51 protein-coding genes, 21 tRNA genes, 1 rRNA gene, 1 riboswitch and 1 other annotated feature are annotated in these 56,701 nt (G+C 41.2%); of the genes, 60 read left to right on the forward strand and 13 right to left on the reverse strand.

What is annotated here, in order from left to right; genetic code table 11:
• The 12 genes from rrf to rocF all read left to right on the forward strand — a co-directional run.
• Nucleotides 1-85 (forward strand): 5S ribosomal RNA (gene rrf, locus PH210_RS27180); the annotation flags it as partial.
• A gap of 14 nt (nucleotides 86-99) precedes the next feature.
• Nucleotides 100-174, forward strand: a tRNA-Asn gene (locus tag PH210_RS27185).
• A 28-nt stretch (nucleotides 175-202) separates the two neighbouring features.
• Nucleotides 203-275, forward strand: a tRNA-Thr gene (locus PH210_RS27190).
• A gap of 20 nt (nucleotides 276-295) precedes the next feature.
• Nucleotides 296-370 (forward strand) — tRNA-Glu (locus tag PH210_RS27195).
• Nucleotides 371-409: 39 nt separating this feature from the next.
• Nucleotides 410-485, forward strand: a tRNA-Val gene (locus PH210_RS27200).
• A 22-nt stretch (nucleotides 486-507) separates the two neighbouring features.
• A tRNA-Thr gene (locus PH210_RS27205) sits at nucleotides 508-580 on the forward strand.
• Nucleotides 581-602: 22 nt separating this feature from the next.
• Nucleotides 603-687 (forward strand) — tRNA-Tyr (locus PH210_RS27210).
• A gap of 48 nt (nucleotides 688-735) precedes the next feature.
• A tRNA-Gln gene (locus PH210_RS27215) sits at nucleotides 736-810 on the forward strand.
• A gap of 2 nt (nucleotides 811-812) precedes the next feature.
• Nucleotides 813-885, forward strand: a tRNA-Lys gene (locus tag PH210_RS27220).
• Nucleotides 886-939: 54 nt separating this feature from the next.
• Nucleotides 940-1,014 (forward strand) — tRNA-Gly (locus PH210_RS27225).
• Nucleotides 1,015-1,022: 8 nt separating this feature from the next.
• Nucleotides 1,023-1,098, forward strand: a tRNA-Ala gene (locus PH210_RS27230).
• 405 nt (nucleotides 1,099-1,503) lie between these two features.
• On the forward strand, nucleotides 1,504-2,403 hold the full coding sequence (gene rocF / locus PH210_RS27235; protein ID WP_289989470.1) for an arginase: 900 nt from the start codon (nucleotides 1,504-1,506) through the stop codon (nucleotides 2,401-2,403).
• 38 nt (nucleotides 2,404-2,441) lie between these two features.
• Here the strand turns inward: rocF and PH210_RS27240 are convergent, their stop codons facing one another.
• The gene (locus PH210_RS27240) at nucleotides 2,442-2,603 is read right to left on the reverse strand and encodes an aspartyl-phosphate phosphatase Spo0E family protein (protein ID WP_289989471.1); all 162 of its coding nucleotides are present in this window, start codon (nucleotides 2,601-2,603) and stop codon (nucleotides 2,442-2,444) included.
• A 190-nt stretch (nucleotides 2,604-2,793) separates the two neighbouring features.
• Here PH210_RS27240 and sigW point away from each other — a divergent pair, with 190 nt between their 5' ends.
• From sigW to PH210_RS27280, 8 genes are all read left to right on the forward strand, one after another.
• Complete coding sequence (sigW, locus tag PH210_RS27245; RefSeq protein ID WP_289989472.1) at nucleotides 2,794-3,357, forward strand: RNA polymerase sigma factor SigW; 564 nt, start codon at nucleotides 2,794-2,796, stop codon at nucleotides 3,355-3,357.
• 19 nt (nucleotides 3,358-3,376) lie between these two features.
• Nucleotides 3,377-4,000, forward strand: coding sequence for an anti-sigma factor family protein (locus PH210_RS27250; protein WP_289989473.1), 624 nt, complete (start codon nucleotides 3,377-3,379; stop codon nucleotides 3,998-4,000).
• 136 nt (nucleotides 4,001-4,136) lie between these two features.
• Nucleotides 4,137-4,964, forward strand: coding sequence for a diadenylate cyclase CdaA (gene cdaA / locus PH210_RS27255; protein WP_289989474.1), 828 nt, complete (start codon nucleotides 4,137-4,139; stop codon nucleotides 4,962-4,964).
• Nucleotides 4,957-6,180 carry a CdaR family protein gene (locus PH210_RS27260; RefSeq protein ID WP_289989475.1) on the forward strand — a complete coding sequence of 408 codons (1,224 nt, stop codon included), beginning with the start codon at nucleotides 4,957-4,959 and terminating at the stop codon, nucleotides 6,178-6,180. Before cdaA ends, PH210_RS27260 begins: the two co-directional genes overlap by 8 nt.
• A 37-nt stretch (nucleotides 6,181-6,217) precedes the next feature.
• The gene (gene glmM, locus PH210_RS27265) at nucleotides 6,218-7,567 is read left to right on the forward strand and encodes a phosphoglucosamine mutase (RefSeq protein WP_289989476.1); all 1,350 of its coding nucleotides are present in this window, start codon (nucleotides 6,218-6,220) and stop codon (nucleotides 7,565-7,567) included.
• A gap of 481 nt (nucleotides 7,568-8,048) precedes the next feature.
• Nucleotides 8,049-9,851 (forward strand): glutamine--fructose-6-phosphate transaminase (isomerizing), encoded by a 1,803-nt coding sequence (gene glmS, locus PH210_RS27270; protein ID WP_289989477.1) that lies wholly within the window; start codon nucleotides 8,049-8,051, stop codon nucleotides 9,849-9,851.
• Between the two features lie 122 nt (nucleotides 9,852-9,973).
• Entirely contained in the window at nucleotides 9,974-10,705 is a 732-nt protein-coding gene (locus PH210_RS27275) for a hypothetical protein (RefSeq protein ID WP_289989478.1), read from the forward strand.
• A 2-nt stretch (nucleotides 10,706-10,707) separates the two neighbouring features.
• Nucleotides 10,708-11,472, forward strand: coding sequence for a hypothetical protein (locus tag PH210_RS27280; RefSeq protein ID WP_289989481.1), 765 nt, complete (start codon nucleotides 10,708-10,710; stop codon nucleotides 11,470-11,472).
• 65 nt (nucleotides 11,473-11,537) lie between these two features.
• Here PH210_RS27280 and PH210_RS27285 read toward each other — a convergent pair whose 3' ends face one another.
• Nucleotides 11,538-13,646, reverse strand: a complete 2,109-nt coding sequence (locus PH210_RS27285) for an MMPL family transporter (RefSeq protein WP_289989483.1) — start codon at nucleotides 13,644-13,646, stop codon at nucleotides 11,538-11,540.
• 121 nt (nucleotides 13,647-13,767) lie between these two features.
• Nucleotides 13,768-14,343, reverse strand: coding sequence for a TetR/AcrR family transcriptional regulator (locus PH210_RS27290; protein WP_289989487.1), 576 nt, complete (start codon nucleotides 14,341-14,343; stop codon nucleotides 13,768-13,770).
• A gap of 174 nt (nucleotides 14,344-14,517) precedes the next feature.
• On the opposite strand from PH210_RS27290, the gene PH210_RS27295 reads away from it, so the two are divergent.
• From PH210_RS27295 to PH210_RS27315, 5 genes are all read left to right on the forward strand, one after another.
• Nucleotides 14,518-16,173 (forward strand): FAD-binding dehydrogenase, encoded by a 1,656-nt coding sequence (locus PH210_RS27295; protein WP_289989489.1) that lies wholly within the window; start codon nucleotides 14,518-14,520, stop codon nucleotides 16,171-16,173.
• 134 nt (nucleotides 16,174-16,307) lie between these two features.
• The gene (locus tag PH210_RS27300; RefSeq protein ID WP_289989491.1) at nucleotides 16,308-17,006 is read left to right on the forward strand and encodes a response regulator transcription factor; all 699 of its coding nucleotides are present in this window, start codon (nucleotides 16,308-16,310) and stop codon (nucleotides 17,004-17,006) included.
• The gene (locus tag PH210_RS27305) at nucleotides 17,006-17,977 is read left to right on the forward strand and encodes a sensor histidine kinase (RefSeq protein ID WP_289989492.1); all 972 of its coding nucleotides are present in this window, start codon (nucleotides 17,006-17,008) and stop codon (nucleotides 17,975-17,977) included. The genes PH210_RS27300 and PH210_RS27305 overlap by 1 nt, the downstream gene beginning before the upstream one ends.
• Before the next feature lie 149 nt (nucleotides 17,978-18,126).
• Nucleotides 18,127-18,897 (forward strand): ABC transporter ATP-binding protein, encoded by a 771-nt coding sequence (locus PH210_RS27310; protein ID WP_223596282.1) that lies wholly within the window; start codon nucleotides 18,127-18,129, stop codon nucleotides 18,895-18,897.
• Entirely contained in the window at nucleotides 18,872-20,776 is a 1,905-nt protein-coding gene (locus tag PH210_RS27315; protein WP_289989496.1) for an FtsX-like permease family protein, read from the forward strand. Before PH210_RS27310 ends, PH210_RS27315 begins: the two co-directional genes overlap by 26 nt.
• Nucleotides 20,777-20,824: 48 nt before the next feature.
• Here PH210_RS27315 and PH210_RS27320 read toward each other — a convergent pair whose 3' ends face one another.
• Nucleotides 20,825-23,026, reverse strand: a complete 2,202-nt coding sequence (locus PH210_RS27320) for an MMPL family transporter (RefSeq protein WP_289989498.1) — start codon at nucleotides 23,024-23,026, stop codon at nucleotides 20,825-20,827.
• Nucleotides 23,027-23,312: 286 nt separating this feature from the next.
• On the reverse strand, nucleotides 23,313-24,218 hold the full coding sequence (locus PH210_RS27325; protein ID WP_289989500.1) for a nuclease-related domain-containing protein: 906 nt from the start codon (nucleotides 24,216-24,218) through the stop codon (nucleotides 23,313-23,315).
• 158 nt (nucleotides 24,219-24,376) lie between these two features.
• On the opposite strand from PH210_RS27325, the gene PH210_RS27330 reads away from it, so the two are divergent.
• Genes PH210_RS27330 through PH210_RS27340 form a run of 3 tightly spaced genes read left to right on the forward strand, consistent with a single transcriptional unit; the run spans nucleotide 24,377 to nucleotide 26,942 of the window.
• The gene (locus tag PH210_RS27330) at nucleotides 24,377-25,354 is read left to right on the forward strand and encodes an ABC transporter ATP-binding protein (protein ID WP_289989502.1); all 978 of its coding nucleotides are present in this window, start codon (nucleotides 24,377-24,379) and stop codon (nucleotides 25,352-25,354) included.
• Nucleotides 25,351-26,154: an ABC transporter permease gene (locus tag PH210_RS27335; protein ID WP_289989504.1), complete on the forward strand. Its 804-nt coding sequence runs from the start codon at nucleotides 25,351-25,353 to the stop codon at nucleotides 26,152-26,154. The genes PH210_RS27330 and PH210_RS27335 overlap by 4 nt, the downstream gene beginning before the upstream one ends.
• 5 nt (nucleotides 26,155-26,159) lie before the next feature.
• Nucleotides 26,160-26,942 carry an ABC transporter permease gene (locus tag PH210_RS27340; RefSeq protein WP_289989505.1) on the forward strand — a complete coding sequence of 261 codons (783 nt, stop codon included), beginning with the start codon at nucleotides 26,160-26,162 and terminating at the stop codon, nucleotides 26,940-26,942.
• Nucleotides 26,943-27,000: 58 nt separating this feature from the next.
• On the opposite strand, the gene PH210_RS27345 is transcribed toward PH210_RS27340, so the two are convergent.
• Nucleotides 27,001-27,600: an undecaprenyl-diphosphatase gene (locus PH210_RS27345; protein WP_289989507.1), complete on the reverse strand. Its 600-nt coding sequence runs from the start codon at nucleotides 27,598-27,600 to the stop codon at nucleotides 27,001-27,003.
• Nucleotides 27,601-27,819: 219 nt separating this feature from the next.
• Between PH210_RS27345 and PH210_RS27350 the strand changes: the two genes are divergently transcribed.
• Nucleotides 27,820-28,389, forward strand: coding sequence for a TetR/AcrR family transcriptional regulator (locus PH210_RS27350; protein WP_289989509.1), 570 nt, complete (start codon nucleotides 27,820-27,822; stop codon nucleotides 28,387-28,389).
• Between the two features lie 171 nt (nucleotides 28,390-28,560).
• Here the strand turns inward: PH210_RS27350 and PH210_RS27355 are convergent, their stop codons facing one another.
• Together PH210_RS27355 and PH210_RS27360 are read right to left on the reverse strand one after the other, a co-directional pair.
• A complete protein-coding gene (locus PH210_RS27355) occupies nucleotides 28,561-28,827 on the reverse strand; it encodes a hypothetical protein (protein WP_223596297.1) in 267 nt (88 codons plus the stop codon).
• A gap of 134 nt (nucleotides 28,828-28,961) precedes the next feature.
• A complete protein-coding gene (locus tag PH210_RS27360; RefSeq protein WP_289989515.1) occupies nucleotides 28,962-29,213 on the reverse strand; it encodes an alpha/beta-type small acid-soluble spore protein in 252 nt (83 codons plus the stop codon).
• Nucleotides 29,214-29,316: 103 nt separating this feature from the next.
• Nucleotides 29,317-29,533 (forward strand) — a binding site (T-box leader).
• Nucleotides 29,534-29,584: 51 nt separating this feature from the next.
• Here PH210_RS27360 and argS point away from each other — a divergent pair.
• The 6 genes from argS (at nucleotide 29,585) to PH210_RS27390 (ending at nucleotide 36,208) form a co-directional block, all read left to right on the forward strand.
• Entirely contained in the window at nucleotides 29,585-31,279 is a 1,695-nt protein-coding gene (gene argS, locus PH210_RS27365) for an arginine--tRNA ligase (RefSeq protein ID WP_289989517.1), read from the forward strand.
• Nucleotides 31,280-31,349: 70 nt separating this feature from the next.
• Nucleotides 31,350-31,817 (forward strand): DinB family protein, encoded by a 468-nt coding sequence (locus PH210_RS27370; protein ID WP_289989520.1) that lies wholly within the window; start codon nucleotides 31,350-31,352, stop codon nucleotides 31,815-31,817.
• A gap of 81 nt (nucleotides 31,818-31,898) precedes the next feature.
• Nucleotides 31,899-33,083: an MFS transporter gene (locus tag PH210_RS27375; protein WP_289989522.1), complete on the forward strand. Its 1,185-nt coding sequence runs from the start codon at nucleotides 31,899-31,901 to the stop codon at nucleotides 33,081-33,083.
• 27 nt (nucleotides 33,084-33,110) lie between these two features.
• Nucleotides 33,111-33,602 carry a methylated-DNA--[protein]-cysteine S-methyltransferase gene (locus PH210_RS27380; RefSeq protein ID WP_289989523.1) on the forward strand — a complete coding sequence of 164 codons (492 nt, stop codon included), beginning with the start codon at nucleotides 33,111-33,113 and terminating at the stop codon, nucleotides 33,600-33,602.
• 192 nt (nucleotides 33,603-33,794) lie between these two features.
• Nucleotides 33,795-35,618, forward strand: coding sequence for a potassium transporter KimA (gene kimA, locus PH210_RS27385; protein WP_289989525.1), 1,824 nt, complete (start codon nucleotides 33,795-33,797; stop codon nucleotides 35,616-35,618).
• A 57-nt stretch (nucleotides 35,619-35,675) separates the two neighbouring features.
• Nucleotides 35,676-35,821, forward strand: a riboswitch (guanidine-I (ykkC/yxkD leader).
• A gap of 51 nt (nucleotides 35,822-35,872) precedes the next feature.
• Nucleotides 35,873-36,208 (forward strand): hypothetical protein, encoded by a 336-nt coding sequence (locus PH210_RS27390; protein ID WP_289989528.1) that lies wholly within the window; start codon nucleotides 35,873-35,875, stop codon nucleotides 36,206-36,208.
• On the opposite strand, the gene uptA is transcribed toward PH210_RS27390, so the two are convergent.
• The 3 genes from uptA to mgtE all read right to left on the reverse strand — a co-directional run bounded on the left by uptA (nucleotide 36,205) and on the right by mgtE (nucleotide 39,559).
• Nucleotides 36,205-36,798, reverse strand: a complete 594-nt coding sequence (gene uptA, locus PH210_RS27395) for an undecaprenyl phosphate transporter UptA (RefSeq protein ID WP_289989530.1) — start codon at nucleotides 36,796-36,798, stop codon at nucleotides 36,205-36,207. The genes PH210_RS27390 and uptA overlap by 4 nt on opposite strands.
• Nucleotides 36,799-36,882: 84 nt before the next feature.
• Nucleotides 36,883-38,067 carry an FtsW/RodA/SpoVE family cell cycle protein gene (locus PH210_RS27400; protein ID WP_289989532.1) on the reverse strand — a complete coding sequence of 395 codons (1,185 nt, stop codon included), beginning with the start codon at nucleotides 38,065-38,067 and terminating at the stop codon, nucleotides 36,883-36,885.
• Between the two features lie 133 nt (nucleotides 38,068-38,200).
• On the reverse strand, nucleotides 38,201-39,559 hold the full coding sequence (gene mgtE, locus PH210_RS27405) for a magnesium transporter (protein WP_289989534.1): 1,359 nt from the start codon (nucleotides 39,557-39,559) through the stop codon (nucleotides 38,201-38,203).
• Between the two features lie 255 nt (nucleotides 39,560-39,814).
• On the opposite strand from mgtE, the gene PH210_RS27410 reads away from it, so the two are divergent.
• The 7 genes from PH210_RS27410 (at nucleotide 39,815) to PH210_RS27440 (ending at nucleotide 47,718) form a co-directional block, all read left to right on the forward strand.
• On the forward strand, nucleotides 39,815-40,591 hold the full coding sequence (locus tag PH210_RS27410) for a hypothetical protein (protein ID WP_289989535.1): 777 nt from the start codon (nucleotides 39,815-39,817) through the stop codon (nucleotides 40,589-40,591).
• Nucleotides 40,592-40,790: 199 nt separating this feature from the next.
• Nucleotides 40,791-41,870, forward strand: a complete 1,080-nt coding sequence (locus tag PH210_RS27415) for a D-alanine--D-alanine ligase (RefSeq protein ID WP_289989537.1) — start codon at nucleotides 40,791-40,793, stop codon at nucleotides 41,868-41,870.
• A gap of 70 nt (nucleotides 41,871-41,940) precedes the next feature.
• Nucleotides 41,941-43,320 carry a UDP-N-acetylmuramoyl-tripeptide--D-alanyl-D-alanine ligase gene (locus PH210_RS27420; protein WP_289989539.1) on the forward strand — a complete coding sequence of 460 codons (1,380 nt, stop codon included), beginning with the start codon at nucleotides 41,941-41,943 and terminating at the stop codon, nucleotides 43,318-43,320.
• 24 nt (nucleotides 43,321-43,344) lie between these two features.
• On the forward strand, nucleotides 43,345-44,034 hold the full coding sequence (locus PH210_RS27425; protein WP_289989542.1) for an alpha/beta hydrolase: 690 nt from the start codon (nucleotides 43,345-43,347) through the stop codon (nucleotides 44,032-44,034).
• A 205-nt stretch (nucleotides 44,035-44,239) separates the two neighbouring features.
• On the forward strand, nucleotides 44,240-45,724 hold the full coding sequence (gene cshA, locus PH210_RS27430) for a degradosome RNA helicase CshA (RefSeq protein WP_289989544.1): 1,485 nt from the start codon (nucleotides 44,240-44,242) through the stop codon (nucleotides 45,722-45,724).
• Nucleotides 45,725-45,794: 70 nt separating this feature from the next.
• Nucleotides 45,795-46,274: a PH domain-containing protein gene (locus tag PH210_RS27435; RefSeq protein ID WP_289989546.1), complete on the forward strand. Its 480-nt coding sequence runs from the start codon at nucleotides 45,795-45,797 to the stop codon at nucleotides 46,272-46,274.
• The gene (locus PH210_RS27440; protein WP_289989548.1) at nucleotides 46,267-47,718 is read left to right on the forward strand and encodes a PH domain-containing protein; all 1,452 of its coding nucleotides are present in this window, start codon (nucleotides 46,267-46,269) and stop codon (nucleotides 47,716-47,718) included. Before PH210_RS27435 ends, PH210_RS27440 begins: the two co-directional genes overlap by 8 nt.
• 18 nt (nucleotides 47,719-47,736) lie before the next feature.
• On the opposite strand, the gene PH210_RS27445 is transcribed toward PH210_RS27440, so the two are convergent.
• Entirely contained in the window at nucleotides 47,737-48,465 is a 729-nt protein-coding gene (locus PH210_RS27445; RefSeq protein ID WP_289989550.1) for a rhomboid family intramembrane serine protease, read from the reverse strand.
• A 90-nt stretch (nucleotides 48,466-48,555) separates the two neighbouring features.
• On the opposite strand from PH210_RS27445, the gene acpS reads away from it, so the two are divergent.
• From acpS to PH210_RS27475, 6 genes are all read left to right on the forward strand, one after another.
• Nucleotides 48,556-48,903, forward strand: a complete 348-nt coding sequence (gene acpS / locus PH210_RS27450) for a holo-ACP synthase (RefSeq protein ID WP_289989552.1) — start codon at nucleotides 48,556-48,558, stop codon at nucleotides 48,901-48,903.
• Between the two features lie 158 nt (nucleotides 48,904-49,061).
• The gene (locus PH210_RS27455; RefSeq protein ID WP_289989554.1) at nucleotides 49,062-50,072 is read left to right on the forward strand and encodes a LolA family protein; all 1,011 of its coding nucleotides are present in this window, start codon (nucleotides 49,062-49,064) and stop codon (nucleotides 50,070-50,072) included.
• A gap of 84 nt (nucleotides 50,073-50,156) precedes the next feature.
• Nucleotides 50,157-51,320, forward strand: coding sequence for an alanine racemase (gene alr / locus PH210_RS27460; RefSeq protein ID WP_289989556.1), 1,164 nt, complete (start codon nucleotides 50,157-50,159; stop codon nucleotides 51,318-51,320).
• Nucleotides 51,321-51,504: 184 nt separating this feature from the next.
• On the forward strand, nucleotides 51,505-51,786 hold the full coding sequence (locus PH210_RS27465) for a CopG family ribbon-helix-helix protein (RefSeq protein WP_223596333.1): 282 nt from the start codon (nucleotides 51,505-51,507) through the stop codon (nucleotides 51,784-51,786).
• Between the two features lie 4 nt (nucleotides 51,787-51,790).
• Nucleotides 51,791-52,141, forward strand: coding sequence for a type II toxin-antitoxin system endoribonuclease NdoA (gene ndoA / locus PH210_RS27470; RefSeq protein WP_007083556.1), 351 nt, complete (start codon nucleotides 51,791-51,793; stop codon nucleotides 52,139-52,141).
• Nucleotides 52,142-52,466: 325 nt separating this feature from the next.
• Nucleotides 52,467-54,626, forward strand: a complete 2,160-nt coding sequence (locus PH210_RS27475; protein WP_483312149.1) for a Tex family protein — start codon at nucleotides 52,467-52,469, stop codon at nucleotides 54,624-54,626.
• 19 nt (nucleotides 54,627-54,645) lie between these two features.
• On the opposite strand, the gene cmpA is transcribed toward PH210_RS27475, so the two are convergent.
• Nucleotides 54,646-54,759, reverse strand: a complete 114-nt coding sequence (cmpA, locus tag PH210_RS27480) for a cortex morphogenetic protein CmpA (protein ID WP_223596335.1) — start codon at nucleotides 54,757-54,759, stop codon at nucleotides 54,646-54,648.
• Nucleotides 54,760-54,855: 96 nt separating this feature from the next.
• Between cmpA and PH210_RS27485 the strand changes: the two genes are divergently transcribed.
• From PH210_RS27485 to PH210_RS27540, 12 genes are all read left to right on the forward strand, one after another.
• Nucleotides 54,856-55,329 carry a SprT family protein gene (locus PH210_RS27485; RefSeq protein ID WP_289989569.1) on the forward strand — a complete coding sequence of 158 codons (474 nt, stop codon included), beginning with the start codon at nucleotides 54,856-54,858 and terminating at the stop codon, nucleotides 55,327-55,329.
• Between the two features lie 117 nt (nucleotides 55,330-55,446).
• Nucleotides 55,447-55,521: transfer RNA gene (locus PH210_RS27490), tRNA-Asn, on the forward strand.
• 4 nt (nucleotides 55,522-55,525) lie between these two features.
• A tRNA-Ser gene (locus tag PH210_RS27495) sits at nucleotides 55,526-55,616 on the forward strand.
• Nucleotides 55,617-55,626: 10 nt separating this feature from the next.
• A tRNA-Glu gene (locus PH210_RS27500) sits at nucleotides 55,627-55,698 on the forward strand.
• A 49-nt stretch (nucleotides 55,699-55,747) separates the two neighbouring features.
• Nucleotides 55,748-55,824: transfer RNA gene (locus tag PH210_RS27505), tRNA-Asp, on the forward strand.
• A gap of 21 nt (nucleotides 55,825-55,845) precedes the next feature.
• A tRNA-Gln gene (locus tag PH210_RS27510) sits at nucleotides 55,846-55,920 on the forward strand.
• Nucleotides 55,921-55,957: 37 nt separating this feature from the next.
• Nucleotides 55,958-56,030 (forward strand) — tRNA-Lys (locus PH210_RS27515).
• A 17-nt stretch (nucleotides 56,031-56,047) separates the two neighbouring features.
• Nucleotides 56,048-56,132, forward strand: a tRNA-Leu gene (locus PH210_RS27520).
• Nucleotides 56,133-56,193: 61 nt separating this feature from the next.
• Nucleotides 56,194-56,279: transfer RNA gene (locus PH210_RS27525), tRNA-Leu, on the forward strand.
• A 61-nt stretch (nucleotides 56,280-56,340) separates the two neighbouring features.
• A tRNA-Arg gene (locus PH210_RS27530) sits at nucleotides 56,341-56,417 on the forward strand.
• A 6-nt stretch (nucleotides 56,418-56,423) separates the two neighbouring features.
• Nucleotides 56,424-56,500: transfer RNA gene (locus PH210_RS27535), tRNA-Pro, on the forward strand.
• A gap of 15 nt (nucleotides 56,501-56,515) precedes the next feature.
• A tRNA-Gly gene (locus PH210_RS27540) sits at nucleotides 56,516-56,589 on the forward strand.
• Nucleotides 56,590-56,701 lie beyond the last annotated feature (112 nt).

Raw genomic sequence — 56,701 nt, forward strand, 5'->3', positions numbered from 1 at the left:
TCCCATACCGAACACGGAAGTTAAGCTTCTCAGCGCCGATGGTAGTTGGGGCACGCGCCCCTGTGAGAGTAGGACGTTGCCAGGCTGTTATATTATTGTTCCGCAGTAGCTCAGTGGTAGAGCTATCGGCTGTTAACCGATCGGTCGTAGGTTCGAGTCCTACCTGCGGAGCCATTTTCATTTCATCGAGAATATCAGCTATGCTTCCATAGCTCAGTAGGTAGAGCACTTCCATGGTAAGGAAGAGGTCAGCGGTTCGAGCCCGCTTGGAAGCTTACCTATCTTTAAATTGTATGGCCCCTTGGTCAAGCGGTTAAGACACCGCCCTTTCACGGCGGTAACACGGGTTCGAATCCCGTAGGGGTCACCATAGTTATTTCGTAATAACGGAAATAACTATCATAAATTCGGAGGATTAGCTCAGCTGGGAGAGCATCTGCCTTACAAGCAGAGGGTCGGCGGTTCGATCCCGTCATCCTCCACCATAATTTTTTTATGTAAACCTATGCCGGGGTAGCTCAATTGGTAGAGCAACTGACTTGTAATCAGTAGGTTGGGGGTTCAAGTCCTCTCGCCGGCACTTTCTTTTTTTAATTTAATATGGAGGGGTAGCGAAGTGGCTAAACGCGGCGGACTGTAAATCCGCTCCCTCCGGGTTCGGCGGTTCGAATCCGTCCCCCTCCACCATTATATTTTAAAAAAAGTTGGTCATACTATATATTATTACATCATTATTGGGCTATAGCCAAGCGGTAAGGCATCGCACTTTGACTGCGACATGCGTTGGTTCAAATCCAGCTAGCCCAGCCAGAGAGCCATTAGCTCAGTTGGTAGAGCATCTGACTTTTAATCAGAGGGTCGAAGGTTCGAGTCCTTCATGGCTCATTCTTATATTTAAACCCTGGATTTCCAATTTCTTGGGTTTTTAATTATGAAAATGCGGAAGTAGTTCAGTGGTAGAACACCACCTTGCCAAGGTGGGGGTCGCGGGTTCGAATCCCGTCTTCCGCTCCATAGTTAATGGGGTCTTAGCTCAGCTGGGAGAGCGCCTGCTTTGCACGCAGGAGGTCAGGGGTTCGATCCCCCTAGACTCCACCATCACACTACATATAAAATTTATGCCTTGAATCGTACTGATTCTAGGCTTTTTTTATGGAATAAATTATATAGGTCTATGAAGGACAAAATCGGCCGACGTTACTGGTCAAATGTCCTTCATCGAGTTTATGAAGGACAAAACCCATGAAGAAAGCTAATGAAATGTCCTTCATCAGGTTTATGAAGGACAAAACACGCTAAGAAAGCTAGTGAAATGTCTTTCATCAGGTTTATGAAGGACAAAACCCGTCAAGAAAACTAGATGAATGTCCCTCATCGCGTCCATACACTCCCAAATTCCACAAGGAAGCTACTACGTATATATATACATAATTTTGTCGAGTTGAGTCATCCCACTGAAAGCGGTTAAAATAGTACATATAAAAGGGTAGGAGGAATTTGAAGATGAGTAAAAAACTTTCAATTATTGGGATGCCGATGGACTTAGGACAAATGCGCCGAGGTGTAGATATGGGTCCAAGTGCAATTCGTTATGCTGGCATTAATGAAAGACTTAAGCCGCTATTTGATGATATCCACGATCTTGGAGACATTCCGATCGGCAGACCAGAAGTCGTTGTCGATAAAGAATCAAATCTGCGCAATCTTGATCTTGTTGCAGAAAAAACATCCATGCTGGCAGAAAAAGTAGATGAGGCAATCCAATCCGGTTCATTCCCACTCGTACTAGGCGGTGACCACAGCATTGCAATTGGAACCTTAGCGGGGGTAGCAAAGCACTATAAAAACCTAGGTGTCATTTGGTATGATGCCCATGGTGACTTAAATACAGCAGATACAAGCCCGTCAGGAAACATACACGGCATGCCTTTAGCTGCGAGTATTGGATTAGGGCATCCGAAATTAACGGAACTGGGCGGTTACTTCCCGAAGGTTAAACCTGAAAACGTAGTCATTATCGGAGCAAGATCCCTGGATGAAGGGGAAAGAATCCTTATAAAAGAAAAAGGAATTAAAGTCTACACAATGCATGAAATCGACCGCCTAGGAATGGCGCACATCATGGAAGAAACGATTGCCTACTTGAAAGAAAGAACAGATGGCGTTCATCTTTCATTAGACTTGGATGGGTTAGATCCAAGTGAATGTCCGGGAGTAGGAACACCGGTTATGGGGGGTATCAGCTACCGTGAAAGCCACTTGGCTATGGAAATGCTCGAAGAGGCAAAGATTATAACCTCTGCAGAATTTGTGGAAGTAAACCCTATTTTAGACGAAAAAAATAAAACTGCACAAATTGCTGTTGGTCTAATGGGCTCATTATTCGGAGAAAAATTACTATAAAAAATAAAGGCAGCTGCTCCGGGCTCGGTGCAGCTGCTTTATTTTTCCACAATCGATGAATATTCATTTAGTAGAGAGTCCAGCCTCCGACTAGCCTCAATTACTTCGTGATGGGCAAATGAGTTTACAGACGCAAGTCGAACCATATCCATCCGGCAGCGTTCAATCTCCGCTAATAGTCCTTCCAGTCGGGCACGCATGCAAAACATGACCTCTTTTCAATATATTATTACTTTTATCCCCAGCAGGAAAATCTTTAAACTAGTATTTGAGCCTTTTTGGTAAATTTTTGTTAATATTATAGGTATGGAGAAGTTTTTTCGTGAAAAGCGAAACTTTTTTGCTAACGATTCGTATGAACGTATAGCGTATTGGAGCTGAGAAACGTTAATGGAAGCTATTGTAAAAAAGAGAATAAAACAAGTGATAAAAGGCGATCAGGATGCATTTGGGGAGATCGTTGAAATTTATAAAAACAGTGTCTATCAGCTGTGTTTCCGAATGCTTGGAAATAAACATGAAGCTGAGGATGTGGCACAGGAGGCGTTTATTCGTGCCTATGTGAATATAAAGTCTTTTAATCAAGATTTGAAATTTTCCACCTGGCTATTTCGGATTGCCACCAATTTATGTATCGATCGAATGCGCAAAAAGAAACCTGATTATTACTTAGATGCAGAAGTGGCTGGAACAGAAGGGTTAACCATGTATTCCCAGATTCCTTCCAATACTCCACTGCCAGAAAAAGAACTGGAAAGCTTAGAGTTGCAGGAAACTGTACAGAAGGAAATATTAAAGCTGCCAGAGAAATATCGGTCTGCGATCGTTTTGAAATATGTAGAAGAATTATCATTAAATGAAATTAGTGAAATTCTTGATCTTCCTCTAGGGACAGTTAAAACAAGAATTCACCGAGGCCGGGAAGCTTTAAGACAACAATTACGTTATGTTTGATAAGAGGTGAAACAAAAAAATGTGTCCAGAACATATCATCGATCTCATGCACGAGTATTTAGACGAGGAAATTGACCAAGAAAATGAACGGATCTTAAGAGAGCACATTCAAAGCTGTAAAGAGTGTGAGGCAATATTTAATGAACTAAAAAAGACAGTAGCCTTCGTTAAAAGTATATCAAATATGCAGGCACCAGCTGATTTTACAGCCAATGTCCTAGCGCGACTGCCTAAAGAGAAAAAGAAGGTTTGGATTGGGCGCTGGCTGAGAAACCATCCAATGCTAGCTGCAGCTTCATTATTCCTTATTTTAATGGTGGGAAGCCTATTTTCCACCTGGAATCAGGACCGGGAATTCTCAGTATCAAAGCAAAAAAACCTGGTGGTTAAAAATAACACTGTCATTGTCCCTAAAGGCGAGGTCGTCAAAGGCGATGTGATTGTTCGGAATGGGACCTTGAAAATTGAAGGGGAAGTGCAGGGAGACGTTACCGTTATAAATGGTGAAAAATACCTGGCATCCGCCGGTCATGTGACAGGACAAATTGATGAAGTAAACGAAGTGTTCGATTGGATTTGGTATCATATGAAAAGAACGGTTCAGGAGACCATCGAAATCTTTGACCATTCTGAAACCGAATAAAAAAACAAATCACTCGATTATGAGTGATTTGTTTTTTTAAAGAGATACATATAATAAGTACAAGCTTGATTTATGCTATAATAATGTAGTTGTATTCCAATATATACGTTTTTAAGAAAATTACGGAGGAAAAACAATGCCGTTTGCCGATTTTACTATATGGAAGTATTTAGCTAGTATTGTTGATATTCTCCTCGTATGGTATGTCATATACAAACTGATTAACATTATAAGAGGAACCAAAGCGGTTCAGTTGCTGAAAGGAATTTTTGTCATTCTTCTTGTAAAAGTAGTCAGTGATTTTTTTGGCTTATCAACTTTAAGCTGGATGATGCAGCAAGTCATAACATACGGGTTTCTTGCGATTATTATTATTTTTCAGCCAGAACTCCGCAGAGCACTTGAGCAATTGGGAAGGGGGAAATTTTTCTCAAGAAGCTCAAGTCCCGATGATGACGATCAGGAAAAAGCTGTTCAGGCAATCATTAAGGCAACTGACTACATGGCCAAGCGCCGAATTGGGGCTTTAATTTCGATTGAAAGAGAAACAGGTATGGGTGATTACATAGAAACAGGTATTCAGCTAAATTCTAAGATTTCTTCTGAACTCTTGATTAACATCTTCATTCCAAATACACCGCTCCATGATGGGGCCGTTATCATCCAACGAAATAATGTTGCCGCAGCGGCATGCTATCTTCCTTTATCGGAAAGTCCTTTTATTTCAAAGGAGCTTGGTACGCGGCACCGGGCAGCATTAGGAATCAGTGAGGTAACCGATAGTATTACCGTCGTTGTTTCAGAAGAGACGGGCAGCATCTCACTGACGAAAAATGGTGAACTTCATCGTGACTTAAAGGCAGAAGAATTTAAGGAACTCCTCACGAGTGAATTGATGATAACGAACAAGACTAAACAAGCTTCTTCAGCTCGTTGGAACTGGAGGGGGAAAAATAATGGATAAACTGATGGATAATCGCTGGTTTATCAAAATTCTCGCATTACTTTTAGCCGTTTTGCTTTACTCAACTGTATCGAACAAAGAAAATAAATTAACAGTTAACGTTCCAAGCCAATCGACTTCTGCGACGATTAAAGATATGCCCGTAAATGTCTACTATGATACCGAGAATTTAGTGGTTTCGGGGATTCCAAACACGGTGGCTATCACAATTAAAGGGCCAATTACCCACGTCCAATCTACAAAGGCCTTAAAAAACTTTGAAGTGTATGTGGATTTGACAGAAGCTAAGATAGGGAAACAAAAAGTAAAACTTAAAGTAAAAGATTTATCTGATAAACTAAAGGCAACTATTAATCCAGCTACTGTCACAGTGAATGTTCAAGAAAAGATCACCAAGGAATTCAAAGTGGAAGCTGAATTTAATGCAAGTCAAGTGGAGGAAGGTTATTCAGCCGGACAGCCGGTTGTCGAACCAAACAAAGTAAAAATCACCGGTGCAAAAAGCGTGATTGATCGAATTGCCTTTGTCAAAGCAACACTAGAGGAAAAGTCTAAACTGAAAGAGACGATTACCAAAGAGGCCCACGTACAAGTTCTTGACAAAGACTTGAATAAATTGGATGCAGTGGTCGCGCCAGAAACCGTAAAAGTGACGATACCAATAAAAAATAATAGTAAAACTGTTCCAATTAGTATTATCAAAAAAGGAACGCCACAGGATGGTATTACGATTGATTCCATTGATCTGGATGTAAAAGAAGCAACGATTATTGGACCGGAAGATATCCTAAAACAGACCGAAAATGTCCGCGTAGAAGTGGATGTCAGTAAAATTACCGAAAACACTACCCTTAATTTGCCGGTGATTATTTCAAATGGGATCACGAAGGTGACACCGCAAATGGTCAAGGCAACGGTCTTGGTGAAAAAGGAAGAGGAAAAGACCGTTTCAGGAATACCGTTAAAAATCCAAGGATTATCAGATTCCTACATAGCGGAGATTAATGACCCTGCCAATAAGATCATCAATCTAATCGTTAATGGACCAAGCTCAATGGTAGATGGATTAAGGCCTGAGGACTTCAACGTATATATTGATTTATCCAATCTGGATGAAGGAAGCCATGAAGTGGATATCCACGTGGATGGCCCCGCCAATGTAAACTGGAAGCCTAGTAAAGAGACTGCAAAAATTACAATTACGAAAAATGCCTAATACTTAGCAATAATTGTTGAAGGAGCGATTTTTTAAAATGGGAAAATATTTTGGTACCGATGGGGTACGCGGAGTAGCAAATAGTGAATTGACACCGGAATTAGCCTTTAAATTAGGACGATTTGGCGGATATGTTTTAACAAAGGATAAAGATCGTCCAAAGGTTTTAATTGGCCGTGATACCCGTATTTCAGGGCACATGCTTGAGGGAGCCCTTGTGGCAGGCTTGCTGTCCATTGGAGCGGAGGTCATGCGTCTTGGCGTGATTTCTACTCCGGGAGTAGCTTATTTAACGAAAGCTTTAGGAGCACAGGCTGGGGTCATGATTTCAGCTTCTCATAATCCAGTTGCCGATAATGGAATTAAATTTTTCGGTCCTGATGGTTTTAAGCTTTCTGATGACCAAGAATTAGAAATTGAAAAGCTTATTGATATGCCGGGCGATCAGCTGCCAAGACCTGTAGGTGGTGATTTGGGCTTGGTCATGGATTATTTTGAAGGAGGACAAAAGTACCTTCAATACTTAAAGAATTCCGTGGATGAAGATTTCTCCGGTATTCATATTGCACTGGACTGTGCAAACGGTGCGACATCTTCTTTAGCGACACACTTGTTTGCTGATCTGGATGCAGATTTGTCTACGATGGGGGCTGCACCAAACGGATTAAATATTAATGCCGGAGTCGGCTCAACACACCCTGAAGCACTCGCAGCCTTAGTGAAGGAAAAAGGGGCCGATGTAGGTCTTTCCTTTGATGGTGACGGAGACCGGTTGATTGCGATTGATGAAAAGGGAGAAATCGTCGATGGCGACCAAATCATGTACATTTGCGGCAAATATCTGAAAGAACAGGGACGCCTAAAGCATGGAACAATTGTATCCACCGTGATGAGTAATCTTGGCTTTTATAAAGCGCTTGAAACTCATGGCATTCATAGCGTTCCGACCGCTGTTGGCGACCGTTATGTAGTCGAAGAAATGAAGAAGAGCGGATTTAATCTTGGCGGGGAACAATCAGGCCACATTATTTTCTTGGACTATAACACAACCGGCGATGGTTTATTATCAGGACTGCAATTAGTGAATATCATGAAAGCAACTGGGAAGCCATTATCAGAGCTGGCTGGTGAAATGAAGAAATTCCCGCAAAAGCTTGTAAACGTTAGAGTGACAGACAAACATCATGTGACCGATAATGTAAAGGTTAAAGAGATCATTGAACAAGTTGAAAAAGAGATGTCTGGAAATGGAAGAATTCTTGTTCGGCCTTCCGGAACAGAACCATTAGTCCGCGTTATGGCGGAGGCACCGACAAGGGAGCTTTGCGAATCGTATGTTGATCGCATTGTCACAGTTGTAAAAGATGAAATGGAACTAAAAGAATAGATGAATCGTCTAATATGCATAAGGGAACTCTCCAAGTCCCTTATGCATATTTTATTATGTATGGTGTTATAGGAAATGGAAAAAACTATATATTTTATGTTATTAGTTGACGGGTTGCCTCTAATCATGTAGTATTAACTTGCTTTGTTTATTCAAAGCTTTTTTTACCATATCTTAAAAAAGAAAGGTGGGCAGAAGGCTAAACTATTTTAATAAAGCGCCTGGACTAATCTAGAGACGTTGATTAGTTGACGAGGAGGAGGTTTATCGAAACTTCGGCGGATACCTCCCGGCTGTGACGCAGGGCCGAAATTTCTTCTTTAAAACACATAGGCAACTTTGTGCACAAAGAGAAGGAAATGCGCATACTAAAAGTAATGTTTAAAAGGGTATAGACAGATACCCGACCAAAACAGAGATAAGGGGGCAAGGTGGGCCTCCAAAGCGTTCTTGCCCCCTGTATCAGGGAGGATAAAGAAAAATGTGTGGAATTGTTGGTTATATTGGAAATAATGACTCGAAAGAGATTTTACTAAAAGGTTTAGAAAAGCTTGAATATAGAGGATACGACTCAGCGGGTATTGCTGTAAAAAATGAGAACGGGATTCATGTTTTTAAAGAAAAGGGCCGAATTGCTGATTTGCGTGCGATTGTCGATGAGAACGTTTTGGCTAAAATCGGTATCGGACATACTCGCTGGGCTACCCACGGGGTTCCAAGCAAGGTGAATTCCCACCCGCATCAAAGCACATCTGGACGTTTTACACTAGTGCATAACGGTGTAATCGAGAACTATGATCTTTTAAAGCGTAAATATCTAACAGATGTTACATTCGTCAGTGAAACAGATACTGAAGTTATTGTTCAGTTGGTTGAACGTTTTGCGAGTGAAGGCTTAGAGGTTTTAGAAGCATTCCGCAAAACCTTGACTTTATTACATGGATCTTACGCTTTAGCCCTTTTAGATGCTGAAGATAATGAAACCATCTATGTAGCAAAAAATAAAAGCCCTCTATTGGTTGGTCTAGGCAGCGGCTTCAATGTTGTAGCAAGTGATGCCATGGCGATGCTGCAAGTAACGGATCAATATTTGGAATTAATGGATAAAGAAATTGTTATTGTTACAAAGGATGACGTGACGATTCAAAACCTTAATGGTGAAGTTATTAACCGTGCACCATATAAGGCTGAACTAGATGCCAGCGATATTGAAAAAGGCACCTACCCTCATTACATGCTAAAAGAAATTGATGAGCAGCCGCTTGTGATGCGTAAAATTATTCAAACGTATCAAAATGATCAAGGTGAATTAACGATTGACCAAAAAATCGTAGATGCCTTGAATGCAGCTGACCGCCTTTATATTATTGCGGCAGGTACTTCTTATCATGCAGGTCTTGTTGGAAAGCAGTTCATTGAAAAAATGGCGAAAATCCCTGTTGAGGTTCATATCTCCAGCGAAATTGGCTATAACATGCCGCTGCTTTCTGAAAAACCATTATTTATCTTCATTTCGCAAAGCGGTGAAACTGCTGACAGCCGTGCCGTTCTTGTCAATGTCAAAGAAATGGGTTACCCTGCGTTAACTATTACCAATGTTCCTGGTTCTACGCTTTCTCGTGAAGCAGACTATACATTGCTGCTGCATGCAGGTCCTGAAATTGCTGTTGCATCCACAAAGGCATATACAGCGCAATTAGCTGTCCTTGCGATTATGGCTGAAGTAACAGCGAAAAGCCGCGGTTTAGAAATTGGCTTTGACTTGATTCATGAACTTGGTTTGGTTGCAAATGCTATGGAAGTACTTTGTGACTCTAAAGAATTACTTGAAGTAATCACAAGAGAATTCTTATCTGTAACACGCAATGCCTTCTTTATCGGCCGCGGAATCGACTTTTACGTTGGCTTAGAAGGTGCGTTGAAACTGAAAGAAATTTCTTATATTCAAGCAGAAGGATTTGCCGGCGGTGAATTAAAGCACGGTACAATCGCTTTAATCGAAGAAGGTACTCCAGTAATTGCTCTTGCTACTCAAGAAAGTGTGAATTTAAGCATCCGCGGTAATGTGAAGGAAGTTGTAGCCCGCGGTGCCAACCCATGCATCATCTCGATGAAGGGATTAAATATGGACGAAGACAGCTTCGTTATTCCAGAAGTAAATGAATTATTAACACCACTTATCTCTGTCATACCATTACAAATACTTGCCTACTACGCAGCTCTGCACCGCGATTGCGACGTCGATAAACCGCGTAATCTTGCAAAGTCAGTAACGGTTGAGTAATTTGTTCGTAAGAATCGGGAAACGTACACTATGTGCGTTTTCCCGGTTCTTTTTTATTTTGTTAAAACATAAAAAAGGAATATGGAAATTAATGGTGAATTATGTAAATTAGGAGGTGGACAATGACCATAAATTATAATTTTGCTTTTTCGTTTCAACTTATTCCTATTATTACACTTATTTTAGCATGGTGTGTTATTGCCATTTTTGCCTATCGAATGATGAAAAAACAGCAGGTGAAACCAAAGGCCTGGAAAGCTCTCGTTTGTGTGCTGGTCGGTCTTTTTTCTTTTTCGATTAATTTTCCGTCGTTATGGGATACGCCGATTAAGATATCCATCCTGCCGCTTGGTGTTTGGATTTTGTATTCCTTTCTAAAAAGAAAGGAAGGGCGCTGGGTGACCTATAGGCGTTTCGCGTGGCTCGGTTTTTGGGCTAATTTTATTTTTCTAGCGGCTGCCCTAATTGCAGTCCTCCTTCAAAATGTCACATATCCTAAAGATGAACTGTCTACCTATATGTCTAACGTTGAGAATGCGAAGATCAGGAGTATCCATCCCTCTGGGAAAACACGCACTTTAGATACAGATATGCTATTAAAACAAATACATAATATGAGTCGAGAAAAAGTTCAGGGTAATCAATGGTATTATGAAAAGGAATTCCGTGATGAGAAATCTACCAAAAGGAATGAACGGTTCCCCTATCAGCTTTTCGGAACAACGTCAAAATGGGGAAGCGGCCTGCACCCGATTATTTACCTAGAAGCCGATGGAAAAGGAATATTAGTATCAGCGCCTCAAAAACAGCTATATTTTCGCTCCAATGAGCCATTGCTGAAAGGAGAGGAATAAACATGCTGAACAAGAGATTCGTCCTTATTGGTTTAGTAGGTGTTTTCATTATATTAACGGCAGCAGCCTGGTTTTATTGGGTTAATTTTTCCAAACCAGCCTCCTTTCCCGCTAATGAGCAATTGATAGAGAGAATGAATAAGGTTTTTCCAACAGCGGCTGTTAAGAGCATCCAGGATCATGTTCAAGTTGATGAGAGGCATGTGTTCGTCCCGTTTGTTTCAGAAGAGGGCCGGTACGGAGTAAGTTATTGGGAGTGGAAGAAGAATAAATGGAAGTTGCTTCATATTGATAATGCCGGGGTGCCGCGCCTTTGGAAGATTAATAGTAATGACCCTTCAACATTTTACATCGTGTGGAATTCCCATCCTGATGACAAAGTGAGCTATATGAAATTATATTTTATTCGTGACAGAGGATTTCAAGGTCATGATGGAATTGAAACCTATATCCCCAAAATTCAGCTCGAGAAAAAGGTAACCCTAACGGATAAGTCCTATGGCGTATTACCCATGCCGGCTGATTGGTCAGCAATCATGAAATCCTTGCAGCAAGCAGGAAACCCAAATATTTCTGATAGACTTTTTGATAGTGTGTTCCCAAATATTAATAATTTGCATTTTGGGTTTATTCCATTTGATCAATCAAACCAGGAGGCAGTCATCATGAACTCTGTAAATGGCAGCAGCTTCACCAATGGCGATATAAATCTCGATTATATAAGTATTTTGAGCAAATCTGAAATTGAAGAACCGTTAGAACAATAATAAGGACATAAGAAACGAGCTTGTTTAGGAGAATCAAACAAGCTCGTTTTTTTGATGTCGTGAATCTAATTACTCTCGCTAGTCGTTTTGTCCTTCTCTAATAAAACAATTAGACCTGGTAATAAAATCCCCCTAATTAAGAAGGTATCCAGCAAAATACCCACGGCGACAATGAAGCCAAAAATAAACAGTAGTTGGATGGGCTGTGTCATTAAAACAGCAAAGGTTGCAGCGAGAATTATTCCTGCAGAGGAAATGACCCCTCCTGTGTTCGCAACAGCAATTTCGACTGCTTTTTTGACGGAATGCTTGGCTCGTTCTTCTTGGAACCTTGAAATAAGCATAATATTGTAATCAATTCCGAGCGCTACCAAGAAAACAAAAGCATAAAGAGGAACGCGGTTACTGATTGTGTCGATACCGAAGAAAAGGTTGCTTAAAAACATTCCCAATCCCAATGCAGCAAAGAACGAGATTAATATCGTCCCCATCATGTAAATCGGCATTTTTACTGACCGCGTTAACACGATTAACATTGCAAAAATTAGAATCGTTTCCATTAAAACGATGATAAGCACATCCCTATTATTAGAAGAACGGTCATCAACTTTTACAGCGGTTTCCCCTGCAAAATAAAGCTTCCCATTAAGGTGACTGTCTGTAACGATTTGTTTTTCATGGCTTATGATTTTCTCTAAGGCATCCAAGGTCCGTGAAGAATATGGATTTCCTTGAAACGTTAGACTATATTGAATAACTGTTTTGTCTTCGGCAGTTCCAGATAATCGGACATTACTAACACTTGGCTGCTCGGCAAGTGCACTGCGTAATGTTTCCTGTTCCTCCGCAGTGATTGATTTTGATGATTCAAACACGACGGTCGTAGGGGCAAGTTCGCCCCTTTCAAATTTCTCAGCTAAGATCTCATAGCCCTGGCGGGAGGGCATATCCTTAGGGAACGATTTCATCGTATCGAACTCATACTTCAGATTAAATAGATTACTTGCAGATAACAGCAGCAAAAGACCGATTACGAGAACGGAAAGTCCGGGCTTCCTTACAACGAAGCGGCCGGTTGTACCCCAAAGAAAATGTTTCTTGGCTGATTGACCCCCAACACGAGGAATTTTAGGCCAGAAGGACTTCCTGCCGAAAAGGGTAAATAAAGCTGGAACAAGTGTAACGGATGCGATCATAATTACCACCATGGTGGTGGCAAAGGTTGGGGCAAAGCTTTTAATGTCTCCCAATTGAGCAAAAAACAATACAAGCATCGCGGCTAAAACAGTTCCCCCAGAAAAGAAGACCGGCATTCCAGTTTCTCTCATCGCCTCTTTCATGGCATCAAACTTGCTTTCATGACGGGTGAGCTCTTCCCGATAGCGGGAAAACACGAATAAGGAATAATCAATCATCGCAGCAAATAACAAAATTGACATAATGGAAATGGTTTGATTGCTCAAAGCTAGGCCCGCTTTACCCATTAACCCAAGTACCTGCATGACCACTTCATAGACAAAAACGGCAGCTAGGAGTGGAATCAAAGCCAATAACGGTGAACGATAAATCACAATCAATAAAATAAGGATTAATCCTACTGTTGATAAAATCAGGACAACATCTGCACGCGAAAAAAGATCGAGAGAATCTGTGGCAATTCCTGCTGGTCCGGTAACATACAGCTTAAAATTCGATGAATCAGCGGCGACTTTCTTGATTAGTTCTAAAGACTTTTTTATATCTTTTGTTTCTAGAGAAGAATCCAAGGTTAAAGGGATAATCGCGGTCGTCTTATCGTCTGAAAAAAAACTAGCTGCGGCTTGTGGTGGCAGGGCTGCTAACGGAATGATCTTGGTAATTCCGTTAATATTTTCTTTTTCAATTTTAGCTAAAACCTCTGCAAGCTGGGTGGACTCTATCTGTCCATCTCCAGATTGGAAGACTAATATGGCAGGGGTTCCTTCATTATTCGGAAAATACTGATCCATCTTTTTTTGTGCAATGGCAGATTGGGCGTCCTCGGGGAGGGAATCGATTCTCGATACCTCGTAATCCTTTGCATTTGGAGCAAACACAGCCAAAACAATGGTTATGATGAGCCAGGCTGCAAGGGTGGTCCACATTCCTTTTTTGGTTGAAACATAATCGGTAATAGCTTGTAAGAGCAATTTCATGTTTTTGCCGTTACCCCCTTCTTTTTATTAGGTTTAAAGTGACACAACTGTCACTTTAATGAAAAAATAAATTGACACTAATGTCACTATTATTATCTTTCAAAGTAACATATGTGTCAATTTATGTTTTTATGAACATTCCGTGGCAAATCATTTCCTTAATTGAACGAACCCAAACGGAATGGGGGATATTAAAATGATTTGGAATGGCGACAGATTGAAAAATATATCCCAAAATGACCGCTTCCGGTATGGACGGATTTAGTTTCTTTTCTTCCTTCCCAAGCTTAAGGAAGTTCTGTAAACATAGATACATTTCTAAAAGGTGCTTGTCTAATTGATCCTTATTTTCTTTTACTTTTTTGTTAACCATAACTGGAATCTGTTGGCCAATCTTAATCATTTTTTGAATGTCGGAATAACTGAAAATAAGATTTAAAAGAAAGTCGAACTGCTCCTCAAATCCATCCCGTAATTCTATTTCTTTTAACTTGGTAAGAAAATGCTCCATTTCATAAAGCATATAATCCGTAATTAACTCTTCTTTATTTTCATAGTACTTATAAAGTGCTCCCCGTGATACGTCCAAATCATCAGCAAGAAGACTAAATGTAAATCCCTCATAGCCATGCATGAGAAGAAGCTGTTCTGTGGCTTGAAATAAATCATCTTTAGAAAATTTGCGTTCACGTGCCATTTTTTTCACCCCAAGCCTATTATAAACAATGATGGAAACAATGGAAAATAACATTTTCTAAATGAGCATATTGACTGTTAATAGATTCCAAATTTATACTAGCAATGAAATATAAATATCTGAAAATTATGTATTATTGGTGAGCTGAAGAAAGAGTGGCAGGGGGATGAAATCATGGATTTTGATGTAATAGTGGTAGGGGCAGGACTCGCCGGTTTAGTAGCAGCAGCAGAGATTGCTGATGCAGGTAAAAAGGTGCTGCTTTTAGACCAAGAATCAGAAGCCTCATTGGGGGGACAAGCGTGGTGGTCTTTTGGCGGCTTATTCTTGGTTGATACGCCGGAGCAGCGCCGGATGGGAATAAAGGATTCCAAAGAATTGGCATGGCAGGACTGGTTGGGTACGGCTGGTTTCGATAGGGAAAATGACGAGGATTACTGGGCACTAAAATGGGCAGAGGCTTATGTTGATTTTGCGGCAGGGGAGAAACGGGCCTGGCTTTATGACATGGGAGTGCGCTTTTTTCCAGTGGTTGGCTGGGCTGAACGTGGCGGATATCTAGCTGATGGACATGGAAACTCAGTCCCGCGCTTCCATGTTGTCTGGGGAACAGGTCCCGGCATTGTTGCTCCTTTTGAACGAAGGGTTAGGGAGCACATGAAAAAGGGATTAGTGGAATTTCGCCCTCGTCATCGCGTTGACGGTCTTATTAATAGTAACGGAGCAATTGTGGGTGTGAGCGGTTCTGTTCTTGCTCCGAGCTCCGCTGCCCGCGGGGAGGACAGCAACAGAGATGTTATAGGAAGTTTTGAATATCATGCACAATCGGTGTTAGTCTCTAGTGGCGGGATAGGCGGAAACCACGATCTTGTTCGTGAAAATTGGCCGAGCCGATTGGGAGAGCCTCCAAAACATATGATTTCTGGCGTGCCGGCACATGTCGATGGCCGGATGCTCTCCATCACCGAGGAGGCAGGGGGAAGAATTGTCAATCGGGATCGCATGTGGCACTACACTGAAGGGATCCAAAATTGGAATCCGGTCTGGACCAATCATGGTATCCGCATTCTTCCAGGGCCATCCTCCATATGGCTGGATGCTCGCGGCCGGCGCTTCTCCGCACCTAATTTCCCAGGATTCGATACATTAGGTACACTCGAGGCTATTCAAAAGACAGGTTACGATTATTCCTGGTTTATTTTAACGCAAAAAATTATAGAAAAAGAATTCGCCCTCTCCGGATCGGAGCAAAATCCAGATATAACCGGAAAAAGTATTCGCAAGGTATTGGGTAGAGCTTTGCCTGGTGCACCTGGGCCGGTAAAGGCTTTTATGGATAAGGGCGAGGATTTTATTATTGCGGATAATTTGGCTGATTTGGTAGCCGGTATGAATAAGCTAACGGGTGACAAACTGTTAGAGCTGGCAGAAATCGAGCGGCAAATAAAGGCGCGGGACCGGGAACTGGATAATACCTTTTCGAAGGATCTGCAAATAACAGCCATCCGTGGTGCGCGTAATTATCTTGGAGATAAATTAATCCGTGTCGCCACACCGCATAAAATTCTAGATCCAAAGAATGGACCTTTGATTGCAGTCCGCCTGCATATCTTAAGCCGAAAAACATTAGGCGGATTACAAACTGATTTATCCGGAAGGGTCCTAAACTCAGCGGGAGAAGCCATCCCTGGATTGTATGCTGCAGGAGAAGCATCAGGCTTTGGCGGCGGAGGAGTACATGGTTACCGCTCCCTGGAAGGTACCTTTGTAGGAGGCTGTCTGTTTTCTGGAAGAGCAGCCGGGCGGGCGATTGCTAAAGAATTGGGATAAAAAAATGAAAGCACCTCATTGGCAGGTTGTCCAAGGCGAACATCTCTCATAAACATGGGAGATGTTTTGTTGTTTCCATTGTTTCCCTTATTTTTGTTACAATCATGAGTATGATAGGCAAAAGGAGAATGAGGATGTTTAAGATTTTTATAATTGAAGATGACAAACAATTGGTCAGCTTGCTGAAAGAGCATTTACATAAATTTGGGTATGACACAAAATCCGTTGATGATTTTGCAGATGTCCGTACCCAATTTGAACAATATGATCCACATCTCGTTTTATTGGATGTCAACCTGCCGAAGTTTGATGGCTACTATTGGTGCCGGCAAATCCGCAGTATCTCCACGTGCCCGATTCTGTTTATTTCAGCTCGTGAAGGAAAAATGGACCAAGTGATGGCTCTTGAAAATGGAGCGGATGATTATATCACGAAGCCTTTTGATTATGAAATCGTCACCGCCAAAATTAATAGTCAGCTCAGAAGGGCATATGGGACCTATGCCAGTTCACAAAATGGACGGACCACCACTGTTGTAGGACTGACGCTTGACGTTGAACGAATGAGTCTTTCATTTAGCGGACAGGAAATTGAGCTAAGTCATACAGAAGCAAAAATTTTGGATGAATTGATGAAAAGGGCAGAGCGGGTGGTCAGCCGTGACCGGCTGTTAGAAAAAATCTGGGACGACCAGGCATTTGTTGATGATAATACTTTGAATGTATATATTACGCGGGTGAGGAAAAAGTTGGCTTCTTTAGAGATTACGGAAGCACTTCAAACGATTCGCGGCCAGGGATATCGGCTCCTTCCGAACTGGGAGGATAAATAATGAAGCTTTTTTTCCGTGAGCAAATTCTTTTGATTATTTTTTATCTTCTTCAATTATTGGTCATCTCGTTCATTTATTGGCTTGATGGCTATCGAAATTTGAGGATAAGTTTATATGCTGCTTTCCTTAGTGGCTTCCTATTGATAGGGTATCTCTTCATTCGCTACATGACGAATCGCTCCTTTTATCAACGGTTGGAAAAACCACTCACATCCATGGAGGACTTTTCAGGTAATCTGCAGCTATCACCCCTGGCAGAAAGCTTACAGCGGCTTCTAAAAAGCCAATTCCGCCATTATAAAACGGATTTACATAATTATAAGTACAAGCTCGAAGGCCATATCCAGTTTATCAATCAATGGGTTCATCAAATGAAGACACCATTGTCCGTTATCCATTTAATAATTCAGGACGAGGACGACCCGCGATTTACGGCCATTGGCGATGAACTTGATCGGTTAAAAAAAGGGCTCGAGATGGTTCTATATACTGCCCGCCTTGATACATTCGATAGGGATTTTTATGTTGAGACCCTTGATTTGCAAAAGGTTGTCCGAACGGTCACTTCAAGCCAAAAACGATTATTTATTCGCAGTCGAGTATTTCCAAGCTTTCAATTTGAGGGGAATTTAAGTGTGGCCACCGACGAGAAATGGCTGTCTTTTGTGTTGACCCAGCTAATAACAAATGCCGTTCGTTATACAGTCGAAGCGGGACGGAAAGTTTATTTTCATGGTTATCATCGGGGAATGAATGTAATTCTAGAAGTTCGTGATGAAGGTGTGGGAATCCCTTCCAGCGATTTACCGCGTATTTTTGACCCCTATTTCACAGGCCAAAATGGCCGCAACTTCCAAGAATCAACGGGAATGGGCCTCCACCTCGTCAAACAAATATGCGAAAAACTAGGCCACCGCATCGAAATAGAATCCACCCTATACAAAGGGACAATAGTGCGTATCATAATATAGGTGTCAGGCACCACTAGTGTACATTTGTCCTTATGTGGTGGACACCATCGTTTTCTTACTAATTTGTAAGGTAACTGTAAGTTAAGGAAATGGGAGATGGGCGGGTTTCTCGCTACAATTGGGTTATCAATAATACAGGGAGTGAGATCATGTCCATCTTGGAAGTGAGACATTTAGAAAAGATTTATGAGGGGAAGGTCGCCCATAAGGCTTTAGACAATATCAATTTTTCGATTGAAAAAGGGGAATTTGTTGGGATTATGGGACCGTCAGGAAGTGGGAAAACGACTCTCTTAAACTTAATTGCAACGATCGACCGGCCAACCGCCGGTGAAATATTTATCAATGGGAAAAATCCACATGTGTTAAATCGAAAAGAAACGGCGTTATTCAGACGACATGAGCTTGGTTTTGTTTTTCAGCATTTTAACCTGCTGGATACGCTAACGGTGGAGGAAAACATTGTCCTGCCGTTAACCCTTGATGGCGAAAGCGTTAAAGAGATGGATAAAAAACTGCAATATGTGACGAAAAAACTAGGGATTGACTCTATTTTAAAAAAGAGAACCTATGAAATCTCCGGCGGACAAATGCAGCGAACCGCGATTGCGCGCTCCATCATTCACAGCCCATCTCTCATTTTGGCCGATGAACCGACGGGGAATCTGGATTCAAAGGCCTCTAAGGATGTCATGGAGACATTTACAGCTATTAACAAAGAGGAAAAAGCAACAGCTTTAATGGTAACACACGATCCGTTTGCTGCCAGCTATTGCCACCGAGTCATTTTTATTAAGGACGGAAAGCTCTATAACGAAATCTACCGTGGTGAGAACCGCCAAGCCTTTTTCCAAAAAATCATGGACATGCTTGCATTGTTAGGAGGGGAAAGCCGTGACCTTTCCGCAGTTCGTTTATAGAAATGTTGTCCGTAATAAACGGACCTATGCCGCTTATTTTTTAAGCAGCGCCTTTTCCGTATTGATTTTCTTTGTATACGCGCTATTCATCTTCCATCCGGATATTAAACAGGGTGTGACGAAAACTGCGGCCATCCAATTAATGACAGCTGCGGAAGTGATAATGTATGTTTTTTCCTTCCTCTTTGTTCTCTATTCTGTCAGCACGTTTCTCAAATCTCGGAAACGAGAATTCGGTATTCTTATGATGCATGGAATGACAAGGAACCAATTGAACCTTATGGTGTTTTTAGAAAATATGCTGATTGGTATTGGTGCCATTGTGGTTGGAATTGGTCTGGGGTTAATCACTGGAAAACTATTTTTAATGATAGGGGCGAAAATGATTGGCATCGGTCCACTGAGATTCTATTTTTCTGAAAAAGCATTGCTGCTGACAACCTTTGCTTTTATCATCCTCTTCTTCTGTATTTCGTTATTCACAACGGCTCTTGTGAGAGTAAACAAACTAATCGATTTATTCCAAGCGGGGGAGAAGCCTAAAACAGAGCCAAAGGTATCACCGTTCTTATCATTGCTTTCAGCCGTATTGCTTATTGCCAGTTATTATTTGGCTGCCACTGCTACCTTGCAGACGCTGATAATCCGGATGCTTCCGGTCATTGCAATGACCATTGTCGGAACGTATTTCTTTTACACCCAGCTATCCGTGTTCATTACCAAATTACTACAGAAAAACCGTGGACTGTTTTGGAGAAAAACAAATATGATCACCATTTCCTCTCTTCGGTATCGCTTGAAAGATAATGCCAGAATGTTTTTCATGGTGACCATCGTATCGACCGTAGCCTTCTGTGCCGTTGGGACACTCGCTTCCATGAATGTGATGAACAGGCAGGTGAAACAGGACTTTCCGGCAGAAATCAGTTATCTAGCTAATGATGATCAACCCGTTAACCAGCAGAATTTAGTGCAAATTGAGACGGAGCTTAAGGAAAGAAAGCTAGAATATACATCCCATCAAATTCCGATAAAATATATAGCAGTTGCATCGTCAACCGATCGATTTACACCAAAGGAAATACCAGTTGTTTCTTTCTCTGATTATGAGAAAATAATGACCTCTGCTGGAAATGCTTTTAAGGAAAAACGTCTTGCCGGAAAAGAAGTGCTAGGAATGCGGACAGGATCCTTTAGTAACCCGGAAGGAGTGACATATACATTAAAACAAGATCATATTAAGCTTCGTCAAAATAAGATGTCCAAAAATACTGTCCTTCCAATGCAGTTAATTTTTTCTGAAGGTCTTGTTATTAGTGATGAACTATTTGAAAAAGTAACTCCGGAAAATACTAAAATATATACTGGCTTTTATACTAGTGACCTTAAAAAAACATCCGGCATTGGTGAGAATCTCGTCGAGCATGGCATGAAGTTTTATTCTGATAAAGGCCCTTACTCGATGTCAGTCAGCGGGACTATTTATGAAAATCAAATGAGTATGTACAAGATGATGCTATTCGTTGCGTTACTGATTGGGGCCGTCTTCTTTATTGCAGCAGGAAGCTTCTTATACTTCCGCTTGTATGCCGATTTGGATTACGATAGACGCCATTATTTAACGATTACAAAGGTTGGCTTAACAAATCAGGAGCTGAACAAAATTGTAACTCGTCAGCTCTCACTGCTTTTCTTTGTTCCTATTTTAGTGGCCTTCTTGCATAGTGTCTTTGCTTTCATGGCCCTGCAAAGCTTGTTCTCCTTATCGATTGCAAAAGAGATTGTCATCGTCCTAGCAAGTTTCTTAATCGCGCAATTCATTTATTTCTTCTTAATTCGTTTCCGTTATTTACGAAACTTAAAGAAAACCTTGGTTTAACGAATACACCGTTCAGATTTCCTGAACGGTGTATTCGTATTCATATAATCAAAATCTATAGGTGATTTCTTGAGGTATACCCTGTTTTTTTACTAAAAGTAAAATGGAAGGCAGCAGCATGCCGCGCACTAAGAACGTATCCATTAACACCCCTAAAGCCATCGTTACCCCAAATAAGAATAGCTCTTGAAGCGGCTGTGTCATTAACACGGCAAAAGTTGCAGCGAGGATGATCCCTGCTGAAGAAATAACGCCACCTGTTAAGGCTACTCCGTTTCCAACTGCTTGATTCCAAGAAAACTTTAGCGCTTCTTCCTTAATACGTGATACCAGCATGATATTGTAATCCACGCCGAGTGCAACCATAAAGACAAATGCGTAGACCGGCAATCGATAACTGATTGAGTCAAACCCAAGGATATTATGGAAGAAAATCCAGCCGAAGCCTAGGGTCGCTGCAAACGACAATAGAATGGTAGCCATCATTAAAAGCGGTAAGAGGATGGAACGGGTTTGCAGCGCTAGCATGAATGTAATTAACACGGTAACAAGGGAAAAGAGAATAATCGTATCCCGTTGATTCATCGCCCGAATATCCAATTGTTCTGCTGTTTGGCCGGCAAAGTGTAAATGATAGCTGTTTGTTGCAAGACCGCTTTCGCTAAGGATTTTCCCTGTTTGATTACGGAGTTTTTGAACAGTTTTTAGCGCCCCCTTATCATATGGATTATCTTTTAAAATCAACTGCAATTTAAATGTCCGTTTATTTTCCCCAATAAACCCGTCTGGCAGCTTTGTGCGGTCCTTAAGGTTTGCATCTGTCAGTTCTTGGCTGATGGAATCCACCCCATTGACCGCTTTTAAGTTCTCCTCAAGCGTTTTGACACTTTTTAAAAATTTCTCATCTAATACCATGCTTTCATCGCTTGTTAAAATAACCGTTACGGGGGCTAATTGCCCTGCCGGGTAGTGCTTTTCCAATAATTCAAAGCCCTGGCGTGAGGAAAGCTCCTCCGGAAATGACTTCATAATATTAAAAGAGTATTGAATCGATGTGGTATTTAGCGCGCCGGCAAGCAGTACGATTAACAAGATCGCAGTTATGACGGCGGGATGTTTCATGACCTGTTTGCTAACCTTATTCCAAAAGCCTGCTTTCGTTTTTTCATCTGTACTCGGAATAAAGGGCCAAAAGGCTTTTCGCCCCATTAAAGCAAAGATACTTGGTATTAAGGTTAATCCGGCAATGAGAATAAAGACTATTGCTACTGAAAAAACAGGAGCAAAGTGATTATATGGCATAAACACAGTGGCGAATAGAGTTAACACTGATAAAAGGACTGTACCGCCGCTAAATAAAATGGGTTCTGAGACATGGTGAATCGCCTCCTCCATGGCGCTATATTTGGAGGAGTAGTTTTTTAGCTCTTCACGATAACGGGAGAAAATAAACAAGCTGTAATCGGTTAACACGGCAAACAAAAGAACAAGCATGATGGATATAGCTGAACTATCAAGAACAAACCAATCCTGTTTTCCTGCAAACCCTAATACCCGGTCCACAGTCTGGTACACGATCGCTGCAATTATTAAAGGAGTTAGTGCTAATAAGGGAGAGCGGTAAATGACTAATAATAAAACAAAGATCAATAAAATGGTTCCCAGCATTAAAACAAAGTCAGCATTTTTAAAAATAGATATGGTATCTGAAGAAATACCAGCAGGTCCAGTGATTTCTGTCTGTAGGGATCCTAATTTTAATTGTTTCAGTTTGTCATTCATGGCCTTAATTATTTCATTGGCATCCTTTGAATCCGTGCCCTCTTTTAAAGTGAAATTGAGGAGCAAGGTTGTTCCATCCTTTGAAAACATTTGATCCTGCAACAGTTTAGGGAACTGGTGAAAGGGCAGCGAGCTTTCTATTTTTGAGGGTTTTTTGGTGGAACTAAGCCATTGGCTGACTTCGATTATCTTTTGTCGATCTTTATCATTTATTTTTTCGGCGCGATGAAAGACTAGTATTCCAGTTAGCCCTTCCTTAGAAGGAAATTGTTGTTTTATGATTTGGTCGGCAATGGCGGAAGGGGTATCATTCTTCACGCTTCCTTCCTTGCTGCTTACAGAATACTGTTTTGAGGACGGTGCGAGTGTGCTTAATAATATAACAGCGGCAATCCAAATGAAAAGAACCACTTTGGCCCCGCGTTTACTGCTTGAAAATTTCACTAAACTTTGTAACGGATTCATCATCCAATTCAACTCCCATTCAAGATTTGATTACAGCTTAAGCTTTGATTGTGAATGGAATATGAATAAAAGATTAAAAGTGGTTTTTGTGAAAATTGGAGTGGAAAATTTTAATAGAGGAGGACTATGGGACAAAATAGAAAGGAAGTCGAATTGAAATGTCCCATGGGCGAACTCTATGGGACAAAATAGAAAGGAAGTCCAAGTGAAATGTCCCATAGGAGGGCTCTATGGGACAAAACATGCAAAGAACCTGACTAAAGTGTCCTATACAATGCCATAATGCTCTTTATTCATATAGAACCCATCGACGATCCCCAATAATATTAAAGTTTTTCCTAAGAATCCTGCTTATTCGTTTCCTTGACTCAAAAACTTGGCACCAGTCTAAAACCGCGCTAGTGGTAATTTTCATCTCCGGAAAAAGAAGCCTCAACTCCTCCACACACCTCAATACCGCGGCTTCAACCAGCTCTTCGTGGCCACACCCACCACACACACATTTCTGACCACAGACAAAAATCGAAAAGGAATGGCACAATGCACAAATAATACCCTTTCGCATCCAATTATATTGATAGGGCGGCAGCCTTGGATAAGGAGGTTCTTTAATATGCAGTGACATTAATTTGTCAGCCAGCTTCACATGTTTGCCATTTACTTTTGATGGCAACATGTCCAATTTTCTCATATAGCTATTGACCTTTGTCGGTAAAATAATGGGATCGTGTCGAGAGGCTTGATATAGGGTAAACTCGGGATTGATATGAACAACCCAGGGTTCGATAGGCATATAAAGTCCAAGACTTTGGAGTAATTGGCGGAGTAAAGATGAGCTTCGCTGCAACTGGATTAGTGGATTCTTACGTTCGCTTCCGTTTATGTAATAAAACCTTCCGTTTTCATAATAGTATTCACCTTCAAGGTTTTTAATTTCGTTCATGAAAATCTTTGGCTGCGAAATAACCAATGAATCAATTTGGAATTTAGTATTGTTGACCTCTAACAGCAGCCCATTTGAAATCAAACATTCGCACCCAAGCATTTCTGTTAAAGAATTAAACTTCATCTCACCATCATAGCCTTTTTTAAGGCTTAAATACTTGTTCTTGGCATCCAAAGGTAAGTCCATTCTCGTGTTTAAAATGCCTAGAGCAATTAATTCAGCTGTTTTCGTAAGGGGCTTTTTAACCATATGCCACATCCTTTCACAAACATTTTATAAAAAAATACCCCCACTCTTCGATTAAAATCATGAATGTTTTGTTACGATTCAGAAAATTCTTGACACGAATGAGAGCTGAATGTTATTATTTTCCTTCGCGACAAAAATAGAAGGAGGCGAATCCAAAGTTGATCCAATTAAAAGGCATAAGCAAGTCCTATAAAGTCGCTAAGCGCCAAACGGGACTCCGGCAGGCGGCGAAAGCCCTTTTCCGCCAGGAACACACTATTGTCGAAGCGCTTAAAGACATCTCATTTACCATAAACCCCGGTGAAATTGTCGGCTATATCGGTCCAAATGGGGCAGGCAAATCAACAACCATCAAAATCATGAGCGGGATATTGGTGCCTGACACTGGAACTTGCACGATAATGGGGTATACTCCTTGGAAAGATAGAACCAAGTATGTAAAAAATATCGGCGTCGTCTTCGGCCAGCGATCACAGCTATGGTGGGACGTTCCGGTAATAGACTCATTTGAACTCCTTAAGGATATTTATAAAGTTCCGCAGCAAGAATATAAAACTACCACAGACCTGCTTATCGAAACGCTTGAACTGCAAGAAATCATCTATTCACCCGTCCGCCAATTAAGCCTTGGGCAGCGGATGCGCTGTGAAATTGCGGCTTCCCTCATACATAATCCAAACATCCTATTTTTAGACGAACCAACCATTGGGCTGGATGCTGTTTCAAAAATCGCCGTCCGCCAATTCATCAAAACGATAAATCAAGAAAAAGGAGTAACTGTGATTCTCACCACCCACGATATGAATGACATAGAGGCGCTTGCAGAAAGGGTAATCCTAATCGGAAAAGGGAGCCTTTTGTACGACGGCCAATTAGGAGAATTAAGAAAGAGGTTTGGCACCAAAAAAATAATTACAGCGGAATATAAACAAAGGGCAAATCCGATTCAAATACCAGGAGCATCCGTTCTTTCATGGTCACCGGAGCGCGCAGTATTAAGTGTAGACACAGCGAACTTTAAAACATCGGATATTATTACTCATTTAACCACCCAAGTAGAACTGGTAGATGTCACAATCGAAACACAGCCTATTGAGGATATCATCGTGCAGCTTTATAAGGAGTATCAAATATGAGGGTATATCTATCCGTGTTGAAGCTTCGTCTCCTTAATGGCATGCAGTACCGGTCGGCTGCACTTGCCGGAGTAGCCACCCAATTTTTCTGGGGATTCATGATCATTATGGTGTTTCAAGCATTTTACCAAAATGCCGCTGATACGCAACCGATTTCCTTAAAAGAACTAATCACCTACATATGGCTGCAGCAAGCATTTCTGGTTTTCGTTACCGTGTGGTTTCGCGATAGTGAGCTGTTTGATTTAATCACAAGCGGCAATATCGCTTACGAACTTTGCCGTCCATGTGAGCTATATGGATTTTGGTTTGCCAAACTGTTGGCGCAGCGGTTATCAAGCGCTATACTCCGTTGTTTCCCGATCTTAATCTTTTCGTTCTTTTTGCCAAGGCCCTACAACATGACTTTTCCACCAAGTTTATCTGCTTTTCTATTATTCTTAACCGCTTTAATGCTAGGGTTACTGCTTCTGGTAGCCATCTCCATGTTTCTGTACATATCCGTATTTATAACCATGTCCCCTATGGGGTCGCTGTTGATCTTTGGTATCCTCGGTGAATTTTTTGCAGGTTTGATTATTCCGGTTCCGTTAATGCCATCCTGGCTCCAGAATATAGCAAATGTGCTTCCGTTCCGCTGGACGGCTGATTTTCCTTTCAGGGTTTATTCAGGCCATATTCCGCAAAAAGAAGCCCTCATCGGCATTGCTATTCAACTGGTGTATTTGCTAGTTCTTGTTTGGCTGGGGAGAGTCTCCATGAATCGTATTTTACGGAAAGTCGTCGTACAAGGAGGGTGACCTATATGAAATTATATTTTAAGTACCTTCAAATTCTCTTTAAATCCCAGATGCAATACCGTACATCCTTTTGGCTCCTCACGGTGGGCCAGTTTTTTATTCCTTTTGCCGTCTTTGCTGGGCTTTATCTCTTATTTGAACGGTTCGGGCAAATAAAAGGCTGGCAGTTTTTTGAGGTGGCGCTTTGCTTCGCCGTCATTCATATGTCCTTCAGTTTGAGTGAGTGCTTTGCCCGGGGGTTTGATATGTTTTCGAGCCTTGTCGTCAGAGGGGATTTTGACCGGATTCTAGTACGGCCGAGAAGTACGTTTATCCAAGTGCTTGGATCAAAATTTGAGTTTACGAAAGCAGGTCGGCTCCTTCAAAGCGCACTTGTGTTAATCTGGGCCTTGAGCAATCTTCCCATTGATTGGACCCTGATTAAAGCGATTACCCTTGTGCTAATGGTAACAAGCGGTGTTTTTATATTTACCGGAATCTATATACTCGCCGCTACAATGTGTTTTTGGACCGTGCAGGGCCTTGAAGTGGCAAATATATTTACCGATGGCGGCCGGGAAATAGCCCAATATCCATTAAACATCTATCAAAAATGGGTGACCCGCTTTTTTACCTTTGTGATTCCATTTGGTACCGTCAACTATTTGCCGTTACTCTATTTGCTTGGAAAAAATAACGGCGATGACCTTCTGTATATACTAACACCAGTGTTGGGAAGCATATTTGTCCTTCCATGCTTGCTCGTCTGGCAAATGGGTGTAAGACACTATCGTTCTACAGGATCGTAATTTCAAGGGGGACAGTGCAGACGGAAATTAGGTGGAAAACCCACAGACACTGTGGGTTCTATAGACTCTTGGACTTATTTTTAAAAGGTAAAATGCGCTGTTCGATATCTTCATAAAACACTAGAAATCGATTTATGATGGAAAGTCTGGGCATGACCCAGTGGATCAATAGTGCGGATATAATTCCTAATAGGGCGCCAGCTGCCACATCGACAGGGTAATGAACGCCAACCCAGATACGGGATACACCAATACAGACTGGGATGACAAGCCAAAACCACCAGCCTTTTTTTCGAACCATCCAAATGGAGATAAAAATGGAAAAAAATAAGATTGTATGATCACTGGGGAATGAGTTATCAACAGCATGTTCCACTAGCTTATTAACATGCGGCAGTGCGGCAAAGGGTTGGTGATGAGAATAAAACTGGCCCGCAGCTTTTCCAAGGATTTCAGCCAGTGCACAGGCACAAAGTGACTGGATAACCATCCTTCGATTTTTGGTTGTTCTTGTGAACCAATATAGGACAATAATGAAGCATATAAAAAACAACATATATTCTGCCATAAAAATCACAACAGGGTTCAAGGCAGAAAATTGTGAACCCAAATCATTGATCGAGCGAAAGACATCAATATTTATTTTGGAAAATGCCATAACCAACCTCCAATATTCTTGATACATTTATTGTAAAAAGAGGCGAGGCCCCGCCGCTATGGAAGAAGATTACACTTGCTTACAAACTTGTAAGCTTTTTAAGCATGGCGAATGGGTTTTGTTTCTTGCTTCCAATTGAATCCCAAATTTAGCTATGTTATAGTGAAAATATGTAGTTGACCAAAAAACTAAATCAGTCAAAGGGGCAGGTATTCGAAAATGGCACTCGATCGGAGAAAAATGATTGTCGAAGCAGCAACGAAATCTTTTTCGTTGTTCGGTTATAAGGCCACGACCATGGACCAAGTCGCAAAGCTCGCGAATGTTGGTAAAGGAACCATTTATACGTTTTTTAAAAATAAAGAAGAGTTGTTTGAAGAGATCATTTCTTCATTGGTGAAGGAAATGATTGCGGAGGCGGAGTTTGTGATTCAACCGGATTTGCCGTTTACGGAAAATGTTCACCGGGCGCTCTATCGCCTCTTAGAATTCCGCTCTCAGCACCAGCTGATGATTAAGCTTGTTCAAGAAGAGAAGGAAATGGGAACTTTAGCTGTTGCGGAAAAGCTCCAGCATGTCGAGAATGAAATAATTGAGTATCTTAAGGGGAAAATTGATGCCGCGATAACGAAGGGAGCGATTCCGGCAGCAGACTCTGAAATCACGTGCTTTCTGCTTTTAAAAATGTATATCGCACTTGTTTCAGACTGGGAAAGGAACCATGAACCGCTAAGCTCAGAACAAATCGCCGAAGTGATGAAGGTATTTTTATTAAAAGGACTAGTGTGAATCTGGTAAAAAATGTATAAATAGACAAAGAGCACAAAAAAATAGACAAACCAGCAGAAAAAATGGACAAAGTACTAAGAAAAATAGACAAACCGGCCAAAAAAAGGGACAATGCACCTCAAAAAATAGACAAAACAAAAAAAGACTTGTGCAAGCACACAAGTCTTCTTTTTAATGATAAAAATTCCGTGAGGACACCGCAAATTGTGGTTCCTCTTTACTTTTAATCGTATATTCTTCCATTAAACTTATAAACGTTCCGAAAAGGTAATTCACCACAGCGCCTAATAGGATGCCAAATCCTAGCGCAGTAAAGAAAAATGAATTGAAACCGCTTCCAAATTGTCCGAGCAATATAAGAATAATCCCTAATCCACTGCCATAGATAGCAATCTTTTTGAAGGTAAATAAGCTTTTTAAATGTTTGATTTGCATCACGATCCACTCCCCTTTACTGAATATTCTACCAATTGTCACAGAATTGTCAAACTTTTTGTCACAAAATCGTCAAACTTTTTTGAAACTTCCTATTGCAATAAATGGAGGCCAGCAAAACTGGCCTCATTTCCATATTATTTTTTTGCTAAATTTTGCTGTGCCATCTTCACGAGTTCGCGGACCATGCTGCCGCCAAGCCTGCCGCCGACTTTTCCAGCCTGCTCGGAGGTGAGCTGGCCGTTATATCCCTTTTTGAGTGGGACGCCGACCTCTTCTGCGGCTTCAAATTTTGCATCCTCAGGGCTGCAGGCCTGTGCGACCTTCGCTTTTAACTCATCCAATCCTACCCTCGCTTCTGGAACAAGAATTTTATTCCTTCTGGCCATAAAAATCCCTCCTTATCCCTTAGGATTTCCAATGTGAAAAAAATAATCAGCTGCCTATGGATAAATCCTAATTTATCCAGTATAATAACTGATAATCAATTCGGAAAAATCAGTGAAAAAGAGAGTAGTTATCTAGGAAGTGATAGCGAGTCAGGGACGGTGTGAGCCTGATACGGAGCAGATAATGAAGCGCACTTTTGAGATGCTTGCCTGAAACTGAGTAGGGTACGCCGGAGAATCCTCCGTTACAAAGGGAAAGCTGGTTCATATTGAACAATTAGAGTGGTACCGCGGGATATTTTCAAACTCTCGTCTCTTTTTATAAGAGGCGGGGGTTTTTTTGTTTATATAGAAAAAAGGAGGTCAAAACGATGAATTTTAAGAAGGAACTCGCTGAAATACTTTTTGAGGTGCTGGAGGGGGCAATCTCGCTCCATGATCTTGAACTGCTGATTGAAAAACCGAAAAACCAAGCGCACGGTGACTTGGCTTTTCCAGTTTTTCGCCTCGCAAAAATAAAACGTAAGTCGCCAAATGTGATTGCTCAGGAACTCCGTGAACAGATTCAATCACCAACCTTTGAAAAAGTAGAAGTGGTCGGTGCGTATCTGAATTTATTTTTAAACAAAAAGCTTGTTTCGGAAAAGGTCGTCAATGCAATCATCAACAAAAAGAATCAATTCGCATCACAAAACATTGGTAATGGAAGTAATGTCACAATCGACATGTCGTCACCTAATATTGCCAAACCATTTTCAATGGGACATCTCCGTTCCACGGTTATTGGCAATGCTATCGCTTTAATTATAGAAAAATGCGGCTATAAGCCAATTAAGATTAACCATCTCGGTGACTGGGGGACGCAGTTTGGTAAATTGATTACTGCCTATAAGCTGTGGGGAGACGAAGAGAAGGTTAAACAAAACCCAATCAAAGAACTATTGGCGCTTTATATCAAGTTCCATGAGGAAGCTGAATCCAGCCCATCGCTTGAAGATGATGGCCGTGCCTGGTTTAAAAAGCTAGAAGATGGCAATGAAGAAGCATTAACACTATGGCAATGGTTCCGCGATGAGTCATTAAAGGAGTTTTCAAAAATTTATCAGTTAATGAACGTTGAATTTGATTCCTACGCAGGAGAAGCTTTTTATAATGATAAAATGGACCGGGTTGTCCAACTGCTCGAAGAGAAGCAGCTGCTGGTCGAATCCGATCAAGCACAGGTCGTGGAGCTCCTTGAAGAAGAGTTGCCGCCGTGCCTGATTAAAAAATCTGACGGAGCCACGCTTTATGCGACCCGTGATTTAGCCGCCGCCCTTTATCGTAAGGAAAACTATAACTTTGCCAAGTCTCTTTATGTGGTGGGGCATGAGCAAAGCCTTCACTTTAAACAGTTAATCGCTGTATTAACGAAAATGGGTTATGACTGGGCTGAGAAAATGGTCCATGTTCCGTTTGGTATGATGCTGAAGGACGGAAAGAAAATGTCAACTCGTAAGGGCAAGGTTGTTTTACTAGAAGAAGTGTTAAATGAATCAATTGCAATGGCCCGACATAATATCGAGGAGAAAAATCCCAACCTGCCAAACAAGGATGAAGTAGCGAAACAAGTAGGCGTCGGGGCCGTTATCTTCCATGATTTAAAAAATAACCGTATGAACGATATTGAATTTTCCTTAGAGGAAATGCTGCGCTTTGAAGGGGAAACAGGACCATACGTCCAGTACACCTATGCCCGTGCCTGTTCGATTTTACGAAAAGGAAAGTGGGAGGCGGTTGTCTTGGACCATGCCTACAGCACTTCATGGGAAAAAGAATGGAAGGTTATCAGCCTGTTGATGGAATTCTCTACTGCCATTAAACGTGCAAGTGAGAACTTCGATCCTTCGCAGGTGGCAAAATATGTGGTTGATCTGGCACAAGCCTTCAACAAATACTATGCAGAGGTAAAGGTGCTAGAAGAAAGTGAAGAGCAAAAAGCACGTTTAGCACTTGTTTACTCGGTAACAGTTGTCCTGAAAGAAGGATTGAGATTATTAGGAGTTCAAGCCCCAGAGGAAATGTAAATACATTTTACTTCATAATTGGTTGATTATGGTATAAAATAGTGGTGAAAACGTTAGGGGGGCTAAATAGGTGAGTGAATTACTTTTTAAAAGCTTTGAATTCGCAAGGAACTATTTTTTAAAAAATGTTGATGCTCTTGATGAATCCATTGTGGATGTTCAGCCAGAAGGCTTTAACAACACAATCCACTGGCATGTGGGCCATGTGTTAACGGTGGCGGAGCAATTCTTATTTGGCTTTCCAAAAAAATCAACGAATCTACCGGCAAATTATATGGAACTATTTGCAACTGGTACAAAACCGGCTGATTGGAACGGTGATGTTCCATCTGTAAAGGAATTATCAGTTCAGTTGAAAGAGCAAATCCAACGAGTGAAAGAAATCCCTGCTGAGAGTTTTAGTCAAAAGCTGAAAACACCGTTTCTCGGGTTAGAGACATTCGGTGAAGTCGCGCATTTTGGCATCTTCCATGAGGCGGCTCATTTAGGGCAAATCCAAGCGATGAAACGCGTAATTGAATCAGCTCAGGCAAAATAACAAATGATAAATGAAAGTTCGTTTCTGCCATTTTGGTAGAAACGATTTTTCATTTTCAAGAGAGGAAGTTATATTAAGTTTATGGATAACCATCAGATGAAAGAAAGACCAAAAGAAAGGATATGGACAAGAGATTTTGTTCTGATTGTATTGGCGAACTTTTTTGTTTTTATTGGATTTCAAATGACCCTTCCGACTATCCCCTTATTCGTTGAGGAATTAGGGGGGAACGATCAATTAATTGGGATTGTGGTGGGCATCTTTACCTTCTCATCCTTGTTGCTGCGTCCCTATGCAGGAAAAACGCTGGAGACACGAGGAAGAGGCTTTGTATTTTTAATGGGATTAGCCATTTTTGTTATTTCAGTGGGCTCCTTTGGGTTTATGACGAGCATTACCCTTTTATTTATGGTGCGGGTGGTTCAGGGAGTGGGATGGGGATTTTCCACTACAGCATCTGGAACCATCGCGACCGATTTAATTCCTGCTGCCAGAAGGGGCGAGGGAATGGGCTATTATGGACTCTCGGGGAATTTGGCCTTGGCTTTTGGTCCATCGCTAGGGCTTGCAATGACCAGCATTATTACTTTTAAGCAATTATTCCTTATATGCGCGGGTTTAGGTTTGGTGGCATTGCTTCTATCTTCAAAAATCCGTTATAAAAAGGTAGAACGAACCCAGGCACCAGCAAAGCTGAATCTTTATGAAAAAAGTGCTTTAAAGCCTTCTATGCTATTGTTCTTTCTAACTGTAACCTTTGGCGGGATTGCTACTTTTCTACCGTTATATACGGCTGAAAAGCAAATCGAAGGACTACAATGGTACTTCTTGCTTTATGCGGCTGCCTTAATGGTCACGAGAACCTTCTCAGGACAGTTATATGATCGAAAAGGCCATCAAGCAGTCTATATTCCGGGCACATTATTAATCATGCTGGCAATGGTGCTGCTCGCGTGGCTGCCAAACAGTCTTGTCTTGTATCTGGCAGCCATTCTGTATGGGCTTGGCTTTGGAACGGTGCAGCCAGCCCTGCAGGCATGGTCGATTGAAAAAGCGCCTCTAAATCGCCGTGGAATGGCCAACGCTACCTTCTTTTCCTTTTTTGACTTAGGGATCGGTTTCGGGGCGATTGTATTTGGACAAATCGGGCACCTGCTTGGATACAGCAGTATCTACAAAGCTGCAGCGCTATCAGTCTTTATTTCGATGCTGCTTTATTTCTTTTTTATTTATAAAGAGCGTCGGAGTCTTGCTCAGCAAGGATAAATGGTTTCAAGATTAGGAGAGGTTTTTATGAGAATAGGGTTTGCCGCTTATCAGGCCCCCTTTGGAAAAATAAGAGTCATTGCAGATGAAACAGGTATAAAAAGAGTCGAGCTATTTGAAGAAGACTGGGAAAAGTACTTAGCGGAACATCCAGATATTCAAGAAGATATGGAGCTTTGCGGGGAAGCCATTCGTCAATTAGATGAATACTTCTGCGGCACGCGAAAAGAGTTTGAATTGCCGCTTTCGATTGAAGGAACCGATTTCCGGAAGAAGGTTTGGAGTGCCCTCCAAACCATTCCTTACGGTGAAGTGAGAAGCTATGCGGATGTGGCTGAAATGATCGGCAATCCAAAAGCAGTCGGAGCGGTCGGCCAGGCAAATCGGAATAATCAAATACCCATTATTATTCCTTGCCACCGTGTGATTGGGAAGAGTGGTAATTTGGTTGGATATGCCGGAAGCCATACTCCGATTCAAAAAATGCTCCTAGACACTGAAATCAATGCCACAAAATAAGCGGCCATTTTGGATAGAACCGAGTGCATAGAGAATCTCTGGTCTCCATGTTTTTTTCTGGCCTCATAATTGAAGGAGTTTCGTAAAGAATAACGATATGGATGTATGTCAAAAATAAAACACTTCAAATAATCCCATATGTTGTGATAAAATCAATCGGTAATTCTACTTCAAAAACGGTGGGTGAATCACTTGCTCTCTTCTGTTAAGAGATTATTAATCGGAAGGCCGCTAAAATCAACGGCTTTAGGCGAACAAAAATTAAATATTTTAAAGGCATTAGCGATTTTGTCTTCAGATGCCTTATCCTCTGTGGCATACGGAACGGAACAAATCCTTATTGTATTAGCAACAATAAGTGTGATTGCTTTTTGGTATTCGATTCCCATTGCAGTAGGGATATTGGTTCTCTTAGCAGCTTTAATTTTGTCTTATCGGCAAATTATCTATTCTTACCCGCATGGCGGTGGTGCCTATGTTGTTTCAAAGGAGAACATCGGTGAGAAAGCTGGATTAATCGCCGGAGGGTCTCTATTAGTTGATTACATATTGACAGTGGCCGTTAGTGTTTCAGCTGGTACAGATGCGATTACCTCCGCATTTCCATCTTTACATACACATACTGTATCTATTGCCTGTGTGTTAGTTATTTTTATTACGATATTGAATCTCCGCGGGCTTACAGAGTCAGCTTCGATACTGGCCTATCCGGTTTATTTATTTGTTGTCGCTTTGTTTATTTTGATTGGAGTGGGGATTTTTAAAATCTTCACTGGCCAAGTATCGCCGACACATCATGTAGCCATTGGGGCTCCTGTTCAGGGAATAACGTTATTTTTGCTCCTGCGCGCATTTGCTTCAGGATGCTCAGCATTAACGGGGGTTGAGGCGATTTCGAATGCGATACCCACTTTTAAAGACCCGGCACCAAAAAATGCAGCAAAAACGCTCATTTTAATGGGGTCACTCCTTGCCCTTTTATTTACAGGGATTACTTTTCTCGCTTATTACTACGGAATTGCTCCAAAGCATGACGAAACGGTTGTATCACAAATTGCGAAAGAAACCTTCGGACGAAATTATCTTTACTTTTTTATCCAAGGAACGACTGCGCTTATTTTGGTGCTGGCGGCTAATACCGGCTATTCTGCTTTTCCATTATTGGCATTCAGTCTTGCGAAGGATAAATATATGCCTAGGATGTTTACCATCAGGGGTGACCGGCTTGGCTATTCGAACGGAATTGTTTCTTTAGGAATTGCCTCAATTCTGCTTATCATTGCATTTAAAGGGAAGACAGAGCACTTAATCCCTCTTTATGCGGTTGGGGTATTTATTCCGTTTACCTTGTCACAAACGGGGATGATTATAAAGTGGCTTCGAGAAAAGCCGGCAGGTTGGGTAGCAAAGCTTACTGCCAATTTAATAGGTGCCCTTATTACCTTAACGGTTTTAATTATCTTCTTTGTCACAAAATTAGGTCAAGTATGGTTTGTGTTTATTTTCCTGCCATTAATTGTGTTTGCATTCCTAAGAGTAAAAGTGCATTATGAAGCAGTTGGCGAACAATTAAGAATTGATCCAGAAAAGCCAGCCCTTCAAATCGACGGAAATGTGATTATTGTTCCGGTTGCAGGAATCACTAAGGTAGTAGAAAACTCGATTAATTATGCCAAGTCGTTAACGGATCAAATTTTTGCAGTATATGTTTCGTTCGATCGTGAGGATGAAAAGCGCTTTGAGGAAAAATGGGAGAAATGGCAGCCTAATGTCCGGCTCGTCACTTTGCATTCCCATTACCGCAGTGTACTTCAGCCACTTTCGAAATTTATTGATACGGTCGAACATAAAGCAAGCGAGAACAATTACCGGGTTACCGTGTTGATTCCGCAATTTATTACGAAGAAAAGCTGGCATAATATCCTGCACAATCAATCGAGCTTTTTAATTCGGGCGTATCTGATTTTTAAAAAGAAAGTGATTGTCTCGACATTGCCGTTTCATTTTAAAAAGTAAAAACTGTCAATGCCGCACGCGGTATTTTGTGATAGAATGACTTTATTAACTAAATATAAAAAAGTTTTCTAGGGTTCCGTGGCTTTTTTGAGGTCAGTCTGGTCCGAGAGAAAACGCACACGAACTTTGAGAATGGTCTAGCTGCAGCGCCAAGGCGCTTCCGCTTTTGAGTGTGTACACGGAAGGATAAAAGCCTGGGAGAATTATCGATGTGCGATATTTCTTCTAGGCTTTTTATTTTGAGGAGGGGGAACATGATGGATTTTTTAGTTGAAAATAAATGGGCCATATTAGTCAGTCTTGAGGTACTTGCGTGGTCATCGACCTTTTTTCTGTTATATGCCCGCTATGGATTAAAATCGGATTTCTGGTTTAAGATCGCAACTTTCTTGGTGATCATTACAGGAGTAATTCCTCAAGTGTTAATGGGAATTATAAACTTTATCTCAACGGGTAAATTAGATTTATTTACTTTGATCATTGTCCTGCTCATTATTTACGGACTAACCATCGGCAAGCAGCATGTGAAAAAACTGGATGCCTGGGCTCAAAGGAAATTTTCTAAAAACGAAGAAAACCACCGCGCTTAGTCGGTGGTTTTCTTTGTCTTTTTGATTAAAAAGTAAATGGCTCCAATGACAAGGGCGGCAATAATAAATGGCACGACAAATGGATGGGCTTTTTCTTTAATATGGGACCAGTTGCTGCCCAAGGTTTGACCTAAATAAAGGAATAGGATGGTCCACGGAATGACTGCTGCCACGGTATAGAGAGTAAATTTAGCAGCTGACATTTTGGCAATACCAGCTGGAATGGAGATAGCGTGTCGGACAACCGGAATAAATCGTGCCGAAAATATAACGCCGGCGCCGTATTTATTAAACCAATTTTCAGCAATATCGATATGGCTCTTTTTTATCAGGACATATTTTCCGTATTTCTCTAAAAAAGGACGGCCTCCATAATATCCTGCCCAATATAAAAACAATTGGGCAATCGTGCCGCCGATCGTACCGGCTATGACGGCACCAGGAAAACTGAGATGACCTTGAGAAATCATATAACCGCCATAGCCTAAAACAATCTCACTTGGGATAATCTCTATCATCAATCCTAAGGCAATGCCGAAATAACCTAATTGCGATAAGAACTCCAAAATAGAGTTAATATAGTGTGCCATAGTTCACCTTCACTTAAGTAAATATATATTTTCAACAAGATTTATTTTATAACAGTTTATCTAATAAAGAAATATTTATGGTTTTCATGAACTAAATGATTTTTCAGAAGAAAACATATAGGTTCGATGGTGATAGCGGATGCTGTACACCAGACCCATAGCAAACATATTGCCCATCAGCGAGCTGCCGCCATAGCTGATAAACGGCAAAGGAATGCCGGTTATCGGAAGTACCTGAATCGTCATGCCGACATTTTGAAAGACATGGAAGGTCAATACACTGATAATTCCCGTGCAGACATATGTATTAAATGGATCGGTAGTCTCTAAGGAAGTCTTAATTAAATGGTAGATAAGCATAAAGAAAAGGCCGATAACAATACTGCCGCCGACAAATCCATACTCCTCACCGATGACGGCAAAGATAAAATCGGTATGAGCTTCAGGAATATACACCTCGCGTTGGCTAAAACCCTTTCCGGAAATGAGACCGGAACCGATGGCCCTTAATGATTTTAATAAGTGGTAACTGGAACTGGTGGAATGATTATTCGGATCAAGCCAAGCATAAATCCGGTTAAATTGATAGGTTTGAACATGAAGATATTTTTCAAGAAATTCAGGCTTTTGTAAAACAAGATAAAAAATTAGACCTGCAAGAGAGGCTGCAAAGCTGTATATCGGTAAAATGATTCTCCATGTAATACCGGAAACTAAAATCAGACCTGTTAGGATAGAGAGAATAACGAGTGCTGTTCCCAGGTCAGGCTGCAGCATAATTAATCCGAGCGGAACTGCCGTGGTAATCCCCAATTTACATAGTAAAAGAAAATCCATTTTAAGCGATTTCTCCAAATGTTTTTCTTGATGGGTGGTAATGACACGGCTAAGCGCTAAAATTAAAAAGGTTTTAACAAATTCGGAAGGCTGGATTGAGCCTAGTTTGGGAATGATGAACCAGCTTTTTGCCCCATTTCGATGGGGAGCAATGGACTCCGGGGCGAGATAAACAGCAAGCAGCAATAAAAGTCCCAATCCATATAAATACCAGGAGAGGCGCTTGTACTGATAGCTATCGATAAAGATGGATACTAAGATAATTCCAGCTCCAACGGCATACCAGAAAACTTGTTTGACTAAAAAATTTTCATCGTACTGGGCAGAGGTTTGTGCACTATAGATGGCCGCACAACTTATCAGGAAAAAAAGAATCAATAATAATGTTAACGTCCAATCAAATCGGTCTGCTTTTTTTACGTATCTTTCCATTCGTCACACCCATTTTATCCGCAATTAAGGAGGTGCTGCTGACAGAGATAAGCTTTGCGCGCCACACCCTTTAGGAAATATATTACATTCCTATAACATATATAACGATTATGGGGATAAAAGGTTTCGTTTTTTACATTAAATGCTTTAAAAACATTGTAGCGATACCAAAATAGGTGAGGAGCGAAAAAATATCATTTAAGGTCGTAATAAGCGGTCCTGAGGCAACAGCCGGGTCGATTTTAAAGCGGTACAAAATAAGCGGAATGATAGTGCCCGCAAGTGTCCCAATAATTAACGTGAAAAATAGCGAGCATCCAACTACTGCTCCTAAAATTAGATTCCCCTGCCAAATATAAGCAATAATCGAAATCAGAACGGCACAGGTGATCCCGATCGTGATGCCTACCCCAAGCTCGCGGGTGACCAAGCGGACTACCACTCCTTTATTGATATCATATGAGATGAGACCTCTCACGACCACTGCAAGGGATTGCGTGCCGGTGTTCCCGGTCATGCCGGCAATCATCGGCATAAAAAAGGCGAGGGCGACAACCTGCTTAAGGGTATCTTCGAAACTGCTGATGATCCTTCCGGAAATAAGCCCAATAAATAAAAGGAGAATGAGCCACGGCAGCCTTCTGGCTGCGGCTATGAATGTTTTTGTTTCAAAGTCAATCGATTTCCCCGTTGCCGATAATTTTTCAATGTCTTCATTGGCCTCTTTGATGACAACATCGATAATATCATCCACGGTGACAATCCCAACAAGGACATTTTCCTCATCGACAACAGGAACTGCTAAGAAGTCATAACGCTCGGCTGTTTGCGCAACTATTTCCTGATCGGTCATGACCGATACAGAAATTACCCGCTCATACATGATGGTATCGATTTTTTCCTCCAGCCCAGCTAACAGTAAGTCACGGTAAGATACCACGCCGACCAGTTTTCGGTCCTCATCGGTCACATACAGATAATTCATTGATTCAGCAAACTCCGCAAAGCTTTTAAACTTATCGACTGCTTCCCGAACTGTATAATAGCTGCGAATCCAGATAAAACGGTTCGTCATGATCCTGCCTGCTGTTTCCGGCGGATACTTCATGATATCTTTAACAGCCTTTGACTCCTCTGTGTTCATCCCTGATAGGAGGGAATCCTTTTTTTCAGGAGACAAATCATGTAATAATAAAGCCAGGTCATCGTTATCCATTAAATCGAGGACTTTGCTGGTTTTCTCAATACCGAGTTTATTCAACAAATCGAGCTGCTCTGTCGTCTCAAGCTCCTCCATTAGGTCGGCAAGGAAGTCGATATTTAAAAAGAGAAGAAACCGTCCTTTATGCTTCTCCGGTAAATCTTCATAGATTTTCGCAATATCATAGGGCTGAAGTTCCTCTAAAATCGCCTCAAAATCAACTTTTTTATTTTCTTTTAACGTCTTAATTACATATAAACTTAACTCATCCGGTGACATATCTTTAATCATGCTGATTAACCTCACTTTAAAAACCAATAATAACTTATACATAGTATATGTATTTTTTAGGGTGTCAGGCACCAATAATAAAATTGCCATGATGTAAACGGTGTTAATTAAAAAATATTTTTTGTAAAAGAATTGAAATAAGCTATTGGGCCTATTATTTGATAAAATGAGGAAGTATGGAAAAGGGTATTTGGCAGTTTATTGGAAAAGGGAAATTAATATAAATATATTGTGTTTGAACGGAGGAGTTTGGCTTTGAAGAAGCATCATCAAGACATACGGGATCTCATTTATGTCCATTTAAATCAAACAGACCAGTATGTAATGTCCTACGGTATTGAATTCGATGAATTTACGGCTGCTTTTTCAGGTTCATTAAACCATTTGCTGCTACTCGCGCACCGTTTTGATGATGCTGATTTTAATATGCACACACTGCTCGAATATTGTCCGGAAGATAGAATTAACAAATTGGCTGCAGAAGATGTCTATAGTTACGGGAATTTTTGCTGGATTGATTTTATTGAAGAAGATGGGCTGAATGAGCTGACAGGGCAGGAGATGGCTGAACTTTTATACTTAGGTCACCATAAGCATCATTTAAAATTGCCTTTTTATAATAAACTGGGTAACCGTTTTGTTTATTTGGCACAGGATGACGGCTGGTATAACAAAATCTATTACCGCAGCTTCAAGGACTTTTTTCATTTGCTGAGCATCGCCCTGGCAGCAAAGCTCGGGGAGCTTAAACCGGAAAAATCCCTTCTCGGTCTTAGAAAGAAACGGGCATTTCCTCCGGTGGCGAAGGAAATCCTCCTTTCGTTAACACCTTTTATTAAAGAAGGAATTTGTATATCCTTAAGGGATGCAGACCATCAGCGCACGAAGATTGAAATTCCAATTTGGGTCATCGGCGATTTTGCCAATATGGACGATATGTATGAGGAATATCAGGACATCTCAAATAAGCCATTCCACGCCAAACTCATCTTTGACAAAAAAACAAAGGAATGGAAGCTGAATGTCATATAAAAAATAGTCCCGCCTTGGGGCTGTTTTTTCATTAGGATTTGGATGTCAAAATTCCGATAGATTTGTTTTTAGGCAAGCAGTATCGTTCATAAACTAATCAATAGAGAAAAACATTTAAAATGGGCTATTACACATTTCCTTTCTTAATTAATAAAGTGTTAAAATAATACGTGAATGAGAATATGGAGGTTTGTTTCGTATGAAAACAAAACTGGGTTTGTTATATGGAGGAAAGTCCGCTGAACATCAGGTATCCCTGCAAACAGCATTAGCGGTAATTAAAGCATTAGACCTTGAAAAATTTGATATTCATCCTATTTACATAAACACAAGCGGACAATGGATTAAAGGATCGCAGTTAAGTGAGCCGCCGGCAAATGTCAAAGCACTTGAATTCTCTCAAGGAAATCAATTGTCGCCATTATCCTTGGCACCGTCCCTTTTCCAAGCTGAGAAACAAGAAAGAGAACCATTAGATGTCATTTTTCCATTGCTTCATGGACCTAACGGTGAAGATGGAACCGTGCAAGGCTTGTTAGAGCTATTAAACTTGCCGTACGTCGGAAATGGGGTTCTTGCTTCAGCAGCTGGAATGGATAAGGTAACGATGAAAAATGTGTTTGCACAAGCCGGACTCTCGCAAGTAAACTATGTTGCTTTTATTAAAAGTGAATGGGCGAAAGCGAAGGATGAATCTTATGCGAAGGTGGAGGCAGAGCTAGGCTATCCTTGCTTTGTGAAGCCGGCGAATCTTGGCTCAAGTGTTGGTATCAGTAAATGCCGAAACCGCACTGAGTTAGAGGCGGCATTCGTTGAAGCTTTCCAGTTTGACCGCAAAGTCATTATTGAAGAGGGTGTTATTGCCCGTGAGATAGAAGTAGGCGTTCTCGGCAATGACGAGCCGGAAGTCTCTGTTGCCGGTGAAATTGTTCCGAAAACAGACTTTTATGATTATAAGGCAAAGTATGAAGATGGCGATACAGCCTTAATTATTCCTGCTGATATAACTGATGAGGAATACGCTGAGATTAAGGAAATGGCTATCGGGGCCTTTAAAGCATTGGATTGTTCCGGTCTTGTGCGCGCCGATTTCTTTTTAACGAAGGAGGGCAAGGTTCTCATTAATGAGGTAAATACAATGCCAGGGTTCACGCCATACAGTATGTTCCCTCTATTGTGGAAACACACCGGGGTCGAGTATCCACAGTTAATCGAACGCCTCGTAAGTCTTGCAGAAGAAAGACATGCCGAGAAACAAAATATTAAATACACGTTCTAATCAAAACAACAGGTGACACGGCTGAATTGCCGTGTCCATTTACATTTAAAAATAAAGGAGGGTATCAGCAATGATAAAACGTTCTTTACAGCAAGTTGCTAAAATGGTTTCTGCTAAAAATGATATCACTTCATTTGCTAAAACGATGATTTCTGGTGTTTCAATCGATTCCCGTAAAATAGGAGCAGGGAACCTGTTCGTTCCGTTTAAAGGAGAACATGCTGATGGACATAAATATGTAGAGGATGCTATCCGTAAGGGCGCGGCTGCTGCCCTTTGGCAGAGTGATGTACCAAATCCTCCGGCCCATCTGCCAATCCTGATTGTCGAGGATTGCCTGGAAGCTTTACAGGAATTAGCGCGTAAGTACCGACGAGAGCTAGCCGTGAAGGTCGTCGGGATCACGGGAAGTAACGGAAAAACGACCACAAAAGATATGACGGCGGGAATATTATCAACCCAATATAAAGTTCAAAAAACGGAAGGGAATTATAATAACCATATTGGCCTCCCGTTAACTGTATTAGGCTTGGATGAGGACACGGAAATTGCTGTCTTGGAAATGGGGATGAGCGGCCGGGGAGAAATTGAATTTTTAACAAAGCTCGCCTGTCCTGATGCTGTCGTGATTACAAACATCGGGGAATCACATCTTTTGGACCTTGGCTCCCGTGAAGGAATTGCCGAAGCAAAGCTTGAAATCCTTCAAGGTCTGCAAGATGGCGGTATTGCCGTCCTGCATGGTGATGAGCCGCTGCTCATGGAACGGATTCAACAATATAAAGGAAATATTCAGGTTCAAACGTTTGGCAGAACGGATGAGAATGATTTCTATCCAACCGAAATTATTCAAATGGAGCAGGGAAACCGCTTCACCATTAATGCTGCAAATGAATGGTTTGAACTGCCTGTGTTAGGAACACATAATATTTTAAATGCCTTAGCATCGATGATGATTGCCCGTTATTTTTCCGTCCCTTTTGAAAAAATAAACGAAGGGCTAAAAGGGATTAAACTGACAAATATGCGCATGGAGTTAGTCGAAGGCAGTCACGGAGAAAAAATTATCAATGATGCTTACAATGCCAGTCCAACCTCAATGCTCGCAGCAATTGAACTCGTAGCAAACCTTCAAGGCTATGAGCGAAAAGTCCTTGTTCTTGGCGACATGCTAGAGCTTGGGCCTGAAGAGGAGCAGTATCATTATCAAATTGGAGAACGCTTAAGCAGCGAAAAAATTGATTTTCTATTTACCTTTGGAAACTTAGGCAGATATATTGCCAAAGGAGCAAGCCAAAAGCTTGGCGAAGATAGAGTTTTTGCTTTTACTGAAAAGCGCGAGCTCCTTCAAGAATTAGAGCAGTATGTAAACGAAAAAACATTGGTGCTTGTCAAGGCATCGAGAGGGATGAGATTAGAAGAAATCGTCACAGCCCTGCAAGGTAAATAATGGTTTAAATGGCAGGTGAGCGTTATGATTGGCTGTTTATGTATTCATGGTTTTACGGGAGCGCCCTATGAAGTAGAACCGCTTGTCGAATACTTGAAAGAGCGAACAGATTGGATATTCAGTGTCCCAACACTGCCTGGTCATGGTGAGTCGGGGTCGTTAAAAGGGATCCACTTTGATGAGTGGATTCATCATGCCGAGGAAGAATTGAAAAGTCTGATCGAAGTTTGTGATACCGTGTACGTGATTGGCTTTTCCATGGGTGGCATGATTGCCAGCTTTCTGGCAGCCCAATATCGTGTGGACAAGCTTGTATTATTAAGTGCGGCAGCCTTTTATGTGAATCCTAAACAATTGGCAGCGGATATTTTCTCTGTCCTGAAGGATTCAGTAAATGGAAACTTACAGAAGAATGAATTATTTCAGCGCTATAAAAGAAAAATAACAGAAACCCCACTTGCGGCCACCTTGCAATTCCGTCGGCTTGTTTCCTTTATCAAACCTATGCTGCATCAGGTACAGACGCCGACTTTAATCGCACAAGGAGAGTGTGACGGGATTGTGCCGCCGAAAAGTGCTGAATACTTATTTCAGACGATTGGTGCTAATCAAAAAAAACTCACCTATATTAAACAGTCGAAACATCATATTTGTCATTGCGAGGAAAAAGAGGCCCTCTTTTCCCAAGTATTGGATTTTTTGATGGAGCAGTAAAGATGTATAAAATTTGTCTTTATTGCATTATACTAATTAAAATGGTATGATTATCATCAACGTGTCTAAAGAACGATGAAAATAGGGCATACTCCTTTGGAGAATGTCTTTTTTTTGATAAAATAATGATGTAACTGATGCGTATCGGAAAAAATATTCAGCACGATATAAAATATTTTCATATAGATGAAGGAGATTGAAAACATTGACGAAGTTTCAAGAATTAGGCCTAAGTCAGGCCACTTTAAAAGCTGTCCTCAAAATGGGTTTTGAGGAAGCGACCCCAATCCAAGCAGAAACAATTCCATTGAGCCTAGAAAATAAAGACTTGATCGGCCAAGCTCAAACAGGAACTGGAAAAACAGCTGCATTTGGAATTCCATTGGTTGAAAAAGTTGATACGACTGCTGATGCCATTCAAGGGATTATTATTGCGCCTACACGGGAATTAGCGATTCAAGTATCAGAGGAGCTTTATAAAATCGGATCAGGTAAAAGAGTTCGCGTACTTCCGATTTATGGAGGTCAGGATATTGGACGCCAAATTCGTTCATTAAAGAAAGCTCCACACATTATCGTTGGTACTCCTGGACGTGTGTTAGACCATATTAACAGAAAAACAATGCGCTTAGATACTGTTAACACGGTTATTCTTGATGAAGCAGATGAAATGTTAAATATGGGATTCATTGAAGATATTGAATCTATTCTTGCATCAACACCGACTGAGCGCCAAACATTACTTTTCTCAGCTACAATGCCGGGACCAATTCAAAGAATGGCTGAGAAATTCATGAAGGACCCTCAAATTGTTCGTGTGAAAACGAAAGAGATGACGGTTCCATTAATTGATCAATACTATCTTGAAACACAGGAGAAAAACAAATTTGATGTGTTAACAAGACTATTGGATATTCAATCACCGGAGCTGGCGATTGTTTTTGGCCGTACAAAACGCCGTGTCGATGAATTGTCTGAGGCATTGAATTTAAGAGGGTATACGGCAGAAGGTATTCATGGCGATCTAAGCCAGGCAAAGCGTCTGCAGGTTCTTCGTAAATTTAAAGAAGGAGCAATTGATGTTCTTGTCGCAACCGACGTAGCAGCACGTGGTCTTGATATCTCTGGTGTTACACATGTTTACAATTTCGATATTCCACAAGATCCAGAAAGCTATGTTCACCGTATTGGTCGTACTGGCCGTGCTGGAAAAGCAGGCGTAGCAATGACATTCATTACACCACGTGAAAAGTCTTACCTTGCTGTAGTTGAAAAAACAACGAAGCGCAAAATGGAAAGAATGAAGGCTCCGACCCTTGATGAAGCGTTAGAAGGTCAACAGCGTGCAGTTGTAGACAAAATCACACAAACAATTGAGTCCAACAATCTTCATTACTACAAAGCGGCAGCAGATGAATTGTTAGAAGCAAATGATGCTACAACAGTTGTTGCTGCAGTATTGAAGATGTTAACAAAAGAACCGGATACAACTCCAGTTAAATTAACAGAAGAATCACCTCTTCCACAAAAACGGGAAAGAAAGCCTTATAATGATCGTGACCGCCGCCGTAAGGATGATTCACGTGGAGGCTACAATTCTGACCGCCGAAAAAAAGCACCAGTAAAACCAAGAAGCGGTGAGAAAAAAACGGGCGGAAGATCTTCGAAGCCTAGAAGCTTTAACCATTAAGACAAAAAGCATGGATATTATATCCATGCTTTTTTGAATATAATAAATGGGATGTTAGGAGGGGGGTTCTATGTTCTCTGAACCGCAAAAACGAATTTCTGCAAAAGCCCTAAAGGTTTGGCGCATCTCAGGTATCATTAAATCAGCAATTGGCTGGTCGATCACCGCTTTATTCCTTTTCCTCATACATATTTTCGACTGGCCATTTTGGATTTCCGTCCTTTTAATCGTGTTCGGAGTGATTTTTCCCTTTTTACATATTATTCTATTTCCAGCTTTAAGATGGAAGCGCTGGCGATATGAGGTGCGCGAAGAGGAAATTGAATTGCAGGGAGGAATTTTTATCATCAGCCGCACGCTCGTCCCGATGGTTCGGGTCCAGCATGTGGATACCGTGCAAGGTCCAATTTTACGAAAATATAAGCTTGCCTCTGTGGTTGTTCATACGGCCGCTACTGCCCATGAGATTCCTGCCCTAGAAGAGAGCGAAGCAGAGGAATTGCGATTCTTTATTTCAAAATTGGCAAGGGTGGCGGAAGAAGATGTCTAAACCAAAACGGCTTCATCCAATCGCAAGTGTGATTCAAACTGGTAAGAGATTAAAAGGCCTCGCTCTGCCTGGGATTGCCTTTATTATCTCTGTTGGCCGGCATGGCAAGGAAGGTTTAGTGGGTTCTTTGGTCATTTCGTTAGTCGTTGTTTTGATTATTTTATTAACAGGGATACTATCCTGGTTAAGGTTTACTTTTCGTTTCGAAAACGATGAACTTCGGATTGAACATGGAGTCTTTATCCGCAAGAAACGTTATATTCCATTTGAACGGATTCAAAGCATCGATTTGACTGAAGGGATTTTGCAGCGAATATTTGGATTAGTAAAGGTGCAAATTGAAACTGCTGGCGGTGGTGGAGGAGAGGAGGCCGAAGCGGTCCTTTCGGCCATTTCTAAAGAAGAAGCTAGGCTGATTCAAGAGTATGTAGCCGCCGCAAAAAATGGTGGAGCGGGTGAGACGCAGTTTGTTCAAGAAGGCCAGCCTGTTTTTAAAATTTCTTTCGGCCAATTAATGATTCTATCATTAACATCAGGCGGCATCGGAGTTGTGATATCTGCCCTTTTTGCGCTACTTTCGCAATTAGATGACCTTATTCCGTTTCAACGATTATTTGGCGGTTTTGAAAAATGGGCGGTACATAATTTATTTATCATCGCCATCATCGTGTTTCTTGGTTTTTTCCTTGCATGGCTGATCGCACTGGTCATGACGATGCTGAAATATTCGAATTTTACCGTGGTGAAAACAGAAAAGGATTTCATCATTTCACATGGATTGTTAGAAAAAAGGCAAATTACCATTCCTTTGAACCGCATACAGGCCATCCGCGTTAGTGAAACTCTTGTCAGGCACTTCCTCGGCTATGGTACTGTCACTATTGAAAGTGCAGGCGGCTCCACAGCGAATCTCGAAGGTGCAAATGTCACTCTTTTGCCAATTGTAAAAGTGAAGCAAATTCAATCCATTATCGGGCCTCATATATCTGATTATATCTTTGCAAATTCTTTCAACCCGGCCCCTAAACGGGCGATGTGGCGGTATATCTTACGCACCTGGTATTTCGTGATTCCTATTGTCATCATTTCGCTTATCTTTTTAAAAGTATGGGGTATGCTTTCTTTCATTTTACTAGCGTTTGTGACCATTTGGGCAATACACAAATACAGGGCTGCTGGATGGGCTCTCAATGAGCAGCAGCTAAGCCTTAGGTTTCAGTTTATAAAACGAACAACTGTTTTTATGAAAAAAAACAAAATTCAGAGCTTAGAAACGAGGGGAAGCCCCTTTCAACGGAAACGAAACCTAGGAACCATCGAAGCAAATGTTAAATCGGGAGTCGGGGCTGGAGGCGGGTCTGTCATTGATATAGAAAAAAGTGATATAGAAAAAATTTTTGAATGGTATTCAAGAAATAAAAAAGGGGACTGCACCGAAGTTTAGTTTCGTTTGCAATCCCTTTTACCTTTGCGCAAAAAAAACAATAATGGCGATAATAATAATCGCCCCCCAAATAATAAGCTTTATAGGGGATTGAAAGGACAGATTTTTTCTTTGGCTCCCAGCCCAGCTTGTCGTTACTTGAATGGAATCCGCCAAATCCCTTTTATTAAAATAAGGGATGGCGCCCAGTAAAAAACCGCCAAGCAACCCAAACAGGTGGGCGGTTATATTTATATTTGGCTGTATAAAGGTCATAATTAGACTAACTATGGAAAGAGTAATAATAATTTGGGAATTTTGCTTTGTCAGCATATGTTTCCGAAAAAGAATAATCGCAATGTAATATCCAAACAGTCCAAATATTGCACCGCTTGAGCCAACATGCGTATAAGTTAACGGCTCAAGAAGCAGAGTTGCTAGATTAGCGAAGAGTCCGCTGGAGAGATACACAAAAATAAATCTTCCCGACCTTAATATACGCTCAAGGGCCGGTCCAAATAACACAAGAGAAAAACTATTAAACAGCATATGTGAAAAACTGCCATGCATGAATGTCGGTGTAATCAGTCTCCAAAATTCTCCTTCCATAATATAAAGATTGACGCCGGAAAGGTTTTCGAAGAACCAATCGTTTGGAAACATTGGTAAAATGGTTAAAAGATATAATAATGCATGAATGGCAATAATAATAGAAACAATCGGATAAAAGCGGATGAATTCACGGAAGCTTTCGGTTCGAGTAAACATGATTGACCTCCTCTCATTACCATCTTAAACAGAAATGCTATCTTGTACACTAATATGCTAGTAAGAATTTAAATAGAAGGAAGATAAACGATGATTAAAGGGATTGGCATTGATATTATTGAACTTTCCAGGATTCAGGAATTGCTAAATAGACAGGGGAAATTTGCGGAGAGGATTTTAACTGCCCGTGAAAAGGATTCCCTTGAAACCCTTTCCGACCGCCGTAAAGTAGAATTTTTAGCAGGAAGATTTGCAGCAAAAGAGGCTTTTTCAAAAGCCTGCGGCACTGGAATTGGCAAGGAGTTATCCTTTTTAGATATTGAAATTGCATCAGATTCATTTGGAAAGCCTATTATCGTTAAACCAGAGGTTAGTGCTCATTTATCTATTTCACACAGTCGTGAATATGCAGTTGCTCAAGTGGTAATCGAAGAATAAGGATATAATTTTTAAACAGCTTGGCAATCTCCTTATCATAAACCCAAAGGTTGTCTCATATATTCATAGGGAAATAGGAGAGACAAGGTCAGCTATGGGCATTCCCTGCCTTTCTCTTCTTAAAATCATATGAAATGAGACAAGAAGGGGTTGAAGGAATGAGGAAAAAGTTGTTGCTGCTCATGACGGGACTGATGGTCATCTTCATGCTTGCTGCCTGCGGCTCTAAATCGCAAGATGATGTGGTGAAGGAGTTAAATGGTAAACTCGGAGATCTGTCCGGTTATAAAGTAAATGCAAAAATGACACTGAAAATGGGTTCAGATTCTCAAGTTTATAACGTTGAAATCTGGCATAAAGATCCTACCTTTTATCGGGTAAATTTGAAAAATGCCGAAAAGGATCAAAGCCAAATGATATTGCGTAATGAACAAGGGGTATTTGTCTTAACGCCTGCGCTAAATAAGAGTTTCCGCTTCCAAAGCGATTGGCCGCAAAACAGCAGTCAAGCTTACTTGTATGAATCATTGATCAAGGATATTGTCGCAGATAAAAGTGCCAAATTCTCAACAACAAAGGATTACTATGTATTTGAAACGAAAACCCGTTATCAAAACAATAGTATGCTTCCATTCCAGGAAATTAAATTGAATAAAAAAGATTTATCACCAGCTGTTGTCAAAGTGATGGATCCTGATCGAAATGCTCTGGTAACAGTGGAGTTCTCCAAGGTGAAATTTAACGCCAGTTTCGACAAGGACGCTTTCGATATGAAGAAGAACATGACTCGCGCTCAGCTTCATTTACCGGCCATGGCAGAGGGCGGCGACAAGGCCTTTACGGTTAAGTATCCGACGGCTGAGTTGAAAGGAACAAAGTTAATTGGGGAAAAAGAAGTGAAGATCAAAAATGGAAAGCGAGTTGTATTAACCTATGATGGCAAAAAGTCATTTACTCTAGTTCAGGAGAAAGTTACAGTTAAAGAAGCAACGGCTCCAACATATGTTGAAGGGGATATTGTTGATTTAGGAATGACCATCGGAGCAGTAACTGATCATTCCATCTCCTGGTCTCATGATGGCGTCGATTACATGATTGCTTCGAAAAACCTAACCAAAGAAGAAATGATTGATGTTGCACAATCCGTTCAAGGCGATGCGGTAAAATAGACGCTTTACTACAGGCTCTTTCCTAGAGCCTGTTTTTTTATGGTAAAATATAAAAATGTGATAACTCTTATAGGAAGTGGAATTATGGAAAGTCTTGATCATTTTTACCGAGATACCTGGGCTGAAGTGGATTTAGATGGTATAGAAGAGAATATAACCTCCGTGAAAAATCATCTCCCTAAAGAGATTGAAATCATCGCGGTTGTGAAAGCCAATGCTTACGGACATGGAGATGCCAAGGTGGCTGAAACTGCTTTGGCCGCAGGGGCTGCTTATTTAGCTGTTGCTTTTATGGATGAAGCTATCGCATTACGGAAAAAAGGCATTCAAGCTCCTATCCTGGTATTAGGTGCCTCACGTCCTCAAGATGTGCATTTGGCTGCAAAAAATCAGATCACTCTCACTGTTTTCCAAAAGGATTGGCTTGAGGAAGCCAAAAAATATTTGCAAGCTGGTGAGAAGCTAACCGTTCATATAAAGGTTGATACGGGCATGGGGAGACTTGGCATTCGCAGCAGTGAAGAGTTAAAAGAATTGGAGCAAATGATGGCGAATGAAGCAAAGTTTCTTTTTGAAGGAATCTATACCCACTTTGCGACAGCTGATGAACTGGATCAAACCTATTTTCAGCAGCAATTAGCTGCATTTGAAAACCTGCTGACATCGTTAACGAAACGGCCGAAATATGTACACTCCAGCAATAGTGCCGCTGCCATTCGTTTTCCGAAAGCTTACTTTAATGCAGTACGTCTTGGGATTGCGATGTACGGCTTAACGCCATCGCTTGAGATGGAAAAAGAAATTCCTTTTTCCTTAAAAGAGGCCTTTTCCTTAAAAGCGCGGCTTGTCCATGTGAAAAAGATGCAAAAAGGCGATAAAGTGAGTTATGGAGCAACGTATGAAACAGGGAAGGATGAATGGATTGGAACGATTCCCATTGGTTATGCTGACGGATGGATTCGTAAGCTGTCCGGTCAAGAAGTGCTGGTGGATGGGAAGCGGGTGCCGATTGTCGGCAGAATATGTATGGATCAGTGCATGATTCGCCTTCCTTATGAGGTTCCAGTTGGCAAAACAGTAACGTTGATCGGGTCAGACGGAAACCAGACGATATCGATCAATGAGATTGCCGCTAAATTGGAGACGATTAATTATGAAATCCCTTGTATGGTAGCAGGGCGTGTTCCGCGGCTTTACAAAAAAGGCGGTAAAATTGTCGAGATAAAAAATTATTTGCTCGATGAATAACAGGGTTAAAAAAAGAAATTTTAACATATTTATGATATTGCGGTTGTTTGTGCATAAAAGAGGCTTTTATTGGCTTATAATACAGTAGAATTATATTTAGTCTATGAATTGGGCTCGTTTAGTGTTATTATAAAATATGGTACAGATAAAAAATGGTGTGTAGTGATGGTGGAGGTGTATGTTTGTGTCTGAAACTGGCGCAACTACGGAAATCTTAGTGAAGTTACCGCAACACTTATTAACTGAGTTAGATGGTTTCGTAAAGCAGGAAAATGTAAACCGAAGCGAGTTTATCTACCAGGCAACAAAAATGTATTTACGCGAACGTAAAAAGAGACAAATTCGCGAGTCCATGAGACGTGGATACATGGAAATGGCAAAGATTAATCTTCGAATTGCATCTGAAGCATTTCAAGCAGAATATGAGGCAGAACACACAGTTGAACGTCTTGTAAGCGGAGGATAAACCTTTGATTGTCAAGCGTGGTGACGTTTATTTCGCGGACCTATCCCCAGTTGTTGGTTCTGAACAAGGCGGCGTCCGTCCTGTACTTGTCATCCAAAACGACATCGGGAATCGGTTTAGTCCCACAGTGATTGTTGCAGCGATTACAGCTCAAATTCAAAAAGCGAAGCTACCAACTCATGTAGAAATTGATGCGAAGCGCTACGGATTTGAACGGGATTCGGTCATTCTGTTAGAGCAAATTCGTACAATTGATAAGCAGCGGTTAACCGATAAAATTACCCATCTCGATGACGAAATGATGGAAAAAGTGGATGAAGCCTTGCAAGTTAGCTTAGGTCTCATCGAATTCTAGTTAAATGAACGCTCTTTTTAAAAGAGCGTTTTTTCATACATATTCTGCCCTTATACTTAATACTGCTTAGAGCAAGCTTTCATGGCTTGCTTTTTTTTATAAAAATTTAATAGTGCCCGAGAAGATGAAAAAGAAAGGTACCGGTCACCCATAAAGCCTGTGAGCAAGAAAAAAGAGAAGTGGCGGTCGATAAGAACACTTCCAAATACCCGCGACCATGAAAAAGTCGTGATAAAAAAATGGACAACACTCGTTTAATGAAACGCCCATGTTAATTTGATACAATAAGAAAAAAGATTGGAGGATTATTCTTGTGACTGAAACAATGGTAAAAGAAGATCAGTTGTTAGGGAAAATTGCCACCGAACTCGCTATTCCCTATAAGCAAGTTAAAAATGTTATCTCTTTATTAAATGAAGGAAATACAGTTCCATTTATTGCACGCTACCGAAAAGAAATGACCGGCGCTCTTGATGAAGTACAAATCCGTAATATCCTAGAACGCTGGCAATACATACAAAACCTTGAACAAAGAAAAGAAGAAGTTATCCGAATCATCTCCGAACAGGGCAAATTAACGGATGAACTCCAGCAAAATATAACAAAGGCTGAAAAACTTCAAGAGGTAGAAGACTTATATCGTCCATACAAACAAAAAAGACGAACCAAGGCCACTATCGCGAAAGAAAAAGGTCTCGAACCATTGGCCGAATGGCTGCTAACCTTTTCGAACCAGAGTATCGAAGAGAAAGCAAAAGAGTTTTTATCCGAGGAAAAAGAAGTCCGAACGATTGAAGAGGCTATCGCAGGTGCGAAAGACATCATAGCTGAAATGGTATCTGATGATGCGGAAGGCCGTAAATGGATACGTAAAGAAACAACCAAATCCGGTACAGTTGCTTCTACGGTAAAAGAAGCAGAAAAGGACGAGAAAAACGTCTATGAAATGTACTATGAGTACGAAGAACCTGTAAATAAAATCGTTCCCCACCGAATTTTAGCTTTAAATCGCGGCGAAAAAGAGGACATTCTTCGAGTCTCAGTAAAAATGAATACCGACTTAATCCTGTCGTATCTATCTAAAAAATGGATCCATAATACCAATTCATCTGCAGCGCCAATCGTGTTAGAAGCGGTAGAAGACAGCTATAAACGCTTAATTCAACCATCAATTGAGCGGGAAATCCGCTCTGAGTTAACAGAAAAAGCAGAGGAACAAGCGATTCATATTTTTTCTGAGAATCTGCGTAATTTATTGTTGCAGCCGCCATTGAAGGGAAAAGTCGTCATTGGTGTCGATCCGGCTTACCGGACAGGCTGTAAATTAGCCGTTGTCGATGAAACGGGTAAAGTGCTGAAAATTGATGTGATTTATCCACATCTTTCAGATTTCAAAGCAAAAGAAGCGCGAGAAAAATTTATTAATATCCTTCGTGAATATAAGGTAGAAATGGCGGCAATCGGGAACGGTACCGCATCAAGGGAAACAGAGCAGTTCGTCGCTGATATTTTAAAAGAAATGGATGAAGAAGTCTTCTATTTGATTGTTAATGAAGCTGGCGCCAGCGTGTATTCCGCCTCTGACTTGGCAAGGGAAGAATTTCCGAATTTCCAGGTTGAAGAAAGGAGCGCGGTATCCATAGCAAGACGTTTGCAGGATCCATTAGCTGAATTAGTGAAAATCGACCCGAAATCAGTCGGCGTTGGCCAGTACCAGCATGATGTTTCACAAAAAAGACTTTCAGAATCGCTGCATTTTGTCGTAGAAACAGCGGTTAACCGGGTGGGCGTAAATGTTAATACAGCATCATCCTCACTTTTGCAATATGTTGCGGGTTTAAACAAAACAGCCGCAAACAATATTGTCAAAATGCGAGAAGAGACAGGGAAATTCACAAGCAGGGTTCAGTTGAAGAAAGTGCCCCGCCTTGGTGCGAAAACCTATGAACAGGCTATTGGTTTCCTGCGGGTATTAGATGGAAAACAGCCGTTAGACCGGACAGGAATTCATCCGGAAAACTATGACGAAGTAAAAAAACTATTAGCAAAACTGGGCTTTACTACGGACGCACTAGGTTCCGAAGAGCTAAAAGCAGCATTAAGCGGTCTTGACCTCAAGTCTGTTTCTAAAGAATTGGCGATTGGCGAATTAACCTTAAAAGATATCGTTGATGCTTTGGTGAGACCTGAGAGAGACCCGCGAGATGACTTACCTCGTCCACTCTTGAAAAAAGATGTATTAAAACTAGAGGACTTAAAAGCCGGTATGGAACTGCAAGGCACCGTACGGAATGTTGTTGATTTTGGGGCATTTGTCGATATCGGCGTTAAACAAGACGGGCTTGTTCACATTTCAAAACTGAGCAACCGATTTGTAAAACATCCACTAGATATTGTATCTGTCGGCGATGTGGTTACAGTTTGGGTAGATTCCGTTGATATGAAAAAAGGCCGGGTTGCCCTAACCATGCTGCAGCCTTCTTAATTAAAGAGAAAACACTGCTTTAAGAGCAGTGTTTTTTTCTGTAAAAAAACCAGCACTGGTTTAACATCTTGATCTGGTAGCGGTTCTTTTCATAGAAAGCTCTTTTCATTTGGTTTTGAAACCAAGTCGGCATAATTAAAACCTCCCGAAAAGCATTCTTCAATAAGGGTATAAACAATATATGCTATAATAGGTTGTCACGTTCGAAGAGAAAGGGAGGGGAGTTTAAATGGATGATTCAAGTCTTCAGTTATTGGTAGAAAAAACCTCAATTGAATCATTTGGAAAACCTTTTAAGCATCATGCTTCCTTTAATCCAAGGTTAAAATCAACCGGCGGCAGATATCTTTTAAACACACATAATATTGAAATCAACAAAAAGTATTTAGAACAGCTAGGAGAAAAAGAATTGATCGGGATTATTAAACACGAACTATGCCATTACCATCTTCATCTTGAAGGAAGAGGATATCAGCATCGCGATCAAGACTTTAAAGTTCTTCTAAAAAAGGTTGGGGCACCCCGGTTTTGCAATCAACTCCCGGAACGGAAAGTAAAGCGTTCTCTGAAAAAAATACTTGTCTACCAATGCATGAAATGCAAACAATCCTATCAAAGAAAAAGAAGCATTAATACAAGCAGATATGTGTGCGGAAAATGCAAAGGGAAATTGACGAAGATCCAGGAGGTAATATTCGAGTAAGGAGAGATTTTGGAAAAAATCTTTATTTAAAAATCGTATTGACTTTATATTATTTCATCATTATAATGTAAAGAGTCGACAGGGCAAACGCCTTGTTTAAGAAATAGATAATATTATTCCGCAGTAGCTCAGTGGTAGAGCTATCGGCTGTTAACCGATCGGTCGTAGGTTCGAGTCCTACCTGCGGAGCCATATTGGGGAAGTACTCAAGAGGCTGAAGAGGCGCCCCTGCTAAGGGTGTAGGTCGGGTAACCGGCGCGAGGGTTCAAATCCCTCCTTCTCCGCCATATAATTTTTGGCCCCTTGGTCAAGCGGTTAAGACACCGCCCTTTCACGGCGGTAACACGGGTTCGAATCCCGTAGGGGTCATCAGAAATGGAGAATGAGCAAAAGCTCATTTTCTGTTTCTTAATTAATTGGTCTGGTAGTTCAGTTGGTTAGAATGCCTGCCTGTCACGCAGGAGGTCGCGGGTTCGAGTCCCGTCCAGACCGCCATTTAATTTATTTTTTTGTTATTGGGCTATAGCCAAGCGGTAAGGCATCGCACTTTGACTGCGACATGCGTTGGTTCAAATCCAGCTAGCCCAGCCATTTCTTTTGTTGAGCCGTTAGCTCATGGATATGAAATGAGCCATTAGCTCAGTTGGTAGAGCATCTGACTTTTAATCAGAGGGTCGAAGGTTCGAGTCCTTCATGGCTCACCTTTAGACAACATTATGCGGGTGTGGCGGAATTGGCAGACGCACCAGACTTAGGATCTGGCGCCGCAAGGCGTGGGGGTTCGACTCCCTTCACCCGCACCATTTATTTCCTCTTGAAAAGTAATCGGTAATCTGATATGATTATCTTTGTCGCTGATTTAATGCGGTCGTGGCGGAATGGCAGACGCGCTAGGTTGAGGGCCTAGTGGGGGCAACCCCGTGGAGGTTCAAGTCCTCTCGGCCGCACCAAAAAAAGATTTGACAAACCCAATTAAGTGTGATAAACTTTAAAAGTTGGTTTTAACAAGATGCGCCCGTAGCTCAATTGGATAGAGCGTCTGACTACGGATCAGAAGGTTATGGGTTCGACTCCTTTCGGGCGCGCCATTATTACGGGAAGTAGCTCAGCTTGGTAGAGCACTTGGTTTGGGACCAAGGGGTCGCAGGTTCGAATCCTGTCTTCCCGACCATTCAAAATTTTATACGCGGGTGTAGTTTAGTGGTAAAACCTCAGCCTTCCAAGCTGATGTTGTGAGTTCGATTCTCATCACCCGCTCCAAATTACCTTATATAATTGTTCTTTGAAAACTAAACAAACAAAAACGTCAACAAACAATAATATTCGTTTCTTATTGAAACGAAGCCAACGTTTTATTTTATGAGCTAATCAA

This window comes from Paenibacillus sp. BSR1-1 (assembly GCF_030403775.1).
In the GTDB taxonomy this organism is placed as follows: Bacteria; Bacillota; Bacilli; order Bacillales; family Cytobacillaceae; genus Neobacillus.

Bases quoted from the DNA above. Each gene is read 5' to 3' on its own strand.
- PH210_RS27305 (WP_289989492.1), top strand. From the start codon at position 17,006: ATGAAGCTTTTTTTCCGTGAGCAAATTCTTTTGATTATTTTTTATCTT.
- sigW (WP_289989472.1), top strand. From the start codon at position 2,794: ATGGAAGCTATTGTAAAAAAGAGAATAAAACAAGTGATAAAAGGCGAT.
- PH210_RS27240 (WP_289989471.1), bottom strand. From the start codon at position 2,603: ATGCGTGCCCGACTGGAAGGACTATTAGCGGAGATTGAACGCTGCCGG.
- PH210_RS27390 (WP_289989528.1), top strand. From the start codon at position 35,873: ATGATGGATTTTTTAGTTGAAAATAAATGGGCCATATTAGTCAGTCTT.
- PH210_RS27425 (WP_289989542.1), top strand. From the start codon at position 43,345: ATGATTGGCTGTTTATGTATTCATGGTTTTACGGGAGCGCCCTATGAA.
- PH210_RS27475 (WP_483312149.1), top strand. From the start codon at position 52,467: ATGGTAAAAGAAGATCAGTTGTTAGGGAAAATTGCCACCGAACTCGCT.
- PH210_RS27455 (WP_289989554.1), top strand. From the start codon at position 49,062: ATGAGGAAAAAGTTGTTGCTGCTCATGACGGGACTGATGGTCATCTTC.
- PH210_RS27485 (WP_289989569.1), top strand. From the start codon at position 54,856: ATGGATGATTCAAGTCTTCAGTTATTGGTAGAAAAAACCTCAATTGAA.
- rocF (WP_289989470.1), top strand. From the start codon at position 1,504: ATGAGTAAAAAACTTTCAATTATTGGGATGCCGATGGACTTAGGACAA.
- glmS (WP_289989477.1), top strand. From the start codon at position 8,049: ATGTGTGGAATTGTTGGTTATATTGGAAATAATGACTCGAAAGAGATT.
- PH210_RS27260 (WP_289989475.1), top strand. From the start codon at position 4,957: ATGGATAAACTGATGGATAATCGCTGGTTTATCAAAATTCTCGCATTA.
- PH210_RS27415 (WP_289989537.1), top strand. From the start codon at position 40,791: ATGAAAACAAAACTGGGTTTGTTATATGGAGGAAAGTCCGCTGAACAT.
- PH210_RS27435 (WP_289989546.1), top strand. From the start codon at position 45,795: ATGTTCTCTGAACCGCAAAAACGAATTTCTGCAAAAGCCCTAAAGGTT.
- PH210_RS27345 (WP_289989507.1), bottom strand. From the start codon at position 27,600: ATGGCATTTTCCAAAATAAATATTGATGTCTTTCGCTCGATCAATGAT.
- PH210_RS27295 (WP_289989489.1), top strand. From the start codon at position 14,518: ATGGATTTTGATGTAATAGTGGTAGGGGCAGGACTCGCCGGTTTAGTA.
- PH210_RS27325 (WP_289989500.1), bottom strand. From the start codon at position 24,218: ATGGTTAAAAAGCCCCTTACGAAAACAGCTGAATTAATTGCTCTAGGC.
- mgtE (WP_289989534.1), bottom strand. From the start codon at position 39,559: ATGATTAAAGATATGTCACCGGATGAGTTAAGTTTATATGTAATTAAG.
- PH210_RS27380 (WP_289989523.1), top strand. From the start codon at position 33,111: ATGAGAATAGGGTTTGCCGCTTATCAGGCCCCCTTTGGAAAAATAAGA.
- argS (WP_289989517.1), top strand. From the start codon at position 29,585: ATGAATTTTAAGAAGGAACTCGCTGAAATACTTTTTGAGGTGCTGGAG.
- uptA (WP_289989530.1), bottom strand. From the start codon at position 36,798: ATGGCACACTATATTAACTCTATTTTGGAGTTCTTATCGCAATTAGGT.
- PH210_RS27290 (WP_289989487.1), bottom strand. From the start codon at position 14,343: ATGGCACGTGAACGCAAATTTTCTAAAGATGATTTATTTCAAGCCACA.
- PH210_RS27375 (WP_289989522.1), top strand. From the start codon at position 31,899: ATGGATAACCATCAGATGAAAGAAAGACCAAAAGAAAGGATATGGACA.
- PH210_RS27340 (WP_289989505.1), top strand. From the start codon at position 26,160: ATGAAATTATATTTTAAGTACCTTCAAATTCTCTTTAAATCCCAGATG.
- PH210_RS27300 (WP_289989491.1), top strand. From the start codon at position 16,308: ATGTTTAAGATTTTTATAATTGAAGATGACAAACAATTGGTCAGCTTG.
- PH210_RS27280 (WP_289989481.1), top strand. From the start codon at position 10,708: ATGCTGAACAAGAGATTCGTCCTTATTGGTTTAGTAGGTGTTTTCATT.
- glmM (WP_289989476.1), top strand. From the start codon at position 6,218: ATGGGAAAATATTTTGGTACCGATGGGGTACGCGGAGTAGCAAATAGT.
- PH210_RS27350 (WP_289989509.1), top strand. From the start codon at position 27,820: ATGGCACTCGATCGGAGAAAAATGATTGTCGAAGCAGCAACGAAATCT.
- cdaA (WP_289989474.1), top strand. From the start codon at position 4,137: ATGCCGTTTGCCGATTTTACTATATGGAAGTATTTAGCTAGTATTGTT.
- cmpA (WP_223596335.1), bottom strand. From the start codon at position 54,759: ATGCCGACTTGGTTTCAAAACCAAATGAAAAGAGCTTTCTATGAAAAG.
- PH210_RS27285 (WP_289989483.1), bottom strand. From the start codon at position 13,646: ATGAAATTGCTCTTACAAGCTATTACCGATTATGTTTCAACCAAAAAA.
- PH210_RS27445 (WP_289989550.1), bottom strand. From the start codon at position 48,465: ATGTTTACTCGAACCGAAAGCTTCCGTGAATTCATCCGCTTTTATCCG.
- PH210_RS27335 (WP_289989504.1), top strand. From the start codon at position 25,351: ATGAGGGTATATCTATCCGTGTTGAAGCTTCGTCTCCTTAATGGCATG.
- PH210_RS27310 (WP_223596282.1), top strand. From the start codon at position 18,127: ATGTCCATCTTGGAAGTGAGACATTTAGAAAAGATTTATGAGGGGAAG.
- PH210_RS27440 (WP_289989548.1), top strand. From the start codon at position 46,267: ATGTCTAAACCAAAACGGCTTCATCCAATCGCAAGTGTGATTCAAACT.
- PH210_RS27400 (WP_289989532.1), bottom strand. From the start codon at position 38,067: ATGGAAAGATACGTAAAAAAAGCAGACCGATTTGATTGGACGTTAACA.
- PH210_RS27275 (WP_289989478.1), top strand. From the start codon at position 9,974: ATGACCATAAATTATAATTTTGCTTTTTCGTTTCAACTTATTCCTATT.
- PH210_RS27320 (WP_289989498.1), bottom strand. From the start codon at position 23,026: ATGATGAATCCGTTACAAAGTTTAGTGAAATTTTCAAGCAGTAAACGC.
- alr (WP_289989556.1), top strand. From the start codon at position 50,157: ATGGAAAGTCTTGATCATTTTTACCGAGATACCTGGGCTGAAGTGGAT.
- acpS (WP_289989552.1), top strand. From the start codon at position 48,556: ATGATTAAAGGGATTGGCATTGATATTATTGAACTTTCCAGGATTCAG.
- PH210_RS27420 (WP_289989539.1), top strand. From the start codon at position 41,941: ATGATAAAACGTTCTTTACAGCAAGTTGCTAAAATGGTTTCTGCTAAA.
- PH210_RS27250 (WP_289989473.1), top strand. From the start codon at position 3,377: ATGTGTCCAGAACATATCATCGATCTCATGCACGAGTATTTAGACGAG.
- PH210_RS27360 (WP_289989515.1), bottom strand. From the start codon at position 29,213: ATGGCCAGAAGGAATAAAATTCTTGTTCCAGAAGCGAGGGTAGGATTG.